At 72.3% G+C, this 49,743-nt stretch carries 51 protein-coding genes; 23 read left to right on the top strand and 28 right to left on the bottom strand.

Going from position 1 to position 49,743, the window contains the following annotated elements:
- Nucleotides 1-168 precede the first annotated feature (168 nt).
- The 3 genes from F7Q99_RS39240 to F7Q99_RS39230 are packed head-to-tail and all read left to right on the top strand — an operon-like array spanning nucleotide 169 to nucleotide 2,950.
- The gene (locus tag F7Q99_RS39240; protein ID WP_153472120.1) at nucleotides 169-714 is read left to right on the top strand and encodes a hypothetical protein; all 546 of its coding nucleotides are present in this window, start codon (nucleotides 169-171) and stop codon (nucleotides 712-714) included.
- Entirely contained in the window at nucleotides 684-2,225 is a 1,542-nt protein-coding gene (locus tag F7Q99_RS39235) for a type IV secretory system conjugative DNA transfer family protein (protein ID WP_195911436.1), read from the top strand. The genes F7Q99_RS39240 and F7Q99_RS39235 overlap by 31 nt, the downstream gene beginning before the upstream one ends.
- Nucleotides 2,226-2,257: 32 nt before the next feature.
- On the top strand, nucleotides 2,258-2,950 hold the full coding sequence (locus F7Q99_RS39230) for a hypothetical protein (protein ID WP_153472031.1): 693 nt from the start codon (nucleotides 2,258-2,260) through the stop codon (nucleotides 2,948-2,950).
- A gap of 68 nt (nucleotides 2,951-3,018) precedes the next feature.
- Here F7Q99_RS39230 and F7Q99_RS39225 read toward each other — a convergent pair whose 3' ends face one another.
- The 7 genes from F7Q99_RS39225 to F7Q99_RS39195 all read right to left on the bottom strand — a co-directional run bounded on the left by F7Q99_RS39225 (nucleotide 3,019) and on the right by F7Q99_RS39195 (nucleotide 13,314).
- Nucleotides 3,019-3,528, bottom strand: coding sequence for a hypothetical protein (locus F7Q99_RS39225; RefSeq protein ID WP_153472028.1), 510 nt, complete (start codon nucleotides 3,526-3,528; stop codon nucleotides 3,019-3,021).
- Nucleotides 3,529-3,605: 77 nt separating this feature from the next.
- The gene (locus tag F7Q99_RS39220; RefSeq protein WP_153472025.1) at nucleotides 3,606-3,821 is read right to left on the bottom strand and encodes a hypothetical protein; all 216 of its coding nucleotides are present in this window, start codon (nucleotides 3,819-3,821) and stop codon (nucleotides 3,606-3,608) included.
- A gap of 46 nt (nucleotides 3,822-3,867) precedes the next feature.
- Nucleotides 3,868-9,219 carry a MobF family relaxase gene (mobF, locus tag F7Q99_RS39215; RefSeq protein ID WP_195911430.1) on the bottom strand — a complete coding sequence of 1,784 codons (5,352 nt, stop codon included), beginning with the start codon at nucleotides 9,217-9,219 and terminating at the stop codon, nucleotides 3,868-3,870.
- Nucleotides 9,220-10,140: 921 nt separating this feature from the next.
- A complete protein-coding gene (locus F7Q99_RS39210; protein ID WP_153472019.1) occupies nucleotides 10,141-11,046 on the bottom strand; it encodes a hypothetical protein in 906 nt (301 codons plus the stop codon).
- Nucleotides 11,047-11,355: 309 nt separating this feature from the next.
- Nucleotides 11,356-11,889, bottom strand: a complete 534-nt coding sequence (locus F7Q99_RS39205) for a RapZ C-terminal domain-containing protein (RefSeq protein WP_407697921.1) — start codon at nucleotides 11,887-11,889, stop codon at nucleotides 11,356-11,358.
- 82 nt (nucleotides 11,890-11,971) lie between these two features.
- Nucleotides 11,972-12,484, bottom strand: a complete 513-nt coding sequence (locus F7Q99_RS39200; RefSeq protein WP_326847578.1) for a hypothetical protein — start codon at nucleotides 12,482-12,484, stop codon at nucleotides 11,972-11,974.
- Nucleotides 12,481-13,314, bottom strand: coding sequence for a hypothetical protein (locus F7Q99_RS39195; RefSeq protein WP_153472117.1), 834 nt, complete (start codon nucleotides 13,312-13,314; stop codon nucleotides 12,481-12,483). The genes F7Q99_RS39200 and F7Q99_RS39195 overlap by 4 nt, the downstream gene beginning before the upstream one ends.
- 367 nt (nucleotides 13,315-13,681) lie before the next feature.
- Between F7Q99_RS39195 and F7Q99_RS39190 the strand changes: the two genes are divergently transcribed.
- Nucleotides 13,682-14,419 carry a hypothetical protein gene (locus tag F7Q99_RS39190; protein ID WP_195911435.1) on the top strand — a complete coding sequence of 246 codons (738 nt, stop codon included), beginning with the start codon at nucleotides 13,682-13,684 and terminating at the stop codon, nucleotides 14,417-14,419.
- 8 nt (nucleotides 14,420-14,427) lie between these two features.
- Here the strand turns inward: F7Q99_RS39190 and F7Q99_RS39185 are convergent, their stop codons facing one another.
- Nucleotides 14,428-14,937, bottom strand: coding sequence for a hypothetical protein (locus tag F7Q99_RS39185; RefSeq protein WP_153472114.1), 510 nt, complete (start codon nucleotides 14,935-14,937; stop codon nucleotides 14,428-14,430).
- Between the two features lie 275 nt (nucleotides 14,938-15,212).
- On the opposite strand from F7Q99_RS39185, the gene F7Q99_RS39180 reads away from it, so the two are divergent.
- The 4 genes from F7Q99_RS39180 (at nucleotide 15,213) to F7Q99_RS39165 (ending at nucleotide 17,569) form a co-directional block, all read left to right on the top strand.
- Nucleotides 15,213-16,430 (top strand): helix-turn-helix domain-containing protein, encoded by a 1,218-nt coding sequence (locus F7Q99_RS39180; RefSeq protein WP_153472111.1) that lies wholly within the window; start codon nucleotides 15,213-15,215, stop codon nucleotides 16,428-16,430.
- A gap of 69 nt (nucleotides 16,431-16,499) precedes the next feature.
- Nucleotides 16,500-16,754 (top strand): hypothetical protein, encoded by a 255-nt coding sequence (locus F7Q99_RS39175; protein ID WP_153472108.1) that lies wholly within the window; start codon nucleotides 16,500-16,502, stop codon nucleotides 16,752-16,754.
- Complete coding sequence (locus tag F7Q99_RS39170) at nucleotides 16,751-16,987, top strand: hypothetical protein (protein ID WP_153472105.1); 237 nt, start codon at nucleotides 16,751-16,753, stop codon at nucleotides 16,985-16,987. The genes F7Q99_RS39175 and F7Q99_RS39170 overlap by 4 nt, the downstream gene beginning before the upstream one ends.
- Before the next feature lie 378 nt (nucleotides 16,988-17,365).
- A complete protein-coding gene (locus F7Q99_RS39165; protein WP_153472102.1) occupies nucleotides 17,366-17,569 on the top strand; it encodes a hypothetical protein in 204 nt (67 codons plus the stop codon).
- A gap of 357 nt (nucleotides 17,570-17,926) precedes the next feature.
- On the opposite strand, the gene F7Q99_RS39160 is transcribed toward F7Q99_RS39165, so the two are convergent.
- The 3 genes from F7Q99_RS39160 to F7Q99_RS39150 all read right to left on the bottom strand — a co-directional run bounded on the left by F7Q99_RS39160 (nucleotide 17,927) and on the right by F7Q99_RS39150 (nucleotide 21,819).
- A complete protein-coding gene (locus F7Q99_RS39160; RefSeq protein WP_153472099.1) occupies nucleotides 17,927-19,093 on the bottom strand; it encodes a hypothetical protein in 1,167 nt (388 codons plus the stop codon).
- A 1,449-nt stretch (nucleotides 19,094-20,542) separates the two neighbouring features.
- The gene (locus F7Q99_RS39155) at nucleotides 20,543-21,043 is read right to left on the bottom strand and encodes a hypothetical protein (protein WP_153472096.1); all 501 of its coding nucleotides are present in this window, start codon (nucleotides 21,041-21,043) and stop codon (nucleotides 20,543-20,545) included.
- 38 nt (nucleotides 21,044-21,081) lie between these two features.
- A complete protein-coding gene (locus F7Q99_RS39150; protein WP_153472093.1) occupies nucleotides 21,082-21,819 on the bottom strand; it encodes a hypothetical protein in 738 nt (245 codons plus the stop codon).
- Nucleotides 21,820-22,302: 483 nt separating this feature from the next.
- Between F7Q99_RS39150 and F7Q99_RS39145 the strand changes: the two genes are divergently transcribed.
- The 7 genes from F7Q99_RS39145 (at nucleotide 22,303) to F7Q99_RS42325 (ending at nucleotide 26,375) form a co-directional block, all read left to right on the top strand.
- The gene (locus tag F7Q99_RS39145; protein ID WP_153472090.1) at nucleotides 22,303-22,596 is read left to right on the top strand and encodes a hypothetical protein; all 294 of its coding nucleotides are present in this window, start codon (nucleotides 22,303-22,305) and stop codon (nucleotides 22,594-22,596) included.
- Nucleotides 22,596-22,814: a hypothetical protein gene (locus F7Q99_RS39140; protein WP_153472087.1), complete on the top strand. Its 219-nt coding sequence runs from the start codon at nucleotides 22,596-22,598 to the stop codon at nucleotides 22,812-22,814. The genes F7Q99_RS39145 and F7Q99_RS39140 overlap by 1 nt, the downstream gene beginning before the upstream one ends.
- A 101-nt stretch (nucleotides 22,815-22,915) precedes the next feature.
- On the top strand, nucleotides 22,916-23,698 hold the full coding sequence (locus F7Q99_RS39135; RefSeq protein WP_153472084.1) for a PP2C family serine/threonine-protein phosphatase: 783 nt from the start codon (nucleotides 22,916-22,918) through the stop codon (nucleotides 23,696-23,698).
- A gap of 437 nt (nucleotides 23,699-24,135) precedes the next feature.
- The gene (locus F7Q99_RS40700) at nucleotides 24,136-24,567 is read left to right on the top strand and encodes a hypothetical protein (RefSeq protein WP_195911434.1); all 432 of its coding nucleotides are present in this window, start codon (nucleotides 24,136-24,138) and stop codon (nucleotides 24,565-24,567) included.
- Nucleotides 24,564-25,121, top strand: coding sequence for a bifunctional DNA primase/polymerase (locus F7Q99_RS39130; protein ID WP_195911433.1), 558 nt, complete (start codon nucleotides 24,564-24,566; stop codon nucleotides 25,119-25,121). The genes F7Q99_RS40700 and F7Q99_RS39130 overlap by 4 nt, the downstream gene beginning before the upstream one ends.
- Nucleotides 25,102-25,584, top strand: coding sequence for a hypothetical protein (locus tag F7Q99_RS39125; protein ID WP_153472078.1), 483 nt, complete (start codon nucleotides 25,102-25,104; stop codon nucleotides 25,582-25,584). Before F7Q99_RS39130 ends, F7Q99_RS39125 begins: the two co-directional genes overlap by 20 nt.
- A gap of 77 nt (nucleotides 25,585-25,661) precedes the next feature.
- The gene (locus tag F7Q99_RS42325; RefSeq protein WP_153472075.1) at nucleotides 25,662-26,375 is read left to right on the top strand and encodes a nuclease-related domain-containing protein; all 714 of its coding nucleotides are present in this window, start codon (nucleotides 25,662-25,664) and stop codon (nucleotides 26,373-26,375) included.
- A gap of 84 nt (nucleotides 26,376-26,459) precedes the next feature.
- Here F7Q99_RS42325 and F7Q99_RS39115 read toward each other — a convergent pair whose 3' ends face one another.
- The 10 genes from F7Q99_RS39115 to F7Q99_RS39070 all read right to left on the bottom strand — a co-directional run bounded on the left by F7Q99_RS39115 (nucleotide 26,460) and on the right by F7Q99_RS39070 (nucleotide 30,953).
- Entirely contained in the window at nucleotides 26,460-27,005 is a 546-nt protein-coding gene (locus F7Q99_RS39115; RefSeq protein ID WP_153472072.1) for a hypothetical protein, read from the bottom strand.
- Nucleotides 27,006-27,067: 62 nt separating this feature from the next.
- Entirely contained in the window at nucleotides 27,068-27,844 is a 777-nt protein-coding gene (locus F7Q99_RS39110) for a hypothetical protein (protein ID WP_153472069.1), read from the bottom strand.
- Nucleotides 27,841-28,365 (bottom strand): hypothetical protein, encoded by a 525-nt coding sequence (locus F7Q99_RS39105; RefSeq protein WP_153472067.1) that lies wholly within the window; start codon nucleotides 28,363-28,365, stop codon nucleotides 27,841-27,843. Before F7Q99_RS39105 ends, F7Q99_RS39110 begins: the two co-directional genes overlap by 4 nt.
- A complete protein-coding gene (locus tag F7Q99_RS39100) occupies nucleotides 28,362-29,117 on the bottom strand; it encodes a hypothetical protein (RefSeq protein ID WP_153472064.1) in 756 nt (251 codons plus the stop codon). Before F7Q99_RS39100 ends, F7Q99_RS39105 begins: the two co-directional genes overlap by 4 nt.
- Nucleotides 29,114-29,578, bottom strand: coding sequence for a hypothetical protein (locus F7Q99_RS39095; protein WP_153472061.1), 465 nt, complete (start codon nucleotides 29,576-29,578; stop codon nucleotides 29,114-29,116). The genes F7Q99_RS39100 and F7Q99_RS39095 overlap by 4 nt, the downstream gene beginning before the upstream one ends.
- A gap of 26 nt (nucleotides 29,579-29,604) precedes the next feature.
- The gene (locus F7Q99_RS39090; RefSeq protein ID WP_153472058.1) at nucleotides 29,605-29,802 is read right to left on the bottom strand and encodes a hypothetical protein; all 198 of its coding nucleotides are present in this window, start codon (nucleotides 29,800-29,802) and stop codon (nucleotides 29,605-29,607) included.
- Nucleotides 29,799-30,161, bottom strand: a complete 363-nt coding sequence (locus F7Q99_RS39085) for a hypothetical protein (protein WP_153472055.1) — start codon at nucleotides 30,159-30,161, stop codon at nucleotides 29,799-29,801. Before F7Q99_RS39085 ends, F7Q99_RS39090 begins: the two co-directional genes overlap by 4 nt.
- A complete protein-coding gene (locus F7Q99_RS39080; RefSeq protein WP_153472052.1) occupies nucleotides 30,158-30,457 on the bottom strand; it encodes a hypothetical protein in 300 nt (99 codons plus the stop codon). Before F7Q99_RS39080 ends, F7Q99_RS39085 begins: the two co-directional genes overlap by 4 nt.
- Nucleotides 30,458-30,525: 68 nt before the next feature.
- Nucleotides 30,526-30,717: a hypothetical protein gene (locus F7Q99_RS39075; RefSeq protein WP_153472049.1), complete on the bottom strand. Its 192-nt coding sequence runs from the start codon at nucleotides 30,715-30,717 to the stop codon at nucleotides 30,526-30,528.
- On the bottom strand, nucleotides 30,714-30,953 hold the full coding sequence (locus tag F7Q99_RS39070; protein ID WP_153472046.1) for a hypothetical protein: 240 nt from the start codon (nucleotides 30,951-30,953) through the stop codon (nucleotides 30,714-30,716). The genes F7Q99_RS39075 and F7Q99_RS39070 overlap by 4 nt, the downstream gene beginning before the upstream one ends.
- A 285-nt stretch (nucleotides 30,954-31,238) precedes the next feature.
- Here F7Q99_RS39070 and F7Q99_RS39065 point away from each other — a divergent pair, with 285 nt between their 5' ends.
- The 6 genes from F7Q99_RS39065 (at nucleotide 31,239) to F7Q99_RS39040 (ending at nucleotide 37,877) form a co-directional block, all read left to right on the top strand.
- Nucleotides 31,239-32,000, top strand: a complete 762-nt coding sequence (locus tag F7Q99_RS39065; RefSeq protein ID WP_153472043.1) for a ParA family protein — start codon at nucleotides 31,239-31,241, stop codon at nucleotides 31,998-32,000.
- Nucleotides 32,000-32,449 carry a hypothetical protein gene (locus tag F7Q99_RS40695; RefSeq protein WP_195911432.1) on the top strand — a complete coding sequence of 150 codons (450 nt, stop codon included), beginning with the start codon at nucleotides 32,000-32,002 and terminating at the stop codon, nucleotides 32,447-32,449. The genes F7Q99_RS39065 and F7Q99_RS40695 overlap by 1 nt, the downstream gene beginning before the upstream one ends.
- Before the next feature lie 180 nt (nucleotides 32,450-32,629).
- Nucleotides 32,630-34,759: a coiled-coil domain-containing protein gene (locus F7Q99_RS39055; protein ID WP_153472040.1), complete on the top strand. Its 2,130-nt coding sequence runs from the start codon at nucleotides 32,630-32,632 to the stop codon at nucleotides 34,757-34,759.
- Nucleotides 34,760-35,093: 334 nt separating this feature from the next.
- On the top strand, nucleotides 35,094-36,224 hold the full coding sequence (locus F7Q99_RS42955; protein ID WP_153472037.1) for a type IV secretory system conjugative DNA transfer family protein: 1,131 nt from the start codon (nucleotides 35,094-35,096) through the stop codon (nucleotides 36,222-36,224).
- Nucleotides 36,115-37,152 carry a type IV secretory system conjugative DNA transfer family protein gene (locus F7Q99_RS42950; RefSeq protein ID WP_195911431.1) on the top strand — a complete coding sequence of 346 codons (1,038 nt, stop codon included), beginning with the start codon at nucleotides 36,115-36,117 and terminating at the stop codon, nucleotides 37,150-37,152. The genes F7Q99_RS42955 and F7Q99_RS42950 overlap by 110 nt, the downstream gene beginning before the upstream one ends.
- Nucleotides 37,153-37,184: 32 nt before the next feature.
- The gene (locus F7Q99_RS39040; RefSeq protein ID WP_153472031.1) at nucleotides 37,185-37,877 is read left to right on the top strand and encodes a hypothetical protein; all 693 of its coding nucleotides are present in this window, start codon (nucleotides 37,185-37,187) and stop codon (nucleotides 37,875-37,877) included.
- Between the two features lie 68 nt (nucleotides 37,878-37,945).
- Here F7Q99_RS39040 and F7Q99_RS39035 read toward each other — a convergent pair whose 3' ends face one another.
- From F7Q99_RS39035 to F7Q99_RS39010, 6 genes are all read right to left on the bottom strand, one after another.
- Nucleotides 37,946-38,455 carry a hypothetical protein gene (locus tag F7Q99_RS39035; RefSeq protein ID WP_153472028.1) on the bottom strand — a complete coding sequence of 170 codons (510 nt, stop codon included), beginning with the start codon at nucleotides 38,453-38,455 and terminating at the stop codon, nucleotides 37,946-37,948.
- Between the two features lie 77 nt (nucleotides 38,456-38,532).
- Nucleotides 38,533-38,748 carry a hypothetical protein gene (locus tag F7Q99_RS39030; protein ID WP_153472025.1) on the bottom strand — a complete coding sequence of 72 codons (216 nt, stop codon included), beginning with the start codon at nucleotides 38,746-38,748 and terminating at the stop codon, nucleotides 38,533-38,535.
- A 46-nt stretch (nucleotides 38,749-38,794) separates the two neighbouring features.
- Complete coding sequence (gene mobF / locus F7Q99_RS39025) at nucleotides 38,795-44,146, bottom strand: MobF family relaxase (RefSeq protein WP_195911430.1); 5,352 nt, start codon at nucleotides 44,144-44,146, stop codon at nucleotides 38,795-38,797.
- 921 nt (nucleotides 44,147-45,067) lie between these two features.
- Nucleotides 45,068-45,973, bottom strand: coding sequence for a hypothetical protein (locus F7Q99_RS39020; protein ID WP_153472019.1), 906 nt, complete (start codon nucleotides 45,971-45,973; stop codon nucleotides 45,068-45,070).
- A 309-nt stretch (nucleotides 45,974-46,282) separates the two neighbouring features.
- A complete protein-coding gene (locus tag F7Q99_RS39015) occupies nucleotides 46,283-46,816 on the bottom strand; it encodes a RapZ C-terminal domain-containing protein (RefSeq protein WP_407697921.1) in 534 nt (177 codons plus the stop codon).
- 82 nt (nucleotides 46,817-46,898) lie between these two features.
- Nucleotides 46,899-47,411: a hypothetical protein gene (locus tag F7Q99_RS39010; RefSeq protein ID WP_326847578.1), complete on the bottom strand. Its 513-nt coding sequence runs from the start codon at nucleotides 47,409-47,411 to the stop codon at nucleotides 46,899-46,901.
- Between the two features lie 185 nt (nucleotides 47,412-47,596).
- Here F7Q99_RS39010 and F7Q99_RS39005 point away from each other — a divergent pair, with 185 nt between their 5' ends.
- Nucleotides 47,597-47,896: a hypothetical protein gene (locus F7Q99_RS39005; RefSeq protein ID WP_153472013.1), complete on the top strand. Its 300-nt coding sequence runs from the start codon at nucleotides 47,597-47,599 to the stop codon at nucleotides 47,894-47,896.
- An 830-nt stretch (nucleotides 47,897-48,726) separates the two neighbouring features.
- Nucleotides 48,727-49,335: a hypothetical protein gene (locus F7Q99_RS39000; protein WP_153472010.1), complete on the top strand. Its 609-nt coding sequence runs from the start codon at nucleotides 48,727-48,729 to the stop codon at nucleotides 49,333-49,335.
- 8 nt (nucleotides 49,336-49,343) lie between these two features.
- Here the strand turns inward: F7Q99_RS39000 and F7Q99_RS40690 are convergent.
- Nucleotides 49,344-49,743 (bottom strand): hypothetical protein (locus tag F7Q99_RS40690; RefSeq protein ID WP_195911429.1); only part of this gene is annotated, 400 nt, incomplete at its 5' end.

Raw genomic sequence — 49,743 nt, 5'->3', positions numbered from 1 at the left:
GACTTCAAGAGTTACGATGGTGGCTCGCCGTGGGAAACCCCCTGTGCTTGTCACAGGGGGGGCGTACCGTGATCGCTCCGGTCATCGGTACACACGCGAAGCCCCCCGGGCAACGCTCGAACCGTCAGCCGGGGGGCTCCGAACGAGACCTAAGGAGATCGCGCTCCGATGTTGTCCCGCACCGAGAAGACTACCGAGACGACCGACAACGACACCGCCGAGTACGGCGACGACTGCTGCTCGACCAAGCGCATCGGGCTGGCGGCGCTGGGCGGCATGCCCCTGATGGTCGGCGCGGCCGGACCCTCCACCGCGCCCTCGGCGCCGGCGTCCCCGGCACCAAGGTGCCCCGGGCCGTCCGTGGGGGACTCGCTGAACCTCCTCGGCCACTTCGTGGACGCGCTGCCCGGCCACTGGTTCACCGCGGTCGGGCTCGCGGTCGGCGGGCTCGGGTACGGCTACATGCACTTGAAGAAGCAGGTCACCGAGGGCAACGCCCGCGCGCTCCCGTTGCCCAAGGGCACCGGGTTCGCCACTGACCGGGAGGTCAACGAGACCCTGGGCGAGCGTCAGCTGCTGAACCGCGTCGCGGACCTGCGGCCCTCCCTGGTGGGCTCCGGCGTCCGGCCGACCGCCCTCGACCTGGGCACTCAGCTGGGCACGGACGCGATCTGGAAGAAGCAGTGTACATCGCCTGTGAGGACACGGTCCTGATCTTCGCGCCGCCGCGTGCGGGCAAGTCGGCGTGGTTGGGCGGTCAGTTGATCGACGCGGCCGGGGCGGTGGTCGCGACCTCGACCCGCGCCGACCTGTACAAGCTGACGCACGTGCTCCGTCGCCGGGACGGCCGGCCGGTCTGGGTGTTCAACAGCGACCTGGAAGGCGTGCCCAACACCATCAAGTGGAACCCGGTGAGGGGCTGCGAGAACCCGACGATCGCCATCCGGCGGGCCGGGTACATGCTCTCGGCCTCGGCCAAGGGTGAGGCCATGGCCAACCAGAGCTTCTGGGACAGCCACTCCTTCACGCTCCTGCGCAACCTGATGATGGCGGCCGCGCTCAAGGGCGGCACCCTCCTGGACGTCGCGCGCTGGGTCTCGGACCCCAACAACGGGGAGCCGCTGCGGATCATGAAGGGGAACGCCCACCGCGTCCCCCAGCTGTGGATCGACTCCCTGGAGCAGGAGATGAACGCTCCGGACAAGACCGCGGCCGGCGTCTACATGAGCCTCGCGCCGACGTTGGACTTCATGTCGGTGCCCACGGTCGCGCAGATCGTCCTCCCGGCCCCGGGTGAGCCGGAGTTCAGCCCGTACGAGCTGCTGGCCACGCAGGGCACCCTCTACCTGATGGGCGAGGACCGCGACCGCGGCTCGATCGCCCCGCTGTACTCCTGCCTGGTGGCGGAGGTCTACGAAGAGTCCAAGGAGTGGGCCAAGCGCGCCGGCGGCCGCCTCGACCCGTACATCCGCTTCATCCTCGACGAAGCTGCCATCATCTGCCCGCTGCCGATCCACCGTTGGACCTCCGACGCCGGCGGATGGAACATCCACATGGAGATCAGCGCCCAGTCCCGCTCCCAGCTGGACGAACGCTGGGGCCGCACGGCAGCCCAGACCATCTACAACAACTGCAACAAGCTGGTGCTGGGCGGCCTGACGGTCCCCTCCGACCTGGAAGACCTCTCCATGCTGGTGGGCGACGCCGACCAGACCGTGGTCAGCGTCAGCAAGGACAAGGACGGCAAGCCGACCGAGAGTCACAGCATCCGCCGCATCAGGATCATGCCCCCCAAGGACATCCGGGAGATGAAGGTCGGCAACGGCCTCTACCTGCACCGCGCCGTCGCCCCGATCAAGGTCACGTACCTGCCGACCTGGAAGCGCAAGGACGTCAAGGAGTCGCTGCGGGAGGAGAAGAAGGCGCTCAAGCTGCAGCGCAAGGAGCAGAAGCTGGCTGCGAAGCAGGGCACGGTCGACCTGGTGAAGCAGCCGGTCCCGGTCCCCGCCCCCGTGATGCCGAGCGCCCCGCCGGCCATGCCCGTGCCAACTCCGGCGGCCCCGCCGGTCCAGCAGCCCGCCCCCGCGGCCACCGTGGTCTTCCCGCCGCCGCTGCCGAACTACTCGCCGGAGATCCCCGCCCAGCAGCCCGCCGCCGCGCCGGCCGAGGCGCCCGCCGAGCAGCCGCGCCGCCGTGCTGTCGGTGACGGCACCCTGCCCTGGTAGCCTCCGCCCCGTCGAGCACGAAAGAACCGCTGATGAGCACCGACGAACGCCCGGACCTCCGGCTCAAGCCGACCGCGAAGGTCACCGACCCCGCCGAGCGGCGGCTGGTCGGGATGATCGACGTGGTCAACCGCAAGGTCAACGACGCTGCCTCGCACGTCACCAAGGTGGACGCCCGGCTGACCACCATGGAAGAGATCGACCTGCCCGGCAAGGTCATCGAGATGAGCCGGATTCTGCAGGGCCTGGCCCACCGGGAGGGCACGCAGACCCCGCTGTGGAACTGGTCGGCGATGAACGCCGAGCAGATGTACGCCGCGCTGAACCACCTCGTACACTGGCGGGAGACCTACTGGCGCCGCTACTTCCCGGCGGAGTACGCCGCCCACATGGAACCCTGCTGGCTCAAGCACGGGGACGTGGTGCACCTGCTCGGCGCGCTGTGCGGGATGTGGCACTGGGCCCACACCGAGGCGGACGCCTCTCCGCTGCGGCAGTCCGAGTGGCTGGTGAGGTGGAAGCCCCTGATCCTCAAGGATCTCAAGTCGGCTCTGGACGAGTGCCGTTCGGCTCAGCAGCACGTCGAGCCGTTCGAGCCGGACCGGCCGATCAACCTGGACGCCGAACAGCAGGAGATCAACGGGAGGGTGCTCGCCATGCAGGCCCGGGAGAAGGCGGAGCAGGACGAACGCGCTCGGGCGGCCGCGGGGTCGACCGGCGGCTGACGCCCGGACCACACGCGAGAGGGGCGGGGAACCGATCGGTTCCCCGCCCCTCTCTGTCGTTTCCGCTGCTAGAAGCTCTCGGAGATCGGCCGGTCCCGGCCCTGGATGTGCGACCACTCCAGCGTCCGCAGCACACCGCCGGCGTACCACTCGGTGCGTTCCTCGCGCCACGCCCGCCCGAACACCCTGTCCTCGGCGTGGATCTGCTCCCGCCCGATCGACCGGGTCACCGGCAGCGGGCTGTCCTCGACCTCGTTGCTCATCGGCGCCAGCGGTCGCTCGCCGAGCAGCCACAGCACGGCGTTGAGCACGCCGGTCAGTCCTTCGCCCCGGTGGCGCGGGTCCAACCACATCGCGCGGAAGCTCTCCTCCGTGGCGGCCAGCTCCTGGCGGGCGTCGTCGCGAAGCTGCTCCAGCTCGGCGCGGGAGCGGATGACGACCTCGGGCACCCCGGTGGGCAGGGGGACGGCCGGGGGCGCGGAGGGCATGGGCGGCACGCCCGCCCCGCCCGGCACGGTGTAGGGCGCCACCGCCGGCGGCACCGGGACATGGACTCGGGACCAGCCATTACTCACCATGGCTAGACGGTAGCCCGATCTCCTCCGACAGGGACAGAGCGCACAGCAGCGCGAACGGGCCGTTCACCCGTGCTGGGTCACCTGGCGGTGCGGCTGGCCAGCCTCCCGGTGAAGTCGAGCACCTTGGCGCCCGACGTGCTCGGCGGTGTGCAGCCGCTGCGGTGGACGGCGTGCCACCGGGCGGCCTCGGCGACGTCGGCCAGCCCAACGACGCCCGACCTGCAGCGGCGGCAGGTCGCGGTGCCGCTCGCGCGGTGCCAAGCGAACGGGCGGTCAATGGGCCTGCTGGACACGCTTCCTCCGCTGGTCGCCCGGGTGCCGGGCCCCGTACGGGTCCGGCTAGAGCTGGATCTGGATCTGCGGGGCCTCGACCACCGGGACGGGCTGGGCGGGGACGCTCGGGGGCGGCACCTCGCGCACGGCCTCGGCCGCGTCGCGCCCGGCCTGCAGCTCTCCTATCGCGGCGCGGGCCTCGGCCACCACCTGGTCCTGGTAGGCGGCGCGGTCGTCCAGGATGCCCCGGGCTTCGCGGGCCTGCAGGAGGGCGTCGTGCAGCCCTTCCCCGGCCAGCACCGGCTCGGCCTCCACCTCGGCTGTCAGCACGGCCTCCTGGGGCGCGCTGACAGCCGCCGCGGGCTCCTCGGCGGCCTGGCCCAGCAGCAGCTCCTCGTGGTAGCGGCGCAGGGTCTCCGACTGCTCGGCGAACGACGGCCCGCCGGCCTGCGGCTGAACGTCCGCCACGTCCTGGTGCCCGGCCTCGGCGACGTCCTGGTGGACGTCGTGCTCCGCCTCGACGTCGGCCGGCGCCGCCAACTCGGCCTCCGGCTCGGGCTCCGGCGCCGGTTTGGCGCTCTCCCACTGGTAGGGCTGGAACTCGTCGGCCAGCTCCGGCTCTTCGACGGGGACGGGCTCGGCGACGTCCTGGTGGACGTCGTGCTCCGCCTCGACGTCGGCCGGCACCTCCAACTCGGCCTCCGGCTCGGTCATCTGCCACTCGCCGTCGTCGAACGGGGAGAACTCCGCCTCCGGCGCGAACTCGGCCTCCGGCTCGACCATGTCCCACTCGTCGGCCGCGAACTGCTCCAGCTCCAGCTCGGGCTCGACGGCCTCGCGCAGCTCCAGCAGGCGGCGGGCCTCCTGCGCGCGCTCGCGCGTCTCCTCGGTGTGCTCGTGCCAGTCGCCCCGTACGCCGTGGATCTCCTCCAGCGCGGCGGTACGCGACCGCAGCTCGGCCAGCTCCTCGGCGGCGGCCTGGGCCTGGCGCTGCAGTTCCTCGCGGGCGGCCTCGTCGGTCGCCTCCAGCAGGGCGATCTGGCGCTGGGCCTCCTCGCGCTCCAGCCGCTGGATCGACTGGTGGGTGGTCCGCAGCTGCGGGGCGACGTGCGCGGGTGCCCACGCCTCCTCCCGCTCGTAGCGGTCGACCAGCTCGCGCAGCTGGGCGTCGGTCGCCCCGACCAGCTCCATCCGCTCTTCGGGCTCGCCGAGGGCGCGGAACGCCTGGTCCCAGTCCTGCTGGTAGTCGACGGCTCCGCGGGCCGGGCGGGGGCCGATGGCGGCCACCTCGCTGTCCCACCCGTGGGCCTCGCGGTACGCCGCGACGGTGCCGGCCCGCTCGATCCACTGCTCTCGCTGCTCGGGCCGGTCGACGTCCGGCACCGGGCCGAGGGAGCGGGCCGCCCACTGCGGCAGCTCTTCGGCGTCGGCCAGCTCCTGGCCGAGCAGGAGGCGCCGGCCGTCCATCAGCTCGGCGGCGGCCCGCGCGGTGTCGCCCTTCTCCCCCGGGATCTGCGCGACCCGGCTCTGCCAGCGGGCGCGCTCCTGGGCCTCGGCCCGGCGCTCGTCGGCGATCTCGCTTCGCCGCTGCTCTTCCTGACCCGAGTGCAGGACGGCAATGCTGGTGTTGACGGCGGTCAGCTGCTCCAGCCACGCGTCCTCGACGGCCGCCCACGGGCTGGGGACCTCCTCCTGGGCGATCGTGAGCTCCACCCACTCACCGCTGGCGGCGTCGAACACGCGGGGGCGCTCGGCCTCCTGGCCGTACGCGGGCTGCAGCTCGGCCTGGTCCAGCCCCTGCGGGGCGGGCGGGGCCAGCAGCCAGTCCTCCGGCTCGACCTCCACGCCGTCCTCGACACGGGCCTGCTGGACCCACTGGCCGGCCTCGTAGTCCCACGTCGCCACGGGCTGCTCGGGCAGCGTCTCGCCCGCCGTCTCGGCGGCCGCCGGGGCGGCCTCGGCCTCGCGCTGAACCCACCCGCCGGTCTGCGGGTCGTAGACCATCACCAGCTCGGGGCGCTCGGCGACGACCGGCGCCAGCTGGGCAGCCCCGGTCACCTCCGGTGCGGCCAGTTCCTGGGCGCGCACGGTCTGGCGCACGTCGCGCTCGTCGGCCCGCACGCGGGCGCGGTCGGCGGCGTCAATCTGCTGCTCCAGCCGGGAGTGCAGCACGCGGGCGACGTGGCGGGCGTCGGAGAGGTCGCCAGCCATGGACTGCTGCAGCAGGGCCTCCGGGTTGTGGCCGGCGGCCTCGGCGGCCCGGGCCAGCCTGATCAACGGCCCGTATGCCGGGTCCTCGCTGATCTCCCGATACCTCTCGGCACCGAGGGTGTCGTGGATCAGTCGGCCGTACCGCTCCTCGGCGTACCCGGTCTGCAGGTCGTCCAGGATGAACGACCAGCGCACCAAGCTGACGGACTCCTGCAGGTTCTGCCGGATCACCGCGGTAGCGGACAGCTCGGCGCCGGAGGTCTCCATCGCCTGGGCCAGCACGGCGAACTTCTCGTCCACCACGACCTCGTCGGGGCCGTCCAGCTCGGAGATGTTCCGCTCCGTCACCACGTACGCCCAGTTGCCGTCCTTGCCTCGGGTGAGCGCGACGTACAGGCTCTCGCGGGTGTCCCCGCCCTCGGTGAGCACGCGGCAGCGGTCGACCGTGCGGCCCTGGCTGGAGTGCACGGTGCCGGCGTACGCCAGATCCACGTGGTCCTGCACGTAGTGGGCCGGGAGGTACATCAGCTCGCCGTCGTCGTAGCGCACGACCAGCGAACCGTCCTTGTTGCGCTGGGTGACCTGGACTACGTCCCGGTTGACGGCGAACCGGTCACCCGTCGCGCTCTTGACCTGGCGGTTGATCTCCCGCAGCTGGATCTGGTCGCCGACACCGATCGTGATCCCGCGCAGCTCAAGGTGGACGCCGTCCGCTTCGACGCGGCCGAGGCGCACGAGATCGGCCCGGGCCATCGCGGCCAGCTGATCGGCCTGCTGCTGGGACACGGCGATCAGCAGGGAGTTGTGGCCGGCCGTCGTGTCGGCGAGCCAGTCCTGGTACGCGGCGGTCAGCATCTCGTCGCGCTCGCCGCCGAGCAGGCGGCCGCGGTTCTCGTAGTCGGTCAGAACCTCGGTGTCGCCCTCGCGCAGCCGCAGCGACGCCTCGCGCTCCCACGTCGCATTGAAGCGGCGGACCTCCTCCAGCTCGTAGACCTGGACCCCGGCCTGGGTGGCCAGTTCGGCGAGCATGCCGCCCGCGCCGACGGAGGTCAGCTGGGCGAAGTCGCCGGCGTACACCAGCTTGGCGCCGGCCTCGCGGACGAGTCGGCGGACCTCCTCCATGACGTGGGTCTCGGTCATACCGGCCTCGTCCAGCATCACCAGCTGGTCGGGCCGCAGCCGGTACTTCTCCAGCTCAGGAGACGTCTTGCCCTCGGCCAGTGCCTTGTTGGAGTTGATGAACATCGCCAAGTTGGCGACGTGCTCGACGCCTTCACCGGCCAGCACTCGGGCGGCCCGCTCGGAGGTCGTGAGGCCGATCACCGAGCGCCCGGTGTCGCGCCACGCGTCGTGGATCGCGGCCGCCACGTACGACTTCCCCGCGCCGGCCGGGCCGATCAGCACGTCCGCCTGGCGGCCTCCGCCGAGGATGCCCCGGAACGCGGCCTCCTGCCCGGCGTTGAGCCCGCGGCCAACCAGCGCCTGCTCGATCTGCTCTTCGGTCAGCGCCGGACCGCCCACCAGGCGGGCGTCCTCCAGCAGCCGCTCCTCGGTGTCCAGGTGGCCGCGGGTCGCGTACTGCTCGGCGCCGGGGACCTGGTAGATCGGCGTCCCGTCGCCCAGCTGCAGCGAGCGCGGCATGGGGATCAGCTCCGGGGCGGCCAGCGCCACCAGCCCGGACTCCTCCGGGTTGGTCAGCGCGAAGTCCGTCAGCTCGTTGACCAGGGAGGTCACCTGGTCGACGTCCAGGCCGCCGAGGCAGTCCGGCAGCTGCCGGATGATCTCAACCTGCAGGTGCGAACGCTGCCACGTCGAACGCTCGGACTGCACGGTCTCGATCGCCTTGCGCACCACCTCGGCCGGGTCGAACTCCTCCGGCGCCGTGCCGCGCTCGCTGGCGGCCTGGGCGACGGCCTCGGGCACGTCCCGCAGCGTGGTCTGCAGGTTCTCCTTGGCGGCGCTCTCCCAACGCTCCAGCAGCTCCTCGCGGGAGGCCCCGTCGTGGTCCTTCACCTTGCGGTCCCGCAGGGTGACGAACTGGGCCATCTTCGCCAGCGTGTGGGCCTTCGGCGCCACGCCGTGCTTGGCCTCGTAGGCGTCGGCCAGCTCCTTGACCCCGGCGGTCACCACCCGGCGCCGGCTGGAGTACAGGTCCCGCAGCGACTCCTCGATGCCGACGATCTCGCGGGCCTTGCCGTCCGGGCGCATCTCGAATCGAACACCGAGCCGTCGCGTCAGCGACTCCTCGGCCACCTTCTCGAAGAGGTGGCCGGCGGCCTTGGCCTCGCGCAGGATCAGCTTGCCGTCCAGCGCACCCCACTTCGTGACCTCTTCACCAGTCACCGGGTCGACGGACTTGTACGCGACGCGGTTCAGGATCGCCGTGTGGATGTGCAGCTGCGGGTCCTCGTCGCGGCTCAGGTGCTGGGCGAACTGGGCGGCGGTCAGCTCGTGCGCGTCGACCCGCTTGCCCACCGAGGCTTCGCCCTTCTTGCTGGCGAAGCGGCCCTCCCTGGTGTACCCGGCCTGGGCCTCCATGTGGGCAAGGCCGGCGGCCGCGCCTTCCTTCAACGCCTCCCAGACCTGCTCCGCCTGAGCGGCGTACGCGTCGGCCAGCTCGTGGTTCCCGGCCAGCCTCTCCTCGACCGCCCGAACCTGCAGACCGGCGTGCAGAAGTGACCAGCTCTTGGGGGCGCTGAACGTGACGTCGACGTACGTGTTGGACTGCGTCGCGTTGCGCCGCACGCCCATCTCCGCGGCCCACTTCTGCTCGGGAGTCGCGTGCTCCCCCAGCTTCTCGACAGCCTCATCGACCTTACGCTGCGTGCTCTTCGAGTAGTCCCGCAGCGGTGAGCCCAGACGGAACTCGGCCAGCGCCTCCTTGCGGATCGCGGCCTTCGCCGCCTTGTACTCGTCGGTCCCGCGCTGCAGGTCGGGGTGCGCCTTGCGATAGGCGTCCCACCGCTCGGCGGTGACGCTGTGCAACTTGTCGATGTCCCGAGGGTCGATCAGATGTGTGTACATCTCCCGGAAGGTCTCGGGGTCGACCTCACCCGAGAGTCCGAACGCTGCGGCACCCTTGCCGGCCCAGATCCCCGGCGGCTCGCCGTCCTGGTCAATGGCCTGCAAGTAGTAGTTATCTGACCGTGCACCGACAGAGGACAGCAGGTAGTCCGGGCTCGACCCGAAGCTCACCGACGCTGTCATGACGATCACGGTACGGTCCATCGGATTTCAATGCAAGGGTGTGTTGAAGAACAAGAGGACGGAACACAGCACGACACACCATCAGCTCACAGGGACGGGAAGTAAGCGGCGGAAGATCACAACGGACAGTAGACCTAGGACAGGGAGAGGCAGCACGGACGACGGGCCGGAGGCGGAAAGATGATCACACGTCAGAAACCATCATGTACAGGACAGCAACCGGGCGCCTGCGGCAACCACGGCCAACGGCCGCGAGCACGGACGTGCGGCAGGCTCGACGGCGCGGCACGCCCGCCCGCGCACGCGGGCCACTGTTACAAGAGGTGATCAGCCACCCGGCCGCCGGCCGTGACGGCAGCCACCGTGGACATGCTGTGAACCGCCCACCGAACCCACCGCGTCGGCGCGGCGCCGACGCACCCGCCCCCACCCCCGCCCGGCCCCGCGCCAGCGGGCCGCGCCTCACCCACCGCAACCACCCACCCCGGGGCGCCGGGCCGGTCGGCCCGACTGCGCCCACCGTGGACACGGTGTGAACCGCCCACCTCGACGGCGGCCAGCCACCCCTCGGCGCGGGCCTGCGCCCCCACCCCCGCCCCCCGCCACGCCCACCATGCACACGGTGCAAACGACCGGGCCCCGCCCTCGACGCCGAGCGTCAGAACGGGGCCCCAACCCACCATGCACACGGTGCAACCTGCCCACCGAACCGGGGCCGGTCGGCCCGACTGCGCCCACCGTGGACACGGTGTGAACCGCCCACCTCGACGGCGGCCAGCCACCCCTCGGCGCGGGCCTGCGCCCCCACCCCCGCCCCCCGCCACACCCACCATGCACACGGTGCAAACGACCGGGCCCCGCCCTCGACGCCGAGCGTCAGAACGGGGCCCCAACCCACCATGCACACGGTGGAGCTGACGGTCAGCCCTCACCTGCCCACTCGGGCTCCGGCTCCTCCCCCGCCCACGCCGAGTCCGCCTCCGGCGGCGACGGAGGCTCCTCCGTACGGGCGGCCGGCACCGCGACCGGGACGGCCTCCGTGGTCGCCTGGGTGGTCTCCGGCTCGTCGTCGTAGGAATCGAACGCCTCGGCCGCGTCGTCGTTCTCGGGCGCGAACTCCGACCCGCACAGCCCGCACAGGATGGCGCCCCTCTTCGTCCCCTTGCCGTAGGTCTTCGGGGTCACCTGCATGCGCCGGGGCTCCGGCGTGCAGCGGCACACGATCGGGTACCGCTTGCCGGAGGTCCGCTTCTTCTTCGGCTCCTCCTCGGCCTGCTCCTGGTCCTCCTGCTTGGAGGGCTCGCCCTCCAGGAACGGCAGTCGAGCAGCCTCCAGCTTCCGGATCGCCGAGGCGTACGCGGCCGCGGTGGCCGGCAGCAGCACAGCGTCAGAGAAGCCGTACGTCTGCGCGGCCCGCTTCGGCGGCTCCAGCCCCACCTCGCGCGCCAGCTCCGCAAACTTCCGGTTGTGCCACCTGAGTCCGTCGCTGCTGCAGTCAACGATCGACCGGGTCACCGCGATGCCGTGCGCGGCCTCGTGCAGCATCGTCTCCAGCACGGCCTCGCCCCCGCGTTCCAACAGCTCACCCGCCACGAACAGCTCCGGCCGGCGGCCGGTGTTCTCCGGGTCGGCCCACTGGTCCGGGGTGAGGTGGCCGTACTTCTGGTACGCCGAGCGCTTCGCCTTGCTCTTCTTCGAGGGCAGGCCGCTGCCGGTGATGACCACGGCGTCCGGCACGTGAGGGTGCCGGGCCTGGATCGCGGCCCACATGGTCTCCAGCGCGGTGATGATCCGGGCCCCCTCGCGGCCCCGCAGGTTCGTCGCCATGCTCGGCATCCTACCTTTCGCACCATGTACACGGTGTGATTCTGGGTCAGTCGGTCCCCCCGGTCCGGAGATCCCTCGACCTCGTAACAGTCCGGCCCTAGGGTGGTGGCCAGCAACAACGCCCCCCGGTCCGCTTCACCGGGGGGCGCCACTGTTACTACGGGAGGAACCGATGCCGGTACAGGGAGGATGCGGTGCCTGCGGGCACCCCCTGCCACCCCACTCGGGGGGCCGCTGCGGCAACTGCGGGGCAACCAACCCCCGCTGAGGGTCGGCGGGTCGCTCCAGCGGCCCGCCACTGCTCCCTGATCAGTACCCGGCCTTCACCAAGGCCATCGCGGCGTTCTCTGCGCCCACCTGGGTATCGAACTCGTCGTCCTCGCCAAGCTCGTTCCACAGAGCAACCAGCGCGGGCTCGATCACCTCGGCGTACCGCTCGACGCGGCCGGTCTCGCGGCCGGACTCCACCACCGGCTGGTCCAGGTCGCGGTGGGTCAGGGTGGTGACGTCGAACTGCGCGGCGGTCAGCCCGGTCTGCAGCAACTCGGCCGTTGCCGCGGCCCTGTGGCGTCCGCCGACGCATCCTACGGCGATGCGAAACACGCTGGTCTCGGCGCCGGGGCCCATGGCGTACGACTGCGCCATGGTGATGGTCGCGGCCACCACCTGCAGGATGCCGGGGGTGGCCTTGACGGCGTCGCGCACCTCCTGGTCCCGGGCGGTGAGGTACCGCAGGGTCGGCGACACGTGGGGGTCCTTGAAGTGCTTGCGGAGGTCCAGGACCAACTCGGCCTCCGGGACGGGGCCGTGCAGGTATCCGAAGCTGATGATCTCGATCTGCATGTGATGCTCCCCTTCGTCACTGGTCCGGACTGCCCGGGCCATGGGGTGGCACGGGCCGAGGCCCGTGCCACCCCACGGTCCGTCAGACCTCCCAAAGTCCGTCCTGCTGCGCTCCCCCGGGCTGGCCCGCCCTGATCGCCTCCCGGATCGCGGCCTCGACCTCGTCGGGCTTCGCCGCCAGGATCGCCTCCCGGATCGCGTCGGCCCGGCCCCTCGGCCCCCGCACGTCAGCGAGCGCGTGCCCGGCCAGCCGCGACCGGGACGCGTAGTCCAGCACGTTGTCCTGCCGGGTGCCCGGCAGCCAATGCCGGGGGTTGCAGCAGCTCGGGCTGTCGCAGGTGTGCCGGATCACGGGGGTGTCGATCAGCGCCTGGTGGCCGTGCTCGACGGCGTACCCGTACTCGTGGGCGCTGACCACCTCGCTCCAGTCCCCGGTGCCGGCGCGGAACTTGCCGTGCCCGGTCGAGCTGATCCCCCCGGTCCAGTACCAGCACTGCCCGTCGCCCCGCCGGAAGACCTTCGCCGTGTACCTCGCACGGCTCGGCGCGTGCCCGACCAGCTCGGCCCACGGCAGGTCCGCCCGGCTTCGCCTCACCGCTCCTCCGAGCAGCTGCAGGCCGGGGTCAGCACCCGGGCCCCGTGCTCGTCCTTCGTCGCGTGGGGGCCGTTGCCCGGGCGGCCACTGCCCCCGCAGCTGGTGCAGGAGGCGTCGGCGGCGGGGTCCAGCCCCCACTCCCGCCCGCACGCCCGGCACCGCGCACAGTCGGCGTAGTCGTCGTGGGTGGTGGAGATCGGATCGCCGTACTCCTCGACGTCCGTGCTGCTGCAGTACGGGCAGGTGATGGTGTACTGCCGGTGCCCGGCCACCAGTTGGGGCCGGCCGCGGTCGCACGCCATGCACGTCCGGTCGGTGATCGCGTTCACGGTCTCGCACGCCACGCACCGCCAGTGCTCGCCGTTCGCGTGCCCGGGCTCCAGCTCCGTACGGGCGCTGGCGTCGGCCTGCTCGGCGTCGTACGGGCCGGCCACCCGGTGCGCGCACCCCCCGCACACCCACCACCCCAGTTCCTGGGCCTGGTAGTCGGGCAGGTCGGGGCTCTGCCACCAGCGCATCCGTTCCCCGCAGGCCGGGCAGTCCCGGCTCTCGTCCGCACGGCCGCCACCGTGGCAGTGCGCGCAGACGCCCGGCTGGTCGGGGTGCTGCTGCTTGAACTGGAGCCGCAACCGGGCCACCGCCTGGCGAACGGCGGCGGCCTCCTCCAGCGACAGCTCGACCGTGAACTGTGGGTGTCCGAGGCCGCCGGCGGTGGTCAGCGTTACGGTGCCGCCGCGGTTGTCCTGGCCCATCGGGAACTCCTCCACCAGCCGCTCGACCTCGGCGGCCAGCAGCTCGGCGCCCTGGCTCATGTCCTTGAAGATGCTCACGCGCTCGCCTTCTCGTCGTTGTCCGTGCTGCTTCACGGCCTGCCGGGACATCCTGTCCCGCTTGGCCTCCCCAGCGCCAAGCACAGGGGGTTTCCGCGTCACCACCCTAACTCTTGAAGTCTTGAAGTTCAAGACTGCTTACAGGAGGTGGGCGACGCGCCCGTCTCCGACTGCGGCCCCGGGCGCCCACAACATCCACCATGCACACGGTGCGGACGACCGGGACCCGCCCTCGACGCCGAGCGTCCGGACGGCCTCGAAGTGTCCGGGTTTCGGCCATGCTCTGCGGGCCCCGCTGGCGATCGACGCTCGTGGGCATGTATCAACGGGGCGTCAGGTACGGCGGCAGCAGGTAGGGAGTGGGCAGATGGTGGGCTGGTTGGGACGGACCCCCGCTCAGGGCTCCCGCCGTGCCGTACGGGCCCGGGCCCTGAGCTACCTCCGGCAGCAGGGAAAGGCCGGCCCCCGCTTGCGCGACGCGCTGCCGGGCTTCGTGGTGAGCGCGGCGGTCTTCGTCCTGCCGCTCCTGGTGCTGTGGTGGCTGTACGCCGTGCTCGGCCTGGTCGGGGTCCTCGTCGTCCTGGTGCTCGTCGTCGCCCTGGTCGTCGTCGTCCGCCGGCGCCGGGCGGTGATAGCGCGGCGCCGCTCCGGCCTCTACGCCGCTGCCGACCTGCGGGCCCTGGCCGATGAGCACGCGCTGGCCCGGGCCGCGAGTCGGATGCTGCGGCGCGACGGCTGGCGGGTGAAGTCGGCTCCCTGGCAGGGCACTCCGCGGCTGATGGCGCGCGACGGCGACGGCCGCACGCTGGAGGTGACGGTGCGGCCGGTCAACGAAGTAGGAGAGGCGACCCCGGCGCCGGCGCCGCTGCGGCGGGCGGGGACCGAGGGCTTCGGCGGCGTCCTGCGCCTGGTCGTCAGCCTCGGCCGGTACTCCCGGCAGGACGTCCTGTGGGCCTCGCGGCAGGGCGGGGTGTACCTGCTCGACGGCCAGCAGCTGGAGATGTGGGGAGCGGGCACGGACCTTGTGCAGCTCGTCGGCCCGCTCCCGCTGCCCCGGCACCGGGACGTCGGCGACGGCCGCGAACCGGGGCAGAACCTCGGGTAGGACGACTGTTACTCCTCGATCCTCTGCCAGCCCAGCCACTTGGTGAAGATCGGGTCCAGCAGGCGGTCCCACCACACCCGGCGCGGCTCGACCGGCGCGGTCGGCTCGGGAACGGCGGCGGCCGGGACCGGTTCGGCCGCCGGCCTCGTGCGGTACTGCAGGTACTCCTGACGCACGTACGGCCGGGAGGCGCCGGAGGAGTGCCACTCGTCGGCGAACGGCGGGTGCTTGCCGGTCGACGTGCCCAGGCTGTCGTCCGTCTCCCGCAGAATCCAGGCCGCGGCCATGGCCTCGCGCCCCAGCAGCTCGTCCTCGGGGAACTCCAGCGCGTGCAGGTCCAGCACCACCGCCTGCAGCAGCCGCACCTCGCGGTCGTTGCGCCAGTCGTCCAGCTCGTCCATCATCCGCTCGATCCGCAGGTCCAGCTCGACGGCGTCCGGCTCGTCCGCGTAGGCGACCACGGGCAGCGGGGCGTCGAACACCTCGGGCGGCAACGGCACGTAGGGGGTGGGGGCCATGGACTCCTCCTCGGCGTCACGGTGACGGGCACCCGACCGTACGCCCCCGCACTGACACCGGCCCTGGCCTCGAACCGGAGCGGGCCAGCGGGGCAGCAAGCTATCGCGTAAGTCAGCCTTACGGCCGCCCCACGCAGTCCACCGCGCCGGGGGCCACGGTGGAGGAGTCCGCGCCGGGGGGCACGTCCGGGTGGCCTGGTCCGAAGGCGGGTGCGCGGGCTCGCGCTCCGGCCGTACCCTGGCGCCACCAGCGATCCCGCAGCAGGGAGACAGCCATGCCAGAACTGCCACCGTCCCTGACGACCGGCCAGCGAATCCAGCGCCTGCGGAAGGCGCGAGGGATCAGCCGGGAGGCGCTGGCCGGACTCGTCGGCCGAAGCGCTGGCTGGCTCAAGGCCGTGGAAAACGGGAGGCTCCTTCCCCCGCGGCTGCCCATGCTGGTGCGGCTCGCCGAGCACCTGCAGGTCGACGACCTGGCGGAGCTGACCGGAGCCTTCCCGCTGCCGGTCGCGCTGTTCACCGGCCGCGAGCACCCGGCGCTCACCGCCGTACGGCGCTCGATCGACGCGGCCTCGCTCGCCGTCGCGGACGGGCCCCCGCAGCACCTCGACTACGTCGCGGCCGCGCTGGAGGCGGGCTGGGCGGCACGCGATTCCCGGGGCGACCACCGCACCGCGCTGGGCCAGCTCTTGCCCGGCCTGGTCGGCGACGTCGCGGCGGCGGCCGCGCACCCGGAGGTCGCCGACCGGCGGCGGGCTCAGGTGTTGTACGCGAGTGTGCTCAACCTGGTGCAGATGTTCAGCGCCTACCAGTCGGACGGGAACTTGGTCTGGAGGGTCGCCGAGCGGTCGCTGGCGACGGCCCGGGCCACCGGGGACCTTGCCGCGGTCGGACAGAGCGCCTGGTTCTTGGTTCAGGCGCTTCGGGAGTCCGGCCAGTGGGACTCCGCGCAGGTCCTGACGGAGGAGACGCTGAGGGTCCTCGACCCGCACCGGGCCAACTCGCCTGCCCTGGCGGCGGCCTGGGCGGGAATGGCCTGGCACGCGGCTATCACGCACGCCCGGGCCGGGGAGTCCGGCGACGCTTGGCGGTGGGCGGACCGGGCGGAGGCGGTGGCCCGAACCCTGCCGGCCACCTGGTGGTCCTCCCCCACCTCCGCCTCGCTCACCGCCGTGCCGATCCACGCCGTCACGGTCGCGGTGGAACTGCGGCAGGTGGGCACGGCGTTGGCCTGGGCCGACCGGATCGACCCCCGGCAGATCCCCGCCCGGCCCCGGCGCTCGCGCCACCTGGTGGAGGTCGCTCGTGCTCACCAACTGCGAGGCGAGCACGCCCGGACGGCGGAGCTGCTGACGGAGGCGGTGGAGGCGGCCAGCGAGACGCCGCGATGGAACGGGGAGACCCACCAGCTCGTCCGGGGCCTGCTCGACGGCCCGGCCACAGTCCGGCCGGCGGCCCGCTCGCTCGCCGAGGCGGTCGGCATCGCCGCCTAGTTCTTCATACCGGAGTAGGGGGCACAGACCGTGCCCCCTACTGCTGTCCGGGCTCCCTACGGTGCCGGGATGGCACCCCTCGCACCCTCGCACATGTCCGGCACCGACTCGGAGGCGTACCGCCTCGCCATCCTGGCGTCCGAGCGCCTGCGAGTCTCCCTCGCCCGGCACCGGCTCGACCTCCCCGGCGTCCGGGGCGACCACCCCTCCGGCGCCGGCGAACCGATGGTCGAACTCGGCCGGGCCTCGGCCACCGTGGTTCACGCGGTCGCTGACCTCCTCGACCGGCTGCCCCTCGACGGCAGAGAGGCGGCGACGGAGTGAGTCTCCACAACGGCGAACGCGCCGTTCACGAATTCGAGCGGCACCCGCGCGACGGCGAGCGGGTCCTGGACGCGGCCACCGGGCAGGTGGGCATCATCGACGGTCAGGAAGTCCTGCGGTCCACCTGGACCGACAAGCCCGTGGACCGCCGGGTCTGGCTCGTCCCGCCCGGCGGCGGCCACCAGTGGCCGGCGGACCCCGGCCACCTCTCCCCCGCCCCCGACCCGACCTGACACCCCGTCACCAGAACCGCCCCTGACCTGCACCGGGTCCGGGGCGGTTATAGATTCTCGACCCCAGATGAGGCCACGGGGGCACCTCGACCGGCACGCCGTCGTTGCCACTGCATGACCCCTGAATCACCAACGTGTCCGCGCTGCCTCGGCCTCCTCGCCCAGTTCGACGGGGACGTGGGGGCCCTCTCCCGGGTCGCCCCGGCTCGGCGGATCACAATCTGCGGCGTCTGCGGCGCGGACGAGTCGGTGAAGGCTGCCCACGGGCTCACGCTGGCCCCGCCGGAGGACTGGCCGGTGCCGGTGGAGTCCCTGGTGGTCTGGCCAACTGGCGTGCCCAGTACGTGACCTGGGCGGCCCGCTGCCGTTGGGCAGGGCATGGCTGACACCTGGATGAACAAGCACTTGGACCGCCCACTGCCCCGGCTGCTGCACGCGGGCGAGCGGCGTGGGACGGAGCTGGAGGACTGCAAGGCGGAGGTGGCCCGGGTGGTCGCGCTGGCGGAGGAGTGGCTGGAAGCCCCGGCCACGGAGGCGTACGGCCGGGAGGTCTTCCGGGCCCTCAACGGCGACCGAGGCTGACGGTGGAGGAGTACGCGGGTAGCGGCCGGCACCGGAGGCCGCCGGAGCCGATCCCGGAGCGGGAACCGATCGTGTGGGAGTGCACCTGTCGGTCGTGCGACCCGGAGGAGTGGCCGAAGTGCCTGATGCTGCCCGATCCGCCGGACCGGCAAGCGCTGGAGGCGGAGTGGGCACGGCTGGCGGCTCTTCCACCAGCCCGGCACCGCAAGCCCCGTCTGGAAGATCCGGCGCCGGAGGGCACGGTATCCCTGCACGAGTGGCGCCGACGACGCGCTGTTAAAGCCGATCTCCAACGCCTCTGACACTGCGAAGCGGGGCCGCACCAACACCCTGGTGCGGCCCCGCTTCGCGCTGGTCTCAGGCCGTCCGGCGCTCGACGGCGGCGGCCCGCTCGGCGACGGCGGCCGCGGCGCTGTCCCGGCCGAGATCCTGCAGGACCCGGGCCAGCCGCTCGCCGAGCACGGCCAACTCCCCCTCGCTGTCAGGGACCTGGCGCCAGCAGGCGAGGGCGTTACGGGCGGCCAGCTGCACGGCGGCGGCCTGGTCCTCGACGCCGAACCGCAACCGGTGCTCGGCGGTGGCGGTCCACCGCTCGGCGGCCCGAACGACGTCGGCGGCGGCAACCGCCACGGTCGCCTGAACCTCCAGCACGTCCCCCATCTCCGCCGAGAGGTACCCGGCGCTTCGCAGCACACCGCGCTCCCACTGCGCGGCCAGCTCGGCGGCGGCCTGGTGGTGCCCGTCGTGCATCGCCTCCGCAATGGCCGGCCGCAGGTCCACCGGCGCCGGGGCGGGCGCGCGGTTCGGCATCGGCGGAGGCAGCAACTCGGGTCGGGGCCGGGGCACCTCGACCTCGACCGGCGGAGGCGGGGCCAGCACCACGGTGCCCGGCGCCAGCCCGGCCTGCGCGGCCGCGACCGGGTGAAGGTCGGCCAGCCGCTGCCCGGACGGGCCGCTCCGCAGCAGCTGGGCCAGTTGCACGGTGTAGGCCGGCGGCTGCCACGGGCCTCGGCGGGCCGGCGGGGCGACGACGCCGTACCGCTCGACGGCGTCCGGCAGCTGCAGGTCCTCGTCCCGCATCGGCAGGCAGCTCGGGTCGGCAATCACGTCCAGGACCAGCGCGGTCGACCCCGGCGCCCGGCTGGCGAGGGCCTGCGCGACCCACGTCCACGGCAGCGCGGTGTTGCGGATCGTGCTTTCCACGGTCTTCGCCAACGCGACGTGCACCCGGTGCTGGCGGTGGTCCCGAGTCAGCTGCCCGCACACGTAAACCAGCAGCGGCCCGGCGGCGGCCGCGGCCTCCTGCAGCCGGGCGAGCACGGCCTGGGGCTCCCCCGGGTCGACCAGCTGCACCACGTCCACCGGGCCGTCCCAGCCCTGCAGCAGCCGCTCGGCCGGCACGCTGCCGAGCGTGCTCGCCCCGTGCTCGGGGTCCAGCAGCCGGCGTCGACTCGTCCTCGGCGCCGCGGCCAGCAGCAGGACCCGCCCTCTCTTACCGGTGCTGGGGGTGGGGGTGGTCGTCATGGGGTCACCGTAGCCAGACGTGCTCACACCAATCTCTCCTTTTCCCTGGTCAGTTGGGGGTGTTTCCGTATCGGGGGCAGACAAACCGAACGGCCATTCGGCCGTATTCGTCCCGGCTTCGCCGGGGCTGTGATGAGCTGTGGGGCCCGATCCGGCTTACGCGGTGCCAACCGGCTCACCTTGTTGGGGGTGGGCCGGATCGGGCCCCACAGCGCGGATAAGGGCCCTTCGGGGCTGCTTTTTTGGAGTACCGCTCCCCCGGCCTCATTGCTGTTCGGGGGTTGCCTTACCGGCTCCGGGTGCCCTGAGTCCGGGGGAGCGGTGACCCCCCCTGACGAACATGACAGAGGTCCCCACGGGGTTCTGCCTGCTCGTCAGAGGGGGTCATTCGCGTCATGTTGCTGAGGTCGTGCCTTCCGGTACGCCCGTCACCGTCTTCGCTTCAGACCGGGCTGCGGGGATTACTCGCGCCCTGGGACCGGGATGTGCTGGCAGCTCGGGAGGTCGCGTCTCCGCCCGGTCCGCCCGGGCTTCGGCTGGGGTCCACCTTGTTCGCCCCGCGGTTACCCACGAGGCAAGGCCGAACTGGCTGTCAGCTCCATTTGCCTGTTGCTCCGCCGGCGCTCTCCCTCCGCTCAGGGGGTGGGGTGAGCTGCCTCCGCCGTGCCTTCTCTACCTCCCGGGGGCTACCGGGGTCGGTTCTTTGGTAACCCGGTCCGTTCTCCTACCGGGGACTCTTTCCGGACTCCCCGCCGTCGTCAGGGCGGGGCCACGGGCCGGTTTCCGGGGACCGGTCTCCCTTTGGCATATCAACGACACCCGCCCGCCATGGCGGGGCGCGTCCTGCTGCGACGTGGGCGGGCAGGACGGGCGGACCCCGTGGCGGACGGTCGGCGCCGGCGGCCGCGAGGCGGCGGGCGGCGGAGCTGCTGGCCTGGCCGATAACCGGCGTGTCGGCACGCGGGCATGGTGGGCAGACCGGGCGGCGGACGGCTATAGTCGTCTCCCGGTAGTGAGTACGCCAGAAGGGCGCACTCGGCCAGCTCTTCGACCCGGTCCCAAAGGTTGGCGCCCCAGGCGGGTCTAGAGCGAATAAGCGAATACGTGGTAGGCGGTCTGAGCCTCGATCACCCGGCTGGAACCCGGGACGGTCTGAGGCTCTTTTCGCATGCTCTCGATAGGTCTCCAAGATCACTTCGTGTAAGCCATCTCGGAGTTTTTCACATCGGCGACGTTTCGTGTCGGGGTCAACACGCCCGGGCCGGAAAGTCGTACGGATTATCCCGGTATGTCACCTCACCGGGACTCACAGCGACGCTCCAGCACCATCCTTCGGCGGCTGACCGGCCTTCACGGACCCGGTGGCCCGGGCCTTGATCGCCGGAAACGATCATACCTCACAAGTCTTGAAGTTCAAGACTTGTGAGGTATGGAGTGTGGTGGCTTCGCCTACAGCGAAGGCTCGGGCCTGGCGTCCCACCGGGCGGCGGCCTCGGCGCCGCGGGCGATGATGGCGGCAGTGAGGGAGTCGACGGGGCCGGGGCCGGTCTCGCTCTGCTGGTAGCGGCCCCTCAGTTCGGGGTCCAGGGCCGGGTGCTCGCCGTACCAGAGGTACCCGTGCCGGAGCGGGTACTCCATCAGCTCGTCGCAGAGGTAGTACTCGGCGCGGGCTCGGTCCTCGGCGCTGCCGCCGGCCGCGACGGCGGAGAAGGTCTGTCCGGCGTGGACCACGCCGGCGTCGTCGGGGTCGGCGGTCCGCAGCTCCTGCAGCCGGACGTCGGCGGCTGCGCAATCGGCGGCGAAAGCCTCGTCGGGGACCAGGCCGACCTCGGTCCCGTACATGATCCTCTTCAACCGGCTGCCCGGGTACTCGATCAGCGCGGCCTTGCTCCAGTCAGGCGTGATCTCCTCCCAGGGGGTCAGGGGCTCGTGGTGCGACGACGTGCTCATGGGGTGAACCTCTCGTCTCGATGTTGACGGACTGCTGGTCAGCGGCCAGCTTCCTCGTGGGTGGTGGCCAGTTCGGCGCGAATCTCGGCGGCCTTCGCGCGGGCGCCGGCGGCAAGTTCCGCGGACTCCGGCCGGTTCTGCTCGGCTGCGATGCGGTCCAGCAGTGCAGCCTTGCGGTCTAGCAGGCGGGCGCGCTCCTCGCCCTGGACCCGGTGGGGGTTCCGCGTCGCGTGGCTGATGGCGTCCAGGACGTTGCCCAACTCGTCCATCAGCGTCAACTCCGGGAGGTTGCGGCTGATCGCGCGCTGGCCCAGCCCGTGCTCGGCGGCCCACGCGTCCAGGCGCCGGATGGAGTCGGTGGGCTGGTATGCGGCCTCGTGCAGTCGCTGCGACGCGAGTGCGCGGGGCCGGTCGGCGGGCGGCGGAATGATCGGTTCGACCAGGCCCAGCTTCCACTCGGACTCGGCCTCGGCGTACCGAGTGTGGGCGGACTGGCGGGTGATGCCGCCGACCGCCTCGCCGATGTCCTCCCAGCTGGTGTGGTTCTCGCGGGCCCACACCACGGCGGCCTTCAACACGGCCTCGGCCATGTTCACCAGGTTGAGCGCTTCGCCGATCACGTCGTACGGCTCTTCGCGCTGGTCGGTCCGCACCAGGTTCAGGGCCGAGCGCGCGGCCTCGGCGGCGTCTTCGGAGAGCACGACCCGGGCCAGCGCCTTGCGCGAGTAGCCGTGCCGGTCGTCGGGGTTGAACTCCGTCTTCGTCTGCTCCGTCATGATGTCAGTCTATCACTGACACACGAATCTTGTCAGAGAAAGGCTGACATGACCCGGGTTTTCGGCGGCGGCCCGGGCGGCGCTTGCCGCACTCCTCCTCCCGGCTCGGGGTGGTCCCCTCGGCGGACGGCCTCTCGGTGGGGGCGCGCCCTGGTGGGGGCCTAGGGACCGGGCGCCGCCGGGCGCCCGGCCCGGGGGGAAGTTTCTGGTGGTCGTCGCCCCCCGGGCGGCGGCCGGCGGAAAGTTCTCCCCGGGTTGCCCTGGGCCTCCGCCGGGGTGTGCCAGGGTGCGGAGGGCGTCTGGCGAGGGGGCCGCACCGGGCCACCCCCACCCACCCCGCCACCAACGGCGGGCAAGGCCCGGCACCCTCCCCCTGGGTCCTCTTGGTTGGGCGGCCCGCCGGAGGCTCGTCGGTGACCTCGGCCGGGCACGGAGTTGACGCCGCGTACGGTCCGGGCCCGGCAGTCGTGCCAGGCTGGGGGCATGAGCGACAAGACCTGTGAGCCGGACGTCATGGGCGCGGTGGGGACCGCGCTCGGGTCCTGGCTGTCGTCCGTCCCGCCGACTGCGGAGACCGTGCTGGAGTGCCTGCGGGCGGCGGAGGCCGGGACCACCGGGCAGGCCCGGGCGATGTGGGGGTTCGCGGCGCTGAACTGGGAGGCCGCGCTGAACGCGGACGGTGGTCGGCCGAGCGGGGCGGAACTTCGGGCCGTCGCGCTGGAGTACGCCCAGTTCGCCGCCCGGGAGCACGGCGCCGTCCCCGGGGCGGTGCGCTGATGGCGGACCAGCCCGAGCGTCCTGTTCGCCGGCCGCTGCACACCGGCCCCCGGGCGGCCGCCGTCCCGAAGTGGTGGGCAGCGCGGACGGCGTCGCCCGGTCTGGCGGTCGAGCAGCTGCCGCTGGCAGCTCCTGCCGGGCCGGACGTCCTGGGGCCGGGGGAGCACGCGGGCCGGCGCCCGCTCGGCGACGGACCGGGCTCTCCCCCGGCGAACTGATCCGGCGTCGCCCGGCGGGTGCGCGGGGGCGGCTCGTTGTCAAGTCGGAAACGTGAACCGAACGTGAATCGGCCCGGCAGCGGCACCCCTACGCTGGCGCCATGACGACGGTTACTCAGCCCTCCACCGTGCTCTCCGCCGTGGCAACTGCGGTTGGCTCCACCGGGGTTACCGGTGACGGCGCCTACGTGCACACCCTGAGGGACGGGAGCGTGGGGGCCTGCCTGGTCGACGGCATCGGACACTCGGAGCAGATCACCGCGCGGGCCGCGCTGCTGGCAGAGGTCGGCGCGCGGCTCGCGGGAACGAAGGGGCCACTGCACGGGCTGCTGACCGCCGCGGAGCTGATCGCGGACCCGGGCCCGGACGACAACCCCGAGGAGGACGCGGTGGCGGTCGCCGCCGTTGCCCACCCTGACCGGGCGGGGATCGCGCTGGCCTGGACCGGGGACTGCGCGGCCTGGAGCTACGACCCGGCGACGGACACGGTGGAACGGCTGACGACGGACCACACCATGGGCGAATTCTTGCGTACCGTTCACCCGGGCGGCCCGCCGGCCCGGGCCCGACACCACGACGACTGGGTGCGGGTGAGCCTGGCCCGCTCCTCCATCGCCACGGTCAGGGAGACGGAGACCACCGCTCCACTGGTGGTGCTGGCCAGCGACGGCATCACCAAGACACTCGGCGAGCGGCGCCTGGCCACGCTGCTGTCCTCACACGGCAGCACCAACGGCTCGCCGCAGCGCATCGCGGACAGCCTGCTGCAGGCCGCGATGCTGTGCGCCGCCGACCTCGGCGGCGAACGTGACGACGCGACGGTGATTGTCCTCAACCTCTCCAGCCCGGCCGCTGAATGCGCGCCGCCCGAGACAGCCAGCTGACCAGCACGCCGGTCAGGTGACCCGGGAGGCGTCCCGGCCACGGGGCGCCGGCCCCCGGCGGCGGCCCGCCGCGTTCCTCCCCTTGTCGTCACCCTGGTTCAGCCCCACGCCTGCCCCGGCCGCGTAGTTCCCTTACGGCGCCGCCGGGTTCGGCACGGACGGCCAGCGCGGCTGCGGGCCTTGGCCTGCGTCAGAGTCACCCGTCCGGGTGGGACGGCCGCGCACCCGCCCCCGGCCCGCTGGTGGGTGCGCTACGCTGCGGCACGCAGCCCTGGTGCTGTGGGCCCGGCTCGTGGCCCGGTGCGTTCGGCCCAGACCGGACGCGTTCGCCGTAGGTGCTCCGCGCCGAGCCGCCTTCTCCACCGCATCGCCTTCGCTGGCCTCGCTCTTGAGCGGCCGGTGAGTCTGGGATCACCGCACCGCGGAAAGAGCTTGAGATGCCGAAGGACCACGCGCGCAAGAAGGCGCTGGCGAACCTCAAGACCAACCTGGGGATCAAGCACGCCTGCGCCGTCGCGCTCCTCGACCACCCCGACCCGGCAGAACGCGACCTCCTGGAGGAGTACCTGGAGACGTACACCGACGTCACCACGTACCGGGAGGCGGTCGACTACCTGCGTCAGCAGCAGAACGACCCGCGCAACCAACTCCTGTGCGAGCGGTGCGGGTGGACGGTCGGGATGATCTGCCCGGAATGCTCTGGCTGCGGGTGCGTCTACGGGTGCACCGGCTGGCGGCACGACGAGTGGGCGCACGAAGAAGACCGCATCGACCCGGTCGGCTGCCCGGACTGCGGCGCCGGATGCGGCGAGAACCCTTACGCGGAGTGCTGCTGCTGGGACGACGACGAAGAGGACGAAGCGGCGTGACCACGGTCGCGGCCGCCGTCGACGCCGTCCGGCGGGGCCTGGTGGTGTTCAAGCTCCCCGCCGGCGGCCGCGTCCCGGAACGCGGCTGGCACAAGCGCTGCCTGGCCACCCCGGAGGCGGTGGAACGGGACTGGACCGGCGGCGCCAACATCGGGGTGGCCTGCCGGGCGGCCGGGGTGGTCGGCCTGGACCTCGACGTCAAGGACGGCAGCGACGGCGCCGCCACCCTGCACGCGCTGTGCGCCTGGCTGGGGCACGACTGGCCGGACACCCTCACCGTGCGCACGCCCTCCGGCGGCCAGCACCTCTACTTCCGCGCGCCCACCGGCAGGGTGATCGCCTCGACGTCCGGGGGCCGCTCCGGGCTCGGGCCCGGGATCGACGTCCGAGGGCCCGGCCTCCGCTGCGGCGGGTACCTGATCGGCCCCGGGTCCGTCGTCAACCACACCCCCTACGTCATCACCCGCGATATCCCGCTCCAGCCGCTGCCCGGCTGGCTGACCGACCAGCTCGACCCGAACGGAGAGAAGTCCCGTGAACAACAACGCCTTTGACCAGATGGCGGCCGCCGGAAGCCTGCTCGGCATCGCCATGCAGATCCCGGACGTCACGATCGAACTCGCCGACGTCCTCGACCAGTACGACGGCGACGCGCGCCGTGCGGCCCGGCACCGGGGGCTCCTGCGGACGTGGACCGACGCGGCTCCGGAGACCCGCTCGGCGCTCCTGCTGAACATGGCCTGGCACTCCCGGGAGGCGCCGCTGAACGCGGGCGACAGCACGGCCGGGCTGTACGCCACCGACCTGCACGAGTACGCGCGTACCCACGCCGGGGACTCCGAGTCGTTCCACGGCCGGGGCTTCCCCGCGATGCCGCTGCCCGGGCAGGCCGGCGCGCTCGCCTCCAGCCTCGGCTTCGACCGGGATGACCTGGAGATCAGCCTGGAGACGGTGCTGATCCTGCAGGCGCTGGTCCGCCGGCTGCAGTCCGAGCGCCCGGTGGCCGAAAGCTCGTAACTGGCCGTCATGGTGTCCTCGCGCTGTGCTCTCCTGGTCTCGGCCGGATCGTCCGGACGCAGACCGAGGGAGGCAACGTGGCGGGCAGGGGTGGGGCGGGGTCGAGCGCGGCCCGGATGGGCCAGCAGCAGCGGGCGGCCGAACGGAGGGCCCGGCAGGGCCTGGCGGGCAAGGTGCTGCCGGCGGCCGCGGTCGGGGTGCTGGTGCTCTGGGCGGCGCTCGGGGCGGCGGGGCTGGTGCTCGGCCTGGTCCTGCTCGCCGGGGCGGGCTGGAAGCTGTTCCGGCCGGCGGGGGCCTCCTCCTGGTCGAAGGGGGCGGCGGGCGAGCGGCGGACCGCCGACCTGATGCGGGCCCTGGAGAAGGACGGGTGGATCGCCCTGCACGACCGGGCGGTACCCGGGTCCAAGGCCAACCTGGACCACCTGCTGATCAGCCCCCGGGGCGAAGTCGCGTACGTGGACAGCAAGTCCTGGACGTCCTCGAAGTCGAAGCTGCGGCTGCAGGACGGCGAACTCTGGTACGGCCGGTACCCGCAGACCAGGGCCCTGCAGACGGTCGCCTGGGAGGCGGGGCAGGCGTCCCGGCTCTTGGGCGTCCCGGTGACGGCCTACGTCGCGGTGCACGGCGCCGCCGTCCCGTACGGGCAGCTCCACCTGCAGGACGTCACCGTGATGAACGCCAAGACCCTGGTGCGGCACCTGCGCAACCGGGCGCCGGCGCCGGGTCCGGCCGGGGCCATCCCCCACCAGCTCGCCCGCCGGGCGGAACAACTCCTCCCACCCGCTGCCTGATTGTCGACCTGTCGACGCGAAGGGGCCCGGACACCATGGTGTCCGGGCCCCTTCGTCTTGGCTGCCTCGCGGCTGCCTCCTGGGTCAGCGGGTGCGGCCTCCGGGCTCCAGCGCCTCGGCGGCGGCCGCGCCGGCGGCCCGGTAGCCCGCGGCCGGCCAGTCCAGCACGACCTCGCCGGGCTCCTTCACCACCTGGTCGCGCTCGTCCCACGCGGTGCAGTGGCTGCGGGTGGCGCCGTCCTCGGTGCCGATGATGGTGATCTGCCAGACCGGCCACTGGGTGCTCGGGCGCGGTCCCGGGTCGATCGCCAGCACGTCGTACTCGTAGCCGTTCCGGGTGCGGTACCGGCCGCCGACCTTGCGCGGGCCGATCTGCTCGGCCACCCACTGCTCGTACGTCGGCTCGGGGCCGCAGCTCCGGCAGTTCGGGTCGTCGCAGAACTCCACGCTGTGGTCCATGGGCTGGGGGGCCATCCCCCAGTGCTCCCGGCACCCCTGGCAGTCCTGTCCCCGGATGCCGTCCTCGCCGTGGTGCGGGCACGCCCAGAACCCTGCGGGGCACTCCTGGCTCTGCGGGTGCTCCTCCTCGTGGTAGGGGCACCACCAGCCGCGTTCCTCTTCCTGTCCCATCCCGGTCTCCTCCCGAATCGTGGTGTCCGGCAGAGCCGAACTGGTCAGCGTACGCCGCTTGTTCACCGCTGGTGGCCGATCCGCAGCAACGCGGCCAGCCACCCGACGAACCGCGCCCACCACCCGGTCGTGCTCGCCTCGACGGCGGCCGGCACCGGGGCCGCGCTCGGCTCCGCCAGTTCGGCGGCGACGGCCGCTCCCTCCAACTCGTCGGCCAGCTCGGTGGTAGCGGCCTCGCGCTCGGCGGCGTCGGCCCGGCGCTCGGCATCGGCCTGCACCCGCCGGTACTCCGAGGCCATGGCCTGCGGCCAGTCTTCGGGACCGACCGGCAGCACCTCGACCAGCCGGGCCCACCCGCGCTCCTCCGCCAGCTGCCACGGCTCCTCCGGGTACTCCAGAGCCTCGAAGCACTCGACCCGCTCGCCCGGGGCCAGCCCCACCACGGTGGTGAACCGCCAGCGGTGGCGGTCGACTTCGACCGCCCACCCGCCGTCCGGGGAGGTCCACGACCCGTAGTGGTGACGGGAGTAGCCGCCGTGGACCTCCCCCCGCAGCATCTCGGCGACCAGCCCCTGCTGCCACGCCTGGGCCGCGCCGACGCTCGGGAACGGGAACCAGCGGCTGGCCTGGTCACCGAACCACGGCTCCCGGATGACGCCGAACGCGGACACCCTGCCGACCGTGCCGAAGGTGGTGGACACCACCTGGGTGCGCTCGCCCCGGTACGGGAGCGTGGACAGCACGGTGCCCTCGTTGATGGCCCGGGCCATCTCCTTGTCGCCGCTGAACTGCCTGTACGCCAGATCGCCCCGGTACCGGTGTTCGGTGTTCGTCGTCACGGTGTCCTCCTCCTCGTTGCGGCACGCCACGCGGCGTACTCCTGACGGACGTAGGCCCGGCCGCCCTCGGCCAGGTCCCACTCGGGCGAGCGCGGACCGTACGGCCCGGCCTGCCCGTCCCAGACGTGGTCATGGGCCTGCAGCCGGTCGGCGGCGTGGGCGGCCGCCCGCTCGGCGCCTTCGCGCAGTTCGCCGGGCAGCTCGGCCTGCAGGGCGATCCGGTCGCGGACGGCGGCCCACCGCAGCAGGTGCTCCCGGTGCTCGGCCTGCCCGTACTCCGTCTCGACCGCGGCCCGCTCGACCTCGACCTGAGCGCGGATCAGCGTCTCCAGCTCGTCCCCGATCCCGGGGGCGCCGGCGTACGCGCTCTCGGGCGGCGGCCCGTCGAAGGCGTACAGCGGCGCCGAGGCGGCGGCCGGGGAGGGGCCGGGGGCGGCCTGCCCGGCAGCGCGGTGCTGCCACACCCGGGCAAGGCCGGCGGCCGTCACGACCGCGATGATCGACGCTCCCCACACGCTCACGCGCGCTCCCCTCCGGCCGTCGCACGCTTCGCCCCCGTCATCATCGCGGCCGGACGGGCGGCGCCGAGGGCTTTCGGCTCGGACACCGCCTCCAGCAGCTGGACGTCGCCGCTGACGTCCTGGCCGTCCATCACGTCCAGCGCCCGGCGGGCGATCCACGCCTGCTCCAGCTGGCCGAGGCGGTCGGCCACTTCCACCGCGCCGGTGACCCGCATCGCGGTGGTGGTGATCTCCGTCTGGCTCCGCAGCGACTGCATCCGGAACTCGTGCCGGTGCTCGGCCGCGCGGGCGTTCGCAGCGCGCCAGTGCGGGGCGGCCAGCGCGTACACGGCGGCGGTGGACAGCACCCACATCAGCAGGGCCAGCGGCCACGACGGGGTGTAGGCGGCGACGGCGGTCAGCGCGAGGGAGGCGGACGCGCCGTAGGCGGTGGCGGTGATCTCGCCGTGTCCGTTCTTGCCGAGCGCCGAGACGGTGCCGGCCGCCGCGCTCAGCCCGGACAGCGTGCCCATCAGCACAGCGTCGCCGACGTCCTGGACGGCGCCCTGCTCGTTCCAGATCCGGGCGAGGATCAGCACGGTCGTCGTGGTCAGCACGGGCAGGATGCGGGCGCTGTAGCGGCTGAGCACCCACCGGGCCGCGCTCATCATCTGCGGCAGCTCGGGCTCGACGGGGGCCTGCGGCAGGGGACGCTTGGCGTGCGCCAGCAGCCAGTCCGGGATGCCGCCGCTGGTGGGCTGGCTCGGGTTCATCGGCTGATCTCCATCTCTTGGGCTGCATCGGGAAGTTGGGGCCCGGGCTCCTCGGCCCGGGCCAGTAGGTCCTGCTCGTCCTGCTGGCGGCGCATCATCTGGTCGACGCTCGCCTGTACTTCGTCGACGCTCGCCTGCAGCTCGGCCGCGCTCGGCGCTGCGGGCAGCGGGGGGCGGGTGCGCTCGGCGGCCCCCGGCGGGTACCACTCCGGCCCGTTGGGGCCGTGGACGGTCAGTTCCCCGGGGTTGGCGGTCCCGGCGGGGCTGGGGCCGATCTCGGCGACGATTCGGCCCCGGTAGATCACCGCCCCGGAGTCGGCGACCTGGAAGGCCCGGCTGGTGCCGGCCTGACCGGGCGGGATGGTCTGGGCGGGGGTGAGCGGGGTCCGGCAGATCCGCTGTCCGTCGATCGCCAGCCCCTGGTGGTCGAGCACGACCTGGTGGCCGGACCTCTCGATCACCAGACGCGGCTCCCCGTCCCTCCAGCTCACGGCCGGTCCGGTGCCGGGCCGGGGTCCGACTCGGCGGCGGCCAGCAGCTCGTGGACGGCCTGCGGGGGCAGGCACCGCAGTGCCCGGCGCCGGGCGGGGGCCGGCTTCTTCACCGGGGGGTCCTCGGCCGCGACGTCGTCCACGGAGAACAGCAGCAACTGCTCGCCGACGAACGGGATGACGGTGCGCTTCACTCGCACCACCGCCAGCTGGTCAGCTCATACATCTCGTCCAGCACGGTCAGCCGGATCTCGCGCTCCTGCCCGGCCTCGTCGGCGACCAGCGCGGCGGGCGGGCAGGAGCGGCGCTCGACCAGCTCCAGCGTCCGGCCGCGCGGCCAGTCGGCCGGGGCGTCGAACTCCGGGCGGAGGGTCCAGAGCTGGCCGGGGCTGGCGATCAGGGTGACGTCCCCCTCGGCGAGCCGCCGGCGGACCTCGCGGCGGGCCTGGAGGGCGCCGAGGCGGTCCTGGATCATCAGCTCGCCGGTACGGAGGTGGCGCCAGCGGCCCTCCTCGTACGTGGTCAGCAGCGTCTCCAGCGCGATGGGGGTCATGCCCACACCTGCCGACCGTGGCGCCGGTGCCGGATCAGGTGCAGCGGCACCCGGGCCAGTTCGGCGCTGATCAGCGCCGTGCCGACCAGCACGGCGAGGGGCCGGGCCCGCAGCCACAGAACGGCGGGGACCAGGACCACCGCGTACCCGGCGGCGGCGGAGAGGCCGGTGCCGGAGGCGGTGGCGGAGTGGGTGAGCGCGGCGACGACGCCGAGCACGGCGGCGAGCATGGCCGTCATGGCGATGACCTGCTGGCGGGGCTGGAGCGCGGTCTGAACGATGGTGAAGCGGTACATGGCAACCTCCGAGGCTGCCCGCCGGGCGGTTGGTGCCGCCCGGCGGGCTGGGTGAGCGGGCGGGCGGATCAGTACCGGTCGCCGACGCCGGGGGCGGTCGCGCCGCCCCAGCTGCCGGCGGCCTCGTTGCCGTGGCTGATCGCGCCGCCCAGCTGCCCGGTGACGCCGGTCGAGTTGGCGCCGGAGCTGGCCTGGTGGTCGCGGTAGTCCTGCTGGCACTGCTGCAGCAGGCTCTGGCCGGTCGTCGTCTGCTCGCTCATCGGGCCATCACCTGGGCCTCGGGGGCGTCGACGGCGCTGAGGGAGCACACCGGGCAGGCGACGCTGACAAGCGCGCCGTCCCGCTGGACCGTGGCCCGGCCGGACCCGGCGCACTTCGGGCAGGCGCGGCCGGCGGGCCGGATACGGCCCAGGATGAGCACGCCGCGGCCGTCCTGGTGCGGGCGGGGGTTGACCACCGTGAGGCGGTGCTGGGGGGGCCTGAGAGACTGGGACATGACTGGTCCTCCATGAGGGATCGGTCCATGCCTGCGGAGCGGTGACACGCTCGGCTGCAGGCTGAGAGGGCCGGGCCGGCAAGCCCGGCCCTCTCGCTGTGCCTCCAACTCTAGACCCCCAGAGTCTTGAACTTCAAGACTCTGGGAGTATGATTGTTTTCGAGGTCGGAAGATCAGGGATTGCAGACTCCCCATGGTCCGGTCTTCGTGAGTCTCGGGGTTGTTGACCTGCAGAGACATAGGCTCTGGGACGCACGCGGTACCGGACTGAGAGGAAGACGCGCAATGACGCAGGTGGAACGGGTGGAGCATCCGCCCTGGGACGGTGAGCCGATCATCATCAGCGTGTTCGGGGGCAAGGGCGGGATCGGCAAGTCGACGCTTGCCTTCTTGATCGCCTGGCTGCTCGGCCTGGTCGGGCGCACGCTGCTGGTCGACGCGGACGAACTGCAGAAGGAGGGCGGCACCAAGGAGCTGTACGACCTTCTGGAGGTGGACCCCTCCTTCGACATCGCCACGGAGGAGGACCCGAAGAAGCTCGCCGGCCTCCGCCGCATCAGGGGCTACCGGTTCATCGTGATCGACAACGCGCCGCACCGGGACAAGAAGAAGCTGGAGGCCAGCTGTGACGGGGACCTGATCGTGGTGCCGCTGACGCTGGACCACCTGGAGGCCAAGGCCATCATGTCCTCCCTTCGGGAGATCGTGATTCCCTCTGGTCGCCCGTACCGCGTGGTGATCAACCGGGTGGAGGCCAACCGCAAGAGCAAGGCGCGCAGGACACACGACTCGCTCGACCTGGTGAAGATCCCGGTCTTCAAGACGCACGTGCGCGAACTGGCGGCCCACCAGGACGCCGGTGCCTCGGGCATCCCGGTGACGGAGGGCACGAACCGGACTTGGGAGAGGCCGGCGGAGGACGCCCGGAACCTGGTGGACGAACTCCTGGCCGTCCTCGGGCAGCCCGACCGCGTCCCCCGCCCGAGGCCGGCGGTCGTCCCCAAGGCAACAACGTCAGCGCGTACGAGTAGGAAGGTGACCTCCTGATGGCGGCGAAGAAGAAGGCACAGGACATCGGAGAGCTGATCCTCTCCAGCAACGTGAAGGGGGACGACACGAACACCAACACCGCCCGGCGGCGGTCCGCGACGCTCAGCCAGGCCGCGGCCGCCGCGAAGCGAACCACCAGTCCGAAATATGTCCAGTTGAGGGGCGATCAGCAGATCGAACTCGACGTCGTCGCCCGCGAGCTGCAGGCCAGCCGCGTGCAGAAGACGGAGCGGATCACCGCGAACACCGTGATCCGGGTCGCCGTGGACGCGGTCCTGGCCCGCCGCGGCTTGCTGGCCGGTGACACGGAGGAACAGTTGCTGGCCTCCTGGCTCGGCTACGTCAAGGGCCTGGAAGAGGAGAAGGCCAAGCTCCTCAAGAGCCTGGAAAAGGCGGAGGCCAAGCTCCTCGAACTCGAAGAGATCCAGGGGTCGGAAGACCGGTAGTACCGGAGACCAGGAGTCACTGACTCGTCTGGTCTCGAAGTTCAAGAGATCACGACACCAAAAGACCTCGGCGGGGGGTCTCAAGTCACCGCCGAGGCCAACGCAGAATCGGAGCGAAACGTGCGCTACACACAGCTTACGGCCAGCAATTCGCGCTGGTCAGCAGCCGAATCCAGCCAGATGGACAGCCTGCTGTCCACCCTGCAGCGCAAGCTGGAGGCGGCCCCGCCGTGGCTGGCCCTGGCGGGCGCCGCGGTGTTCGGCGTCGTCGCCCTGGTCGCCGTCTACAGGGTGCTGTTCGGCACGAAGAGCAAGGCGAACGGCCTGCTCTCCTTCCTCTCGGAGATGGGTCCGCACGGGAAACTCGCGCTGGCCGGCACCATCGTCAGCGTCTACGGGCTGTGGGGGTTCGGCCGGGAAACGGGTGACCTCCCGTGGCCCATCCGCCTCGCCTTCGTGACGATGTTCGACGTCATCGAGCTGAGCCTGTTCGGGGCCCTCTACAAGAAGAGCCGGCATGAGCCCGGCCAGCCGGCGCCCAAGTGGACCAAGGGCATGAAGGTCATGCACTACACCGCGTGGGGGCTGGTCGCGTTCAGCGTCTGGGCGAACGTCGTGCACGCCCCCAACTTGGCCTCCGCACCTTTCATGGCCCTGATGCCGGCGGGGGCGGCCTGGGTGGTGGAGCTGGAGCTGCGCGACCGGATGGCCGGGCAGGGCGTGGTGGAGGAGTCGAGCACCGGTCCCCTCAAGCTGCTGGCGGCTCTGTGGCGGCGGTGGTGGGCGGAGAAGTACGCCGCGCTCGGCGTCGACCCCACCGGCCGGGACTCCGACTCGCTGGTGAAGGCGGCCTCCGCACGCCGGGCGGCCCGTCAACTGTTCGTCCTGCGCCAGCTGCTGGAGCAGGCCGCGAAGAACGTGACCGTCAAGGTCGAGCAGGGACGGGCTCAGCGCCGCACCGCGTTGAAGCTGCTGGAGGAACTGCAGGAACAGCGGGACGAGACGCGTCAGGCCCTGGAACGCGCCTCCTTCGGCACCGACAGCCAGCAGGCGCTCGCCGTCTTCCGGGGCCTGGCCGGCTGGACCCGCCAGGACGACATCGCCATGGTCAACACCGCGGACTCCCCGCGGGTGGAGGAGTTGATGGAGCAGGTGGCCATCATGCCCTCCGCCCGCAAGCTGGAGGCGGCCGGGCACGCCGCCGCCGCCGAGGCCGCTCGGCAGGAAGCCGAGCGCGCTCGGCAGGAGCTGGAGGACGCCAAGGCCGAGGTGGAGGCCGCGAAGAAGGAAGCGGAGAAGGCCAAGGCCGACGCGGAGAAGGCGGAGACCGAGGCCGAGCAGAAGGGCCGGGAGCTGGCGGCGGCGGCCCTCGAAACGAACCGCGCTCGGCAGGAGGCGGAGGCCGCTCGGGCGGAGGCCAAGGCCGCTCGGCAGGAAGCCGAGACCGAAATGAGCCGTTTGTCCTCCGAGGCGGACACGCTCCGTCAGCGGGTCTCCGAGGCCGCCGAGTCGGTCACCGCGGCCGAGCAGAAGCGCAAGGAGCTGGAGGCCGCCGGCCTCGACGCGGTCGAGCAGAAGAACGAGCTGGACGAGCAGATCCGGGGGGCCGCCGAGAAGCTGGCCGGCCTGCAGCGGGCCCTGGACGAGACGGAGGGGCAGCGCCGGCAGACCCTCGCTCAGGTCTCCGAGGCCAAGACCGAGGCCGAGCGCCTGGAGGAGTCGCTGGCAGCTCTGCGGACCCGCGCCGAGCAGGAGGACGCCAAGGTCAGGGCGCACGCCGAGCGCGCCGCCGAGGCTGAGGAGAACGGCCGCAAGGCGGCCGACCGCGCCGCCGAGGCCGTCGCCATGGCGGACCGGCTGGAGGTCCAGGTGCGGGAGGCGGAGCTGGCCCTGGACGACCTGAGGCTGACCATCCGGGCGGAACTGCCGGAGGAGGAACTGGAGGGCCTGGACCTCGACGGCATCGCCTTCCCGGGCAGCACGGCCAAGCAGGAGGCATGGGAGGAGTACCTGTCCCAGGTCACCAACGGCCGTCCCACCCTCGACGCCAAGCAGCTCTCCGAGCGCTACCCGGTTTCGGAGAGTAGGGCCCGTGAGTGGCGGGTCCACTTCCGGGGCCGTCGACTCCGGATGATCGCCGCCGAGGCAGGCGAGCGCACTCCGGGCGGTGCCGAGCGCGCGGCGGACGGCGCCGAGCGGGGCGGCTCCCCCGCCGAGCGCGCGGCCGAGGGCGGCCGAGCGGCCTCGATCCCGGCGCCCGTACCGCCGATCGACCCGGGCGTGTTCGCCGCCCACCGCACCACGTCCTGACGGACCTTCTCACGGGGGCCCGGTGCCCGGCCGAGCGCCGGATGCCGGGCCCCCGTCGCGTGCCGAGCGCGGGCGGGGGCCAGCCGAGCGCCGAACCTCCCCCGCCGAGCGGCCCCCTCCCCGGCGCCGAGCGCGGACACCAAGATTGCCGAACTCTTGAACTTCAAGACTTCAAGAGTTACGATGGTGGCTCGCCGTGGAAACCCCCTGTGCTTGTCACAGGGGGGGCGTACCGTGATCGCTCCGGTCATCGGTACACACGCGAAGCCCCCCGGGCAACGCTCGAACCGTCAGCCGGGGGGCTCCGAACGAGACCTAAGGAGATCGCGCTCCGATGTTGTCCCGCACCGAGAAGACTACCGAGACGACCGACAACGACACCGCCGAGTACGGCGACGACTGCTGCTCGACCAAGCGCATCGGGCTGGCGGCGCTGGGCGGCATGCCCCTGATGGTCGGCGCGGCCGGACCCTCCACCGCGCCCTCGGCGCCGGCGTCCCCCGGCACCAAGGTGCCCGGGCCGTCCGTGGGGGACTCGCTGAACCTCCTCGGCCACTTCGTGGACGCGCTGCCCGGCCACTGGTTCACCGCGGTCGGGCTCGCGGTCGGCGGGCTCGGGTACGGCTACATGCACTTGAAGAAGCAGGTCACCGAGGGCAACGCCCGCGCGCTCCCGTTGCCCAAGGGCACCGGGTTCGCCACTGACCGGGAGGTCAACGAGACCCTGGGCGAGCGTCAGCTGCTGAACCGCGTCGCGGACCTGCGGCCCTCCCTGGTGGGCTCCGGCGTCCGGCCGACCGCCCTCGACCTGGGCACTCAGCTGGGCACGGACGCGATCTGGAAGAAGCAGTTGTACATCGCCTGTGAGGACACGGTCCTGATCTTCGCGCCGCCGCGTGCGGGCAAGTCGGCGTGGTTGGGCGGTCAGTTGATCGACGCGGCCGGGGCGGTGGTCGCGACCTCGACCCGCGCCGACCTGTACAAGCTGACGCACGTGCTCCGTCGCCGGGACGGCCGGCCGGTCTGGGTGTTCAACAGCGACCTGGAAGGCGTGCCCAACACCATCAAGTGGAACCCGGTGAGGGGCTGCGAGAACCCGACGATCGCCATCCGGCGGGCCGGGTACATGCTCTCGGCCTCGGCCAAGGGTGAGGCCATGGCCAACCAGAGCTTCTGGGACAGCCACTCCTTCACGCTCCTGCGCAACCTGATGATGGCGGCCCGCGCTCAAGGGCGGCACCCTCCTGGACGTCGCGCGCTGGGTCTCGGACCCCAACAACGGGGAGCCGCTGCGGATCATGAAGGGGAACGCCCACCGCGTCCCCCAGCTGTGGATCGACTCCCTGGAGCAGGAGATGAACGCTCCGGACAAGACCGCGGCCGGCGTCTACATGAGCCTCGCGCCGACGTTGGACTTCATGTCGGTGCCCACGGTCGCGCAGATCGTCCTCCCGGCCCCGGGTGAGCCGGAGTTCAGCCCGTACGAGCTGCTGGCCACGCAGGGCACCCTCTACCTGATGGGCGAGGACCGCGACCGCGGCTCGATCGCCCCGCTGTACTCCTGCCTGGTGGCGGAGGTCTACGAAGAGTCCAAGGAGTGGGCCAAGCGCGCCGGCGGCCGCCTCGACCCGTACATCCGCTTCATCCTCGACGAAGCTGCCATCATCTGCCCGCTGCCGATCCACCGTTGGACCTCCGACGCCGGCGGATGGAACATCCACATGGAGATCAGCGCCCAGTCCCGCTCCCAGCTGGACGAACGCTGGGGCCGCACGGCAGCCCAGACCATCTACAACAACTGCAACAAGCTGGTGCTGGGCGGCCTGACGGTCCCCTCCGACCTGGAAGACCTCTCCATGCTGGTGGGCGACGCCGACCAGACCGTGGTCAGCGTCAGCAAGGACAAGGACGGCAAGCCGACCGAGAGTCACAGCATCCGCCGCATCAGGATCATGCCCCCCAAGGACATCCGGGAGATGAAGGTCGGCAACGGCCTCTACCTGCACCGCGCCGTCGCCCCGATCAAGGTCACGTACCTGCCGACCTGGAAGCGCAAGGACGTCAAGGAGTCGCTGCGGGAGGAGAAGAAGGCGCTCAAGCTGCAGCGCAAGGAGCAGAAGCTGGCTGCGAAGCAGGGCACGGTCGACCTGGTGAAGCAGCCGGTCCCGGTCCCCGCCCCCGTGATGCCGAGCGCCCCGCCGGCCATGCCCGTGCCAACTCCGGCGGCCCCGCCGGTCCAGCAGCCCGCCCCCGCGGCCACCGTGGTCTTCCCGCCGCCGCTGCCGAACTACTCGCCGGAGATCCCCGCCCAGCAGCCCGCCGCCGCGCCGGCCGAGGCGCCCGCCGAGCAGCCGCGCCGCCGTGCTGTCGGTGACGGCACCCTGCCCTGGTAGCCTCCGCCCCGTCGAGCACGAAAGAACCGCTGATGAGCACCGACGAACGCCCGGACCTCCGGCTCAAGCCGACCGCGAAGGTCACCGACCCCGCCGAGCGGCGGCTGGTCGGGATGATCGACGTGGTCAACCGCAAGGTCAACGACGCTGCCTCGCACGTCACCAAGGTGGACGCCCGGCTGACCACCATGGAAGAGATCGACCTGCCCGGCAAGGTCATCGAGATGAGCCGGATTCTGCAGGGCCTGGCCCACCGGGAGGGCACGCAGACCCCGCTGTGGAACTGGTCGGCGATGAACGCCGAGCAGATGTACGCCGCGCTGAACCACCTCGTACACTGGCGGGAGACCTACTGGCGCCGCTACTTCCCGGCGGAGTACGCCGCCCACATGGAACCCTGCTGGCTCAAGCACGGGGACGTGGTGCACCTGCTCGGCGCGCTGTGCGGGATGTGGCACTGGGCCCACACCGAGGCGGACGCCTCTCCGCTGCGGCAGTCCGAGTGGCTGGTGAGGTGGAAGCCCCTGATCCTCAAGGATCTCAAGTCGGCTCTGGACGAGTGCCGTTCGGCTCAGCAGCACGTCGAGCCGTTCGAGCCGGACCGGCCGATCAACCTGGACGCCGAACAGCAGGAGATCAACGGGAGGGTGCTCGCCATGCAGGCCCGGGAGAAGGCGGAGCAGGACGAACGCGCTCGGGCGGCCGCGGGGTCGACCGGCGGCTGACGCCCGGACCACACGCGAGAGGGGCGGGGAACCGATCGGTTCCCCGCCCCTCTCTGTCGTTTCCGCTGCTAGAAGCTCTCGGAGATCGGCCGGTCCCGGCCCTGGATGTGCGACCACTCCAGCGTCCGCAGCACACCGCCGGCGTACCACTCGGTGCGTTCCTCGCGCCACGCCCGCCCGAACACCCTGTCCTCGGCGTGGATCTGCTCCCGCCCGATCGACCGGGTCACCGGCAGCGGGCTGTCCTCGACCTCGTTGCTCATCGGCGCCAGCGGTCGCTCGCCGAGCAGCCACAGCACGGCGTTGAGCACGCCGGTCAGTCCTTCGCCCCGGTGGCGCGGGTCCAACCACATCGCGCGGAAGCTCTCCTCCGTGGCGGCCAGCTCCTGGCGGGCGTCGTCGCGAAGCTGCTCCAGCTCGGCGCGGGAGCGGATGACGACCTCGGGCACCCCGGTGGGCAGGGGGACGGCCGGGGGCGCGGAGGGCATGGGCGGCACGCCCGCCCCGCCCGGCACGGTGTAGGGCGCCACCGCCGGCGGCACCGGGACATGGACTCGGGACCAGCCATTACTCACCATGGCTAGACGGTAGCCCGATCTCCTCCGACAGGGACAGAGCGCACAGCAGCGCGAACGGGCCGTTCACCCGTGCTGGGTCACCTGGCGGTGCGGCTGGCCAGCCTCCCGGTGAAGTCGAGCACCTTGGCGCCCGACGTGCTCGGCGGTGTGCAGCCGCTGCGGTGGACGGCGTGCCACCGGGCGGCCTCGGCGACGTCGGCCAGCCCAACGACGCCCGACCTGCAGCGGCGGCAGGTCGCGGTGCCGCTCGCGCGGTGCCAAGCGAACGGGCGGTCAATGGGCCTGCTGGACACGCTTCCTCCGCTGGTCGCCCGGGTGCCGGGCCCCGTACGGGTCCGGCTAGAGCTGGATCTGGATCTGCGGGGCCTCGACCACCGGGACGGGCTGGGCGGGGACGCTCGGGGGCGGCACCTCGCGCACGGCCTCGGCCGCGTCGCGCCCGGCCTGCAGCTCTCCTATCGCGGCGCGGGCCTCGGCCACCACCTGGTCCTGGTAGGCGGCGCGGTCGTCCAGGATGCCCCGGGCTTCGCGGGCCTGCAGGAGGGCGTCGTGCAGCCCTTCCCCGGCCAGCACCGGCTCGGCCTCCACCTCGGCTGTCAGCACGGCCTCCTGGGGCGCGCTGACAGCCGCCGCGGGCTCCTCGGCGGCCTGGCCCAGCAGCAGCTCCTCGTGGTAGCGGCGCAGGGTCTCCGACTGCTCGGCGAACGACGGCCCGCCGGCCTGCGGCTGAACGTCCGCCACGTCCTGGTGCCCGGCCTCGGCGACGTCCTGGTGGACGTCGTGCTCCGCCTCGACGTCGGCCGGCGCCGCCAACTCGGCCTCCGGCTCGGGCTCCGGCGCCGGTTTGGCGCTCTCCCACTGGTAGGGCTGGAACTCGTCGGCCAGCTCCGGCTCTTCGACGGGGACGGGCTCGGCGACGTCCTGGTGGACGTCGTGCTCCGCCTCGACGTCGGCCGGCACCTCCAACTCGGCCTCCGGCTCGGTCATCTGCCACTCGCCGTCGTCGAACGGGGAGAACTCCGCCTCCGGCGCGAACTCGGCCTCCGGCTCGACCATGTCCCACTCGTCGGCCGCGAACTGCTCCAGCTCCAGCTCGGGCTCGACGGCCTCGCGCAGCTCCAGCAGGCGGCGGGCCTCCTGCGCGCGCTCGCGCGTCTCCTCGGTGTGCTCGTGCCAGTCGCCCCGTACGCCGTGGATCTCCTCCAGCGCGGCGGTACGCGACCGCAGCTCGGCCAGCTCCTCGGCGGCGGCCTGGGCCTGGCGCTGCAGTTCCTCGCGGGCGGCCTCGTCGGTCGCCTCCAGCAGGGCGATCTGGCGCTGGGCCTCCTCGCGCTCCAGCCGCTGGATCGACTGGTGGGTGGTCCGCAGCTGCGGGGCGACGTGCGCGGGTGCCCACGCCTCCTCCCGCTCGTAGCGGTCGACCAGCTCGCGCAGCTGGGCGTCGGTCGCCCCGACCAGCTCCATCCGCTCTTCGGGCTCGCCGAGGGCGCGGAACGCCTGGTCCCAGTCCTGCTGGTAGTCGACGGCTCCGCGGGCCGGGCGGGGGCCGATGGCGGCCACCTCGCTGTCCCACCCGTGGGCCTCGCGGTACGCCGCGACGGTGCCGGCCCGCTCGATCCACTGCTCTCGCTGCTCGGGCCGGTCGACGTCCGGCACCGGGCCGAGGGAGCGGGCCGCCCACTGCGGCAGCTCTTCGGCGTCGGCCAGCTCCTGGCCGAGCAGGAGGCGCCGGCCGTCCATCAGCTCGGCGGCGGCCCGCGCGGTGTCGCCCTTCTCCCCCGGGATCTGCGCGACCCGGCTCTGCCAGCGGGCGCGCTCCTGGGCCTCGGCCCGGCGCTCGTCGGCGATCTCGCTTCGCCGCTGCTCTTCCTGACCCGAGTGCAGGACGGCAATGCTGGTGTTGACGGCGGTCAGCTGCTCCAGCCACGCGTCCTCGACGGCCGCCCACGGGCTGGGGACCTCCTCCTGGGCGATCGTGAGCTCCACCCACTCACCGCTGGCGGCGTCGAACACGCGGGGGCGCTCGGCCTCCTGGCCGTACGCGGGCTGCAGCTCGGCCTGGTCCAGCCCCTGCGGGGCGGGCGGGGCCAGCAGCCAGTCCTCCGGCTCGACCTCCACGCCGTCCTCGACACGGGCCTGCTGGACCCACTGGCCGGCCTCGTAGTCCCACGTCGCCACGGGCTGCTCGGGCAGCGTCTCGCCCGCCGTCTCGGCGGCCGCCGGGGCGGCCTCGGCCTCGCGCTGAACCCACCCGCCGGTCTGCGGGTCGTAGACCATCACCAGCTCGGGGCGCTCGGCGACGACCGGCGCCAGCTGGGCAGCCCCGGTCACCTCCGGTGCGGCCAGTTCCTGGGCGCGCACGGTCTGGCGCACGTCGCGCTCGTCGGCCCGCACGCGGGCGCGGTCGGCGGCGTCAATCTGCTGCTCCAGCCGGGAGTGCAGCACGCGGGCGACGTGGCGGGCGTCGGAGAGGTCGCCAGCCATGGACTGCTGCAGCAGGGCCTCCGGGTTGTGGCCGGCGGCCTCGGCGGCCCGGGCCAGCCTGATCAACGGCCCGTATGCCGGGTCCTCGCTGATCTCCCGATACCTCTCGGCACCGAGGGTGTCGTGGATCAGTCGGCCGTACCGCTCCTCGGCGTACCCGGTCTGCAGGTCGTCCAGGATGAACGACCAGCGCACCAAGCTGACGGACTCCTGCAGGTTCTGCCGGATCACCGCGGTAGCGGACAGCTCGGCGCCGGAGGTCTCCATCGCCTGGGCCAGCACGGCGAACTTCTCGTCCACCACGACCTCGTCGGGGCCGTCCAGCTCGGAGATGTTCCGCTCCGTCACCACGTACGCCCAGTTGCCGTCCTTGCCTCGGGTGAGCGCGACGTACAGGCTCTCGCGGGTGTCCCCGCCCTCGGTGAGCACGCGGCAGCGGTCGACCGTGCGGCCCTGGCTGGAGTGCACGGTGCCGGCGTACGCCAGATCCACGTGGTCCTGCACGTAGTGGGCCGGGAGGTACATCAGCTCGCCGTCGTCGTAGCGCACGACCAGCGAACCGTCCTTGTTGCGCTGGGTGACCTGGACTACGTCCCGGTTGACGGCGAACCGGTCACCCGTCGCGCTCTTGACCTGGCGGTTGATCTCCCGCAGCTGGATCTGGTCGCCGACACCGATCGTGATCCCGCGCAGCTCAAGGTGGACGCCGTCCGCTTCGACGCGGCCGAGGCGCACGAGATCGGCCCGGGCCATCGCGGCCAGCTGATCGGCCTGCTGCTGGGACACGGCGATCAGCAGGGAGTTGTGGCCGGCCGTCGTGTCGGCGAGCCAGTCCTGGTACGCGGCGGTCAGCATCTCGTCGCGCTCGCCGCCGAGCAGGCGGCCGCGGTTCTCGTAGTCGGTCAGAACCTCGGTGTCGCCCTCGCGCAGCCGCAGCGACGCCTCGCGCTCCCACGTCGCATTGAAGCGGCGGACCTCCTCCAGCTCGTAGACCTGGACCCCGGCCTGGGTGGCCAGTTCGGCGAGCATGCCGCCCGCGCCGACGGAGGTCAGCTGGGCGAAGTCGCCGGCGTACACCAGCTTGGCGCCGGCCTCGCGGACGAGTCGGCGGACCTCCTCCATGACGTGGGTCTCGGTCATACCGGCCTCGTCCAGCATCACCAGCTGGTCGGGCCGCAGCCGGTACTTCTCCAGCTCAGGAGACGTCTTGCCCTCGGCCAGTGCCTTGTTGGAGTTGATGAACATCGCCAAGTTGGCGACGTGCTCGACGCCTTCACCGGCCAGCACTCGGGCGGCCCGCTCGGAGGTCGTGAGGCCGATCACCGAGCGCCCGGTGTCGCGCCACGCGTCGTGGATCGCGGCCGCCACGTACGACTTCCCCGCGCCGGCCGGGCCGATCAGCACGTCCGCCTGGCGGCCTCCGCCGAGGATGCCCCGGAACGCGGCCTCCTGCCCGGCGTTGAGCCCGCGGCCAACCAGCGCCTGCTCGATCTGCTCTTCGGTCAGCGCCGGACCGCCCACCAGGCGGGCGTCCTCCAGCAGCCGCTCCTCGGTGTCCAGGTGGCCGCGGGTCGCGTACTGCTCGGCGCCGGGGACCTGGTAGATCGGCGTCCCGTCGCCCAGCTGCAGCGAGCGCGGCATGGGGATCAGCTCCGGGGCGGCCAGCGCCACCAGCCCGGACTCCTCCGGGTTGGTCAGCGCGAAGTCCGTCAGCTCGTTGACCAGGGAGGTCACCTGGTCGACGTCCAGGCCGCCGAGGCAGTCCGGCAGCTGCCGGATGATCTCAACCTGCAGGTGCGAACGCTGCCACGTCGAACGCTCGGACTGCACGGTCTCGATCGCCTTGCGCACCACCTCGGCCGGGTCGAACTCCTCCGGCGCCGTGCCGCGCTCGCTGGCGGCCTGGGCGACGGCCTCGGGCACGTCCCGCAGCGTGGTCTGCAGGTTCTCCTTGGCGGCGCTCTCCCAACGCTCCAGCAGCTCCTCGCGGGAGGCCCCGTCGTGGTCCTTCACCTTGCGGTCCCGCAGGGTGACGAACTGGGCCATCTTCGCCAGCGTGTGGGCCTTCGGCGCCACGCCGTGCTTGGCCTCGTAGGCGTCGGCCAGCTCCTTGACCCCGGCGGTCACCACCCGGCGCCGGCTGGAGTACAGGTCCCGCAGCGACTCCTCGATGCCGACGATCTCGCGGGCCTTGCCGTCCGGGCGCATCTCGAATCGAACACCGAGCCGTCGCGTCAGCGACTCCTCGGCCACCTTCTCGAAGAGGTGGCCGGCGGCCTTGGCCTCGCGCAGGATCAGCTTGCCGTCCAGCGCACCCCACTTCGTGACCTCTTCACCAGTCACCGGGTCGACGGACTTGTACGCGACGCGGTTCAGGATCGCCGTGTGGATGTGCAGCTGCGGGTCCTCGTCGCGGCTCAGGTGCTGGGCGAACTGGGCGGCGGTCAGCTCGTGCGCGTCGACCCGCTTGCCCACCGAGGCTTCGCCCTTCTTGCTGGCGAAGCGGCCCTCCCTGGTGTACCCGGCCTGGGCCTCCATGTGGGCAAGGCCGGCGGCCGCGCCTTCCTTCAACGCCTCCCAGACCTGCTCCGCCTGAGCGGCGTACGCGTCGGCCAGCTCGTGGTTCCCGGCCAGCCTCTCCTCGACCGCCCGAACCTGCAGACCGGCGTGCAGAAGTGACCAGCTCTTGGGGGCGCTGAACGTGACGTCGACGTACGTGTTGGACTGCGTCGCGTTGCGCCGCACGCCCATCTCCGCGGCCCACTTCTGCTCGGGAGTCGCGTGCTCCCCCAGCTTCTCGACAGCCTCATCGACCTTACGCTGCGTGCTCTTCGAGTAGTCCCGCAGCGGTGAGCCCAGACGGAACTCGGCCAGCGCCTCCTTGCGGATCGCGGCCTTCGCCGCCTTGTACTCGTCGGTCCCGCGCTGCAGGTCGGGGTGCGCCTTGCGATAGGCGTCCCACCGCTCGGCGGTGACGCTGTGCAACTTGTCGATGTCCCGAGGGTCGATCAGATGTGTGTACATCTCCCGGAAGGTCTCGGGGTCGACCTCACCCGAGAGTCCGAACGCTGCGGCACCCTTGCCGGCCCAGATCCCCGGCGGCTCGCCGTCCTGGTCAATGGCCTGCAAGTAGTAGTTATCTGACCGTGCACCGACAGAGGACAGCAGGTAGTCCGGGCTCGACCCGAAGCTCACCGACGCTGTCATGACGATCACGGTACGGTCCATCGGATTTCAATGCAAGGGTGTGTTGAAGAACAAGAGGACGGAACACAGCACGACACACCATCAGCTCACAGGGACGGGAAGTAAGCGGCGGAAGATCACAACGGACAGTAGACCTAGGACAGGGAGAGGCAGCACGGACGACGGGCCGGAGGCGGAAAGATGATCACACGTCAGAAACCATCATGTACAGGACAGCAACCGGGCGCCTGCGGCAACCACGGCCAACGGCCGCGAGCACGGACGTGCGGCAGGCTCGACGGCGCGGCACGCCCGCCCGCGCACGCGGGCCACTGTTACAAGAGGTGATCAGCCACCCGGCCGCCGGCCGTGACGGCAGCCACCGTGGACATGCTGTGAACCGCCCACCGAACCCACCGCGTCGGCGCGGCGCCGACGCACCCGCCCCCACCCCCGCCCGGCCCCGCGCCAGCGGGCCGCGCCTCACCCACCGCAACCACCCACCCCGGGGCGCCGGGCCGGTCGGCCCGACTGCGCCCACCGTGGACACGGTGTGAACCGCCCACCTCGACGGCGGCCAGCCACCCCTCGGCGCGGGCCTGCGCCCCCACCCCCGCCCCCCGCCACGCCCACCATGCACACGGTGCAAACGACCGGGCCCCGCCCTCGACGCCGAGCGTCAGAACGGGGCCCCAACCCACCATGCACACGGTGCAACCTGCCCACCGAACCGGGGCCGGTCGGCCCGACTGCGCCCACCGTGGACACGGTGTGAACCGCCCACCTCGACGGCGGCCAGCCACCCCTCGGCGCGGGCCTGCGCCCCCACCCCCGCCCCCCGCCACACCCACCATGCACACGGTGCAAACGACCGGGCCCCGCCCTCGACGCCGAGCGTCAGAACGGGGCCCCAACCCACCATGCACACGGTGGAGCTGACGGTCAGCCCTCACCTGCCCACTCGGGCTCCGGCTCCTCCCCCGCCCACGCCGAGTCCGCCTCCGGCGGCGACGGAGGCTCCTCCGTACGGGCGGCCGGCACCGCGACCGGGACGGCCTCCGTGGTCGCCTGGGTGGTCTCCGGCTCGTCGTCGTAGGAATCGAACGCCTCGGCCGCGTCGTCGTTCTCGGGCGCGAACTCCGACCCGCACAGCCCGCACAGGATGGCGCCCCTCTTCGTCCCCTTGCCGTAGGTCTTCGGGGTCACCTGCATGCGCCGGGGCTCCGGCGTGCAGCGGCACACGATCGGGTACCGCTTGCCGGAGGTCCGCTTCTTCTTCGGCTCCTCCTCGGCCTGCTCCTGGTCCTCCTGCTTGGAGGGCTCGCCCTCCAGGAACGGCAGTCGAGCAGCCTCCAGCTTCCGGATCGCCGAGGCGTACGCGGCCGCGGTGGCCGGCAGCAGCACAGCGTCAGAGAAGCCGTACGTCTGCGCGGCCCGCTTCGGCGGCTCCAGCCCCACCTCGCGCGCCAGCTCCGCAAACTTCCGGTTGTGCCACCTGAGTCCGTCGCTGCTGCAGTCAACGATCGACCGGGTCACCGCGATGCCGTGCGCGGCCTCGTGCAGCATCGTCTCCAGCACGGCCTCGCCCCCGCGTTCCAACAGCTCACCCGCCACGAACAGCTCCGGCCGGCGGCCGGTGTTCTCCGGGTCGGCCCACTGGTCCGGGGTGAGGTGGCCGTACTTCTGGTACGCCGAGCGCTTCGCCTTGCTCTTCTTCGAGGGCAGGCCGCTGCCGGTGATGACCACGGCGTCCGGCACGTGAGGGTGCCGGGCCTGGATCGCGGCCCACATGGTCTCCAGCGCGGTGATGATCCGGGCCCCCTCGCGGCCCCGCAGGTTCGTCGCCATGCTCGGCATCCTACCTTTCGCACCATGTACACGGTGTGATTCTGGGTCAGTCGGTCCCCCCGGTCCGGAGATCCCTCGACCTCGTAACAGTCCGGCCCTAGGGTGGTGGCCAGCAACAACGCCCCCCGGTCCGCTTCACCGGGGGGCGCCACTGTTACTACGGGAGGAACCGATGCCGGTACAGGGAGGATGCGGTGCCTGCGGGCACCCCCTGCCACCCCACTCGGGGGGCCGCTGCGGCAACTGCGGGGCAACCAACCCCCGCTGAGGGTCGGCGGGTCGCTCCAGCGGCCCGCCACTGCTCCCTGATCAGTACCCGGCCTTCACCAAGGCCATCGCGGCGTTCTCTGCGCCCACCTGGGTATCGAACTCGTCGTCCTCGCCAAGCTCGTTCCACAGAGCAACCAGCGCGGGCTCGATCACCTCGGCGTACCGCTCGACGCGGCCGGTCTCGCGGCCGGACTCCACCACCGGCTGGTCCAGGTCGCGGTGGGTCAGGGTGGTGACGTCGAACTGCGCGGCGGTCAGCCCGGTCTGCAGCAACTCGGCCGTTGCCGCGGCCCTGTGGCGTCCGCCGACGCATCCTACGGCGATGCGAAACACGCTGGTCTCGGCGCCGGGGCCCATGGCGTACGACTGCGCCATGGTGATGGTCGCGGCCACCACCTGCAGGATGCCGGGGGTGGCCTTGACGGCGTCGCGCACCTCCTGGTCCCGGGCGGTGAGGTACCGCAGGGTCGGCGACACGTGGGGGTCCTTGAAGTGCTTGCGGAGGTCCAGGACCAACTCGGCCTCCGGGACGGGGCCGTGCAGGTATCCGAAGCTGATGATCTCGATCTGCATGTGATGCTCCCCTTCGTCACTGGTCCGGACTGCCCGGGCCATGGGGTGGCACGGGCCGAGGCCCGTGCCACCCCACGGTCCGTCAGACCTCCCAAAGTCCGTCCTGCTGCGCTCCCCCGGGCTGGCCCGCCCTGATCGCCTCCCGGATCGCGGCCTCGACCTCGTCGGGCTTCGCCGCCAGGATCGCCTCCCGGATCGCGTCGGCCCGGCCCCTCGGCCCCCGCACGTCAGCGAGCGCGTGCCCGGCCAGCCGCGACCGGGACGCGTAGTCCAGCACGTTGTCCTGCCGGGTGCCCGGCAGCCAATGCCGGGGGTTGCAGCAGCTCGGGCTGTCGCAGGTGTGCCGGATCACGGGGGTGTCGATCAGCGCCTGGTGGCCGTGCTCGACGGCGTACCCGTACTCGTGGGCGCTGACCACCTCGCTCCAGTCCCCGGTGCCGGCGCGGAACTTGCCGTGCCCGGTCGAGCTGATCCCCCCGGTCCAGTACCAGCACTGCCCGTCGCCCCGCCGGAAGACCTTCGCCGTGTACCTCGCACGGCTCGGCGCGTGCCCGACCAGCTCGGCCCACGGCAGGTCCGCCCGGCTTCGCCTCACCGCTCCTCCGAGCAGCTGCAGGCCGGGTCAGCACCCGGGCCCCGTGCTCGTCCTTCGTCGCGTGGGGGCCGTTGCCCGGGCGGCCACTGCCCCCGCAGCTGGTGCAGGAGGCGTCGGCGGCGGGGTCCAGCCCCCACTCCCGCCCGCACGCCCGGCACCGCGCACAGTCGGCGTAGTCGTCGTGGGTGGTGGAGATCGGATCGCCGTACTCCTCGACGTCCGTGCTGCTGCAGTACGGGCAGGTGATGGTGTACTGCCGGTGCCCGGCCACCAGTTGGGGCCGGCCGCGGTCGCACGCCATGCACGTCCGGTCGGTGATCGCGTTCACGGTCTCGCACGCCACGCACCGCCAGTGCTCGCCGTTCGCGTGCCCGGGCTCCAGCTCCGTACGGGCGCTGGCGTCGGCCTGCTCGGCGTCGTACGGGCCGGCCACCCGGTGCGCGCACCCCCCGCACACCCACCACCCCAGTTCCTGGGCCTGGTAGTCGGGCAGGTCGGGGCTCTGCCACCAGCGCATCCGTTCCCCGCAGGCCGGGCAGTCCCGGCTCTCGTCCGCACGGCCGCCACCGTGGCAGTGCGCGCAGACGCCCGGCTGGTCGGGGTGCTGCTGCTTGAACTGGAGCCGCAACCGGGCCACCGCCTGGCGAACGGCGGCGGCCTCCTCCAGCGACAGCTCGACCGTGAACTGTGGGTGTCCGAGGCCGCCGGCGGTGGTCAGCGTTACGGTGCCGCCGCGGTTGTCCTGGCCCATCGGGAACTCCTCACCAGCCGCTCGACCTCGGCGGCCAGCAGCTCGGCGCCCTGGCTCATGTCCTTGAAGATGCTCACGCGCTCGCCTTCTCGTCGTTGTCCGTGCTGCTCACGGCCTGCGGGACATCCTGTCCCGCTTGGCCTCCCCACGCCAAGCACAGGGGGTTTCCGCGTCACCACCCTAACTCTTGAAGTCTTGAAGTTCAAGACTGCTTACAGGAGGTGGGCGACGCGCCCGTCTCCGACTGCGGCCCCGGGCGCCCACAACATCCACCATGCACACGGTGCGGACGACCGGGACCCGCCCTCGACGCCGAGCGTCCGGACGGCCTCGAAGTGTCCGGGTTCGGCCATGCTCTGCGGGCCCCGCTGCGATCGACGCTCGTGGGCATGTATCAACGGGGCGTCAGGTACGGCGGCAGCAGGTAGGGAGTGGGCAGATGGTGGGCTGGTTGGGACGGACCCCCGCTCAGGGCTCCCGCGTGCCGTACGGGCCCGGCCCTGAGCTACCTCCGGCAGCAGGAAAGGCCGGCCCCCGCTGCGCGACGCGCTGCCGGGCTTCGTGGTGAGCGCGGCGGTCTTCGTCCTGCCGCTCCTGGTGCTGTGGTGGCTGTACGCCGTGCTCGGCCTGGTCGGGGTCCTCGTCGTCCTGGTGCTCGTCGTCGCCCTGGTCGTCGTCGTCCGCCGGCGCCGGGCGGTGATAGCGCGGCGCCGCTCCGGCCTCTACGCCGCTGCCGACCTGCGGGCCCTGGCCGATGAGCACGCGCTGGCCCGGGCCGCGAGTCGGATGCTGCGGCGCGACGGCTGGCGGGTGAAGTCGGCTCCCTGGCAGGGCACTCCGCGGCTGATGGCGCGCGACGGCGACGGCCGCACGCTGGAGGTGACGGTGCGGCCGGTCAACGAAGTAGGAGAGGCGACCCCGGCGCCGGCGCCGCTGCGGCGGGCGGGGACCGAGGGCTTCGGCGGCGTCCTGCGCCTGGTCGTCAGCCTCGGCCGGTACTCCCGGCAGGACGTCCTGTGGGCCTCGCGGCAGGGCGGGGTGTACCTGCTCGACGGCCAGCAGCTGGAGATGTGGGGAGCGGGCACGGACCTTGTGCAGCTCGTCGGCCCGCTCCCGCTGCCCCGGCACCGGGACGTCGGCGACGGCCGCGAACCGGGGCAGAACCTCGGGTAGGACGACTGTTACTCCTCGATCCTCTGCCAGCCCAGCCACTTGGTGAAGATCGGGTCCAGCAGGCGGTCCCACCACACCCGGCGCGGCTCGACCGGCGCGGTCGGCTCGGGAACGGCGGCGGCCGGGACCGGTTCGGCCGCCGGCCTCGTGCGGTACTGCAGGTACTCCTGACGCACGTACGGCCGGGAGGCGCCGGAGGAGTGCCACTCGTCGGCGAACGGCGGGTGCTTGCCGGTCGACGTGCCCAGGCTGTCGTCCGTCTCCCGCAGAATCCAGGCCGCGGCCATGGCCTCGCGCCCCAGCAGCTCGTCCTCGGGGAACTCCAGCGCGTGCAGGTCCAGCACCACCGCCTGCAGCAGCCGCACCTCGCGGTCGTTGCGCCAGTCGTCCAGCTCGTCCATCATCCGC

Origin of the sequence: Streptomyces kaniharaensis (assembly GCF_009569385.1) — a bacterium.
Classification (GTDB): Bacteria; Actinomycetota; Actinomycetes; order Streptomycetales; family Streptomycetaceae; genus Kitasatospora; species Kitasatospora kaniharaensis.
The sequence above is the reverse complement of the archived record's forward strand: the minus strand, read 5'-3'. Positions and strand labels throughout refer to the sequence as shown.

Bases quoted from the DNA above. Each gene is read 5' to 3' on its own strand.
- F7Q99_RS39240 (WP_153472120.1), top strand. From the start codon at position 169: ATGTTGTCCCGCACCGAGAAGACTACCGAGACGACCGACAACGACACC.
- F7Q99_RS39230 (WP_153472031.1), top strand. From the start codon at position 2,258: ATGAGCACCGACGAACGCCCGGACCTCCGGCTCAAGCCGACCGCGAAG.
- F7Q99_RS39225 (WP_153472028.1), bottom strand. From the start codon at position 3,528: ATGGTGAGTAATGGCTGGTCCCGAGTCCATGTCCCGGTGCCGCCGGCG.
- mobF (WP_195911430.1), bottom strand. From the start codon at position 9,219: ATGACAGCGTCGGTGAGCTTCGGGTCGAGCCCGGACTACCTGCTGTCC.
- F7Q99_RS39210 (WP_153472019.1), bottom strand. From the start codon at position 11,046: ATGGCGACGAACCTGCGGGGCCGCGAGGGGGCCCGGATCATCACCGCG.
- F7Q99_RS39205 (WP_407697921.1), bottom strand. From the start codon at position 11,889: ATGCAGATCGAGATCATCAGCTTCGGATACCTGCACGGCCCCGTCCCG.
- F7Q99_RS39190 (WP_195911435.1), top strand. From the start codon at position 13,682: ATGGTGGGCTGGTTGGGACGGACCCCCGCTCAGGGCTCCCGCCGTGCC.
- F7Q99_RS39185 (WP_153472114.1), bottom strand. From the start codon at position 14,937: ATGGCCCCCACCCCCTACGTGCCGTTGCCGCCCGAGGTGTTCGACGCC.
- F7Q99_RS39180 (WP_153472111.1), top strand. From the start codon at position 15,213: ATGCCAGAACTGCCACCGTCCCTGACGACCGGCCAGCGAATCCAGCGC.
- F7Q99_RS39175 (WP_153472108.1), top strand. From the start codon at position 16,500: ATGGCACCCCTCGCACCCTCGCACATGTCCGGCACCGACTCGGAGGCG.
- F7Q99_RS39165 (WP_153472102.1), top strand. From the start codon at position 17,366: ATGGCTGACACCTGGATGAACAAGCACTTGGACCGCCCACTGCCCCGG.
- F7Q99_RS39160 (WP_153472099.1), bottom strand. From the start codon at position 19,093: ATGACGACCACCCCCACCCCCAGCACCGGTAAGAGAGGGCGGGTCCTG.
- F7Q99_RS39155 (WP_153472096.1), bottom strand. From the start codon at position 21,043: ATGAGCACGTCGTCGCACCACGAGCCCCTGACCCCCTGGGAGGAGATC.
- F7Q99_RS39150 (WP_153472093.1), bottom strand. From the start codon at position 21,819: ATGACGGAGCAGACGAAGACGGAGTTCAACCCCGACGACCGGCACGGC.
- F7Q99_RS39145 (WP_153472090.1), top strand. From the start codon at position 22,303: ATGAGCGACAAGACCTGTGAGCCGGACGTCATGGGCGCGGTGGGGACC.
- F7Q99_RS39140 (WP_153472087.1), top strand. From the start codon at position 22,596: ATGGCGGACCAGCCCGAGCGTCCTGTTCGCCGGCCGCTGCACACCGGC.
- F7Q99_RS39135 (WP_153472084.1), top strand. From the start codon at position 22,916: ATGACGACGGTTACTCAGCCCTCCACCGTGCTCTCCGCCGTGGCAACT.
- F7Q99_RS40700 (WP_195911434.1), top strand. From the start codon at position 24,136: ATGCCGAAGGACCACGCGCGCAAGAAGGCGCTGGCGAACCTCAAGACC.
- F7Q99_RS39115 (WP_153472072.1), bottom strand. From the start codon at position 27,005: ATGGGACAGGAAGAGGAACGCGGCTGGTGGTGCCCCTACCACGAGGAG.
- F7Q99_RS39100 (WP_153472064.1), bottom strand. From the start codon at position 29,117: ATGAACCCGAGCCAGCCCACCAGCGGCGGCATCCCGGACTGGCTGCTG.
- F7Q99_RS39085 (WP_153472055.1), bottom strand. From the start codon at position 30,161: ATGACCCCCATCGCGCTGGAGACGCTGCTGACCACGTACGAGGAGGGC.
- F7Q99_RS39080 (WP_153472052.1), bottom strand. From the start codon at position 30,457: ATGTACCGCTTCACCATCGTTCAGACCGCGCTCCAGCCCCGCCAGCAG.
- F7Q99_RS39075 (WP_153472049.1), bottom strand. From the start codon at position 30,717: ATGAGCGAGCAGACGACGACCGGCCAGAGCCTGCTGCAGCAGTGCCAG.
- F7Q99_RS39070 (WP_153472046.1), bottom strand. From the start codon at position 30,953: ATGTCCCAGTCTCTCAGGCCCCCCCAGCACCGCCTCACGGTGGTCAAC.
- F7Q99_RS39065 (WP_153472043.1), top strand. From the start codon at position 31,239: ATGACGCAGGTGGAACGGGTGGAGCATCCGCCCTGGGACGGTGAGCCG.
- F7Q99_RS40695 (WP_195911432.1), top strand. From the start codon at position 32,000: ATGGCGGCGAAGAAGAAGGCACAGGACATCGGAGAGCTGATCCTCTCC.
- F7Q99_RS39055 (WP_153472040.1), top strand. From the start codon at position 32,630: ATGGACAGCCTGCTGTCCACCCTGCAGCGCAAGCTGGAGGCGGCCCCG.
- F7Q99_RS42955 (WP_153472037.1), top strand. From the start codon at position 35,094: ATGTTGTCCCGCACCGAGAAGACTACCGAGACGACCGACAACGACACC.
- F7Q99_RS42950 (WP_195911431.1), top strand. From the start codon at position 36,115: ATGAACGCTCCGGACAAGACCGCGGCCGGCGTCTACATGAGCCTCGCG.
- F7Q99_RS39040 (WP_153472031.1), top strand. From the start codon at position 37,185: ATGAGCACCGACGAACGCCCGGACCTCCGGCTCAAGCCGACCGCGAAG.
- F7Q99_RS39035 (WP_153472028.1), bottom strand. From the start codon at position 38,455: ATGGTGAGTAATGGCTGGTCCCGAGTCCATGTCCCGGTGCCGCCGGCG.
- mobF (WP_195911430.1), bottom strand. From the start codon at position 44,146: ATGACAGCGTCGGTGAGCTTCGGGTCGAGCCCGGACTACCTGCTGTCC.
- F7Q99_RS39020 (WP_153472019.1), bottom strand. From the start codon at position 45,973: ATGGCGACGAACCTGCGGGGCCGCGAGGGGGCCCGGATCATCACCGCG.
- F7Q99_RS39015 (WP_407697921.1), bottom strand. From the start codon at position 46,816: ATGCAGATCGAGATCATCAGCTTCGGATACCTGCACGGCCCCGTCCCG.